The 55,931-nt window shown below is 64.7% G+C and carries 51 protein-coding genes (2 of these 51 only partly in view); 26 read left to right on the top strand and 25 right to left on the bottom strand.

Annotated features, from left to right (window positions below; translation table 11 throughout):
* Positions 1–418, top strand: the end of a protein-coding gene (locus CCOS865_RS19305; protein ID WP_119143765.1) for a GNAT family N-acetyltransferase. 710 nt of this gene lie to the left of the window's left edge; the window shows 418 of its 1,128 coding nt (coding positions 711–1,128); its start codon lies off the left edge, out of view; the stop codon is at positions 416–418.
* Between the two features lie 83 nt (positions 419–501).
* On the opposite strand, the gene CCOS865_RS19300 is transcribed toward CCOS865_RS19305, so the two are convergent.
* The 4 genes from CCOS865_RS19300 to CCOS865_RS19285 all read right to left on the bottom strand — a co-directional run bounded on the left by CCOS865_RS19300 (position 502) and on the right by CCOS865_RS19285 (position 4,700).
* Entirely contained in the window at positions 502–2,334 is a 1,833-nt protein-coding gene (locus CCOS865_RS19300) for an ABC transporter ATP-binding protein (RefSeq protein ID WP_119143763.1), read from the bottom strand.
* Between the two features lie 65 nt (positions 2,335–2,399).
* Entirely contained in the window at positions 2,400–2,957 is a 558-nt protein-coding gene (locus tag CCOS865_RS19295) for a peptidylprolyl isomerase (RefSeq protein ID WP_119143761.1), read from the bottom strand.
* Positions 2,951–3,763 carry an alpha/beta fold hydrolase gene (locus CCOS865_RS19290; RefSeq protein WP_119143759.1) on the bottom strand — a complete coding sequence of 271 codons (813 nt, stop codon included), beginning with the start codon at positions 3,761–3,763 and terminating at the stop codon, positions 2,951–2,953. Before CCOS865_RS19290 ends, CCOS865_RS19295 begins: the two co-directional genes overlap by 7 nt.
* A gap of 13 nt (positions 3,764–3,776) precedes the next feature.
* On the bottom strand, positions 3,777–4,700 hold the full coding sequence (locus CCOS865_RS19285; protein WP_119143757.1) for a LysR family transcriptional regulator: 924 nt from the start codon (positions 4,698–4,700) through the stop codon (positions 3,777–3,779).
* A gap of 48 nt (positions 4,701–4,748) precedes the next feature.
* Between CCOS865_RS19285 and CCOS865_RS19280 the strand changes: the two genes are divergently transcribed.
* From CCOS865_RS19280 to CCOS865_RS19265, 4 genes are all read left to right on the top strand, one after another.
* Positions 4,749–5,063, top strand: a complete 315-nt coding sequence (locus CCOS865_RS19280) for a 3-phosphoglycerate kinase (RefSeq protein ID WP_119143755.1) — start codon at positions 4,749–4,751, stop codon at positions 5,061–5,063.
* Between the two features lie 109 nt (positions 5,064–5,172).
* Positions 5,173–5,772 carry an FMN-dependent NADH-azoreductase gene (locus tag CCOS865_RS19275; protein WP_119143753.1) on the top strand — a complete coding sequence of 200 codons (600 nt, stop codon included), beginning with the start codon at positions 5,173–5,175 and terminating at the stop codon, positions 5,770–5,772.
* A 162-nt stretch (positions 5,773–5,934) separates the two neighbouring features.
* Complete coding sequence (locus CCOS865_RS19270; RefSeq protein ID WP_119143751.1) at positions 5,935–6,810, top strand: carboxylate/amino acid/amine transporter; 876 nt, start codon at positions 5,935–5,937, stop codon at positions 6,808–6,810.
* Between the two features lies 1 nt (position 6,811).
* Positions 6,812–7,747 (top strand): AEC family transporter, encoded by a 936-nt coding sequence (locus tag CCOS865_RS19265; RefSeq protein WP_119143749.1) that lies wholly within the window; start codon positions 6,812–6,814, stop codon positions 7,745–7,747.
* Between the two features lie 81 nt (positions 7,748–7,828).
* On the opposite strand, the gene CCOS865_RS19260 is transcribed toward CCOS865_RS19265, so the two are convergent.
* Positions 7,829–9,130, bottom strand: coding sequence for a mechanosensitive ion channel family protein (locus tag CCOS865_RS19260; RefSeq protein ID WP_119143747.1), 1,302 nt, complete (start codon positions 9,128–9,130; stop codon positions 7,829–7,831).
* A gap of 104 nt (positions 9,131–9,234) precedes the next feature.
* Here CCOS865_RS19260 and CCOS865_RS19255 point away from each other — a divergent pair, with 104 nt between their 5' ends.
* The 4 genes from CCOS865_RS19255 to CCOS865_RS19240 all read left to right on the top strand — a co-directional run bounded on the left by CCOS865_RS19255 (position 9,235) and on the right by CCOS865_RS19240 (position 13,781).
* A complete protein-coding gene (locus CCOS865_RS19255; protein ID WP_119143745.1) occupies positions 9,235–10,596 on the top strand; it encodes a DEAD/DEAH box helicase in 1,362 nt (453 codons plus the stop codon).
* Between the two features lie 196 nt (positions 10,597–10,792).
* Positions 10,793–11,557, top strand: coding sequence for an SDR family NAD(P)-dependent oxidoreductase (locus tag CCOS865_RS19250; protein WP_119143743.1), 765 nt, complete (start codon positions 10,793–10,795; stop codon positions 11,555–11,557).
* A gap of 103 nt (positions 11,558–11,660) precedes the next feature.
* A complete protein-coding gene (gene eutH / locus CCOS865_RS19245; protein WP_119143741.1) occupies positions 11,661–12,893 on the top strand; it encodes an ethanolamine utilization protein EutH in 1,233 nt (410 codons plus the stop codon).
* 84 nt (positions 12,894–12,977) lie between these two features.
* Entirely contained in the window at positions 12,978–13,781 is an 804-nt protein-coding gene (locus CCOS865_RS19240; protein WP_119143739.1) for a helix-turn-helix transcriptional regulator, read from the top strand.
* Between the two features lie 3 nt (positions 13,782–13,784).
* Here the strand turns inward: CCOS865_RS19240 and CCOS865_RS19235 are convergent, their stop codons facing one another.
* Positions 13,785–14,057, bottom strand: a complete 273-nt coding sequence (locus CCOS865_RS19235) for a hypothetical protein (RefSeq protein ID WP_119143737.1) — start codon at positions 14,055–14,057, stop codon at positions 13,785–13,787.
* Positions 14,058–14,342: 285 nt separating this feature from the next.
* Between CCOS865_RS19235 and CCOS865_RS19230 the strand changes: the two genes are divergently transcribed.
* From CCOS865_RS19230 to CCOS865_RS19215, 4 genes are all read left to right on the top strand, one after another.
* Positions 14,343–14,621: a BrnT family toxin gene (locus tag CCOS865_RS19230; RefSeq protein ID WP_119143735.1), complete on the top strand. Its 279-nt coding sequence runs from the start codon at positions 14,343–14,345 to the stop codon at positions 14,619–14,621.
* Positions 14,599–14,853: a BrnA antitoxin family protein gene (locus CCOS865_RS19225; RefSeq protein WP_119143733.1), complete on the top strand. Its 255-nt coding sequence runs from the start codon at positions 14,599–14,601 to the stop codon at positions 14,851–14,853. The genes CCOS865_RS19230 and CCOS865_RS19225 overlap by 23 nt, the downstream gene beginning before the upstream one ends.
* A 76-nt stretch (positions 14,854–14,929) precedes the next feature.
* A complete protein-coding gene (locus tag CCOS865_RS19220) occupies positions 14,930–15,334 on the top strand; it encodes a transcriptional regulator (protein WP_119143731.1) in 405 nt (134 codons plus the stop codon).
* Positions 15,335–15,431: 97 nt separating this feature from the next.
* Positions 15,432–16,358 carry a DMT family transporter gene (locus CCOS865_RS19215; protein WP_119143729.1) on the top strand — a complete coding sequence of 309 codons (927 nt, stop codon included), beginning with the start codon at positions 15,432–15,434 and terminating at the stop codon, positions 16,356–16,358.
* Here CCOS865_RS19215 and CCOS865_RS19210 read toward each other — a convergent pair whose 3' ends face one another.
* A complete protein-coding gene (locus CCOS865_RS19210; RefSeq protein WP_119143727.1) occupies positions 16,359–17,522 on the bottom strand; it encodes a YbfB/YjiJ family MFS transporter in 1,164 nt (387 codons plus the stop codon).
* A gap of 106 nt (positions 17,523–17,628) precedes the next feature.
* Between CCOS865_RS19210 and ptrR the strand changes: the two genes are divergently transcribed.
* Entirely contained in the window at positions 17,629–18,522 is an 894-nt protein-coding gene (gene ptrR, locus CCOS865_RS19205; protein WP_119143725.1) for a putrescine utilization regulator PtrR, read from the top strand.
* Positions 18,523–18,646: 124 nt separating this feature from the next.
* Positions 18,647–18,775: a PA1414 family protein gene (locus CCOS865_RS28580; RefSeq protein ID WP_256585700.1), complete on the top strand. Its 129-nt coding sequence runs from the start codon at positions 18,647–18,649 to the stop codon at positions 18,773–18,775.
* 94 nt (positions 18,776–18,869) lie between these two features.
* On the opposite strand, the gene CCOS865_RS19200 is transcribed toward CCOS865_RS28580, so the two are convergent.
* Positions 18,870–20,249, bottom strand: coding sequence for a sodium:solute symporter family protein (locus CCOS865_RS19200; protein ID WP_119143723.1), 1,380 nt, complete (start codon positions 20,247–20,249; stop codon positions 18,870–18,872).
* 184 nt (positions 20,250–20,433) lie between these two features.
* Complete coding sequence (gene speB / locus CCOS865_RS19195; protein ID WP_119143721.1) at positions 20,434–21,384, bottom strand: agmatinase; 951 nt, start codon at positions 21,382–21,384, stop codon at positions 20,434–20,436.
* Positions 21,385–21,607: 223 nt separating this feature from the next.
* Between speB and CCOS865_RS19190 the strand changes: the two genes are divergently transcribed.
* The 3 genes from CCOS865_RS19190 to CCOS865_RS19180 all read left to right on the top strand — a co-directional run bounded on the left by CCOS865_RS19190 (position 21,608) and on the right by CCOS865_RS19180 (position 24,881).
* A complete protein-coding gene (locus tag CCOS865_RS19190) occupies positions 21,608–22,501 on the top strand; it encodes a LysR family transcriptional regulator (protein WP_119143720.1) in 894 nt (297 codons plus the stop codon).
* A gap of 135 nt (positions 22,502–22,636) precedes the next feature.
* Positions 22,637–24,202: a methyl-accepting chemotaxis protein gene (locus CCOS865_RS19185; protein WP_119143718.1), complete on the top strand. Its 1,566-nt coding sequence runs from the start codon at positions 22,637–22,639 to the stop codon at positions 24,200–24,202.
* 79 nt (positions 24,203–24,281) lie between these two features.
* Positions 24,282–24,881 carry a tRNA-uridine aminocarboxypropyltransferase gene (locus CCOS865_RS19180; RefSeq protein ID WP_119143716.1) on the top strand — a complete coding sequence of 200 codons (600 nt, stop codon included), beginning with the start codon at positions 24,282–24,284 and terminating at the stop codon, positions 24,879–24,881.
* Between the two features lie 161 nt (positions 24,882–25,042).
* Here the strand turns inward: CCOS865_RS19180 and CCOS865_RS19175 are convergent, their stop codons facing one another.
* The 3 genes from CCOS865_RS19175 to CCOS865_RS19165 all read right to left on the bottom strand — a co-directional run bounded on the left by CCOS865_RS19175 (position 25,043) and on the right by CCOS865_RS19165 (position 29,993).
* Positions 25,043–26,389, bottom strand: a complete 1,347-nt coding sequence (locus CCOS865_RS19175) for an HlyD family type I secretion periplasmic adaptor subunit (RefSeq protein WP_119143714.1) — start codon at positions 26,387–26,389, stop codon at positions 25,043–25,045.
* A gap of 22 nt (positions 26,390–26,411) precedes the next feature.
* Positions 26,412–28,547 (bottom strand): type I secretion system permease/ATPase, encoded by a 2,136-nt coding sequence (locus CCOS865_RS19170; RefSeq protein WP_119143712.1) that lies wholly within the window; start codon positions 28,545–28,547, stop codon positions 26,412–26,414.
* A 72-nt stretch (positions 28,548–28,619) separates the two neighbouring features.
* Positions 28,620–29,993, bottom strand: a complete 1,374-nt coding sequence (locus CCOS865_RS19165) for a TolC family outer membrane protein (protein WP_119143710.1) — start codon at positions 29,991–29,993, stop codon at positions 28,620–28,622.
* 471 nt (positions 29,994–30,464) lie between these two features.
* Here CCOS865_RS19165 and CCOS865_RS19160 point away from each other — a divergent pair, with 471 nt between their 5' ends.
* A complete protein-coding gene (locus CCOS865_RS19160) occupies positions 30,465–37,592 on the top strand; it encodes a retention module-containing protein (RefSeq protein WP_119143708.1) in 7,128 nt (2,375 codons plus the stop codon).
* Positions 37,593–37,712: 120 nt separating this feature from the next.
* Here CCOS865_RS19160 and CCOS865_RS19155 read toward each other — a convergent pair whose 3' ends face one another.
* Entirely contained in the window at positions 37,713–38,087 is a 375-nt protein-coding gene (locus CCOS865_RS19155; protein WP_415842573.1) for a YbaN family protein, read from the bottom strand.
* Positions 38,084–38,671 (bottom strand): UPF0149 family protein, encoded by a 588-nt coding sequence (locus CCOS865_RS19150; protein ID WP_119143704.1) that lies wholly within the window; start codon positions 38,669–38,671, stop codon positions 38,084–38,086. The genes CCOS865_RS19155 and CCOS865_RS19150 overlap by 4 nt, the downstream gene beginning before the upstream one ends.
* A 247-nt stretch (positions 38,672–38,918) precedes the next feature.
* Here CCOS865_RS19150 and recQ point away from each other — a divergent pair, with 247 nt between their 5' ends.
* Complete coding sequence (gene recQ / locus CCOS865_RS19145) at positions 38,919–41,063, top strand: DNA helicase RecQ (RefSeq protein WP_119143702.1); 2,145 nt, start codon at positions 38,919–38,921, stop codon at positions 41,061–41,063.
* 126 nt (positions 41,064–41,189) lie between these two features.
* Complete coding sequence (locus tag CCOS865_RS19140) at positions 41,190–41,627, top strand: MarR family transcriptional regulator (RefSeq protein WP_119143700.1); 438 nt, start codon at positions 41,190–41,192, stop codon at positions 41,625–41,627.
* Positions 41,628–42,624: 997 nt separating this feature from the next.
* On the opposite strand, the gene CCOS865_RS19135 is transcribed toward CCOS865_RS19140, so the two are convergent.
* Positions 42,625–44,811, bottom strand: coding sequence for a patatin-like phospholipase family protein (locus CCOS865_RS19135; protein WP_119143698.1), 2,187 nt, complete (start codon positions 44,809–44,811; stop codon positions 42,625–42,627).
* A gap of 67 nt (positions 44,812–44,878) precedes the next feature.
* Here CCOS865_RS19135 and CCOS865_RS19130 point away from each other — a divergent pair, with 67 nt between their 5' ends.
* Entirely contained in the window at positions 44,879–45,160 is a 282-nt protein-coding gene (locus tag CCOS865_RS19130) for an Rdx family protein (protein ID WP_119143696.1), read from the top strand.
* Here CCOS865_RS19130 and CCOS865_RS19125 read toward each other — a convergent pair whose 3' ends face one another.
* Together CCOS865_RS19125 and CCOS865_RS19120 are read right to left on the bottom strand one after the other, a co-directional pair.
* Positions 45,161–46,051 carry a DMT family transporter gene (locus CCOS865_RS19125; protein ID WP_119143695.1) on the bottom strand — a complete coding sequence of 297 codons (891 nt, stop codon included), beginning with the start codon at positions 46,049–46,051 and terminating at the stop codon, positions 45,161–45,163.
* A gap of 214 nt (positions 46,052–46,265) precedes the next feature.
* The gene (locus CCOS865_RS19120) at positions 46,266–47,030 is read right to left on the bottom strand and encodes a helix-turn-helix transcriptional regulator (RefSeq protein ID WP_119143693.1); all 765 of its coding nucleotides are present in this window, start codon (positions 47,028–47,030) and stop codon (positions 46,266–46,268) included.
* Positions 47,031–47,137: 107 nt separating this feature from the next.
* Between CCOS865_RS19120 and CCOS865_RS19115 the strand changes: the two genes are divergently transcribed.
* The gene (locus tag CCOS865_RS19115) at positions 47,138–47,950 is read left to right on the top strand and encodes a UDP-2,3-diacylglucosamine diphosphatase (protein WP_119143691.1); all 813 of its coding nucleotides are present in this window, start codon (positions 47,138–47,140) and stop codon (positions 47,948–47,950) included.
* Between the two features lie 4 nt (positions 47,951–47,954).
* Here CCOS865_RS19115 and CCOS865_RS19110 read toward each other — a convergent pair whose 3' ends face one another.
* On the bottom strand, positions 47,955–48,266 hold the full coding sequence (locus CCOS865_RS19110) for an Mpo1-like protein (RefSeq protein WP_119143689.1): 312 nt from the start codon (positions 48,264–48,266) through the stop codon (positions 47,955–47,957).
* Between the two features lie 154 nt (positions 48,267–48,420).
* On the opposite strand from CCOS865_RS19110, the gene CCOS865_RS19105 reads away from it, so the two are divergent.
* Positions 48,421–49,476, top strand: a complete 1,056-nt coding sequence (locus CCOS865_RS19105) for an AraC family transcriptional regulator (RefSeq protein ID WP_119143687.1) — start codon at positions 48,421–48,423, stop codon at positions 49,474–49,476.
* On the opposite strand, the gene CCOS865_RS19100 is transcribed toward CCOS865_RS19105, so the two are convergent.
* A complete protein-coding gene (locus CCOS865_RS19100; protein ID WP_119143686.1) occupies positions 49,433–50,887 on the bottom strand; it encodes a TrkH family potassium uptake protein in 1,455 nt (484 codons plus the stop codon). The two genes, CCOS865_RS19105 and CCOS865_RS19100, sit on opposite strands and share 44 nt — an antisense overlap.
* Positions 50,888–51,034: 147 nt before the next feature.
* Here CCOS865_RS19100 and CCOS865_RS19095 point away from each other — a divergent pair, with 147 nt between their 5' ends.
* Positions 51,035–51,589: a nitroreductase family protein gene (locus CCOS865_RS19095; RefSeq protein ID WP_119143685.1), complete on the top strand. Its 555-nt coding sequence runs from the start codon at positions 51,035–51,037 to the stop codon at positions 51,587–51,589.
* A gap of 148 nt (positions 51,590–51,737) precedes the next feature.
* Here the strand turns inward: CCOS865_RS19095 and CCOS865_RS19090 are convergent, their stop codons facing one another.
* The 6 genes from CCOS865_RS19090 to CCOS865_RS19065 form a co-directional block, all read right to left on the bottom strand.
* Positions 51,738–53,129: a sensor histidine kinase gene (locus CCOS865_RS19090; RefSeq protein WP_119143684.1), complete on the bottom strand. Its 1,392-nt coding sequence runs from the start codon at positions 53,127–53,129 to the stop codon at positions 51,738–51,740.
* 12 nt (positions 53,130–53,141) lie between these two features.
* Positions 53,142–53,558, bottom strand: a complete 417-nt coding sequence (locus CCOS865_RS19085; RefSeq protein WP_119143683.1) for a Spy/CpxP family protein refolding chaperone — start codon at positions 53,556–53,558, stop codon at positions 53,142–53,144.
* 196 nt (positions 53,559–53,754) lie between these two features.
* Positions 53,755–54,432 (bottom strand): response regulator transcription factor, encoded by a 678-nt coding sequence (locus CCOS865_RS19080; RefSeq protein ID WP_119143682.1) that lies wholly within the window; start codon positions 54,430–54,432, stop codon positions 53,755–53,757.
* Positions 54,433–54,439: 7 nt separating this feature from the next.
* Positions 54,440–54,826 carry an SH3 domain-containing protein gene (locus CCOS865_RS19075; RefSeq protein ID WP_119143680.1) on the bottom strand — a complete coding sequence of 129 codons (387 nt, stop codon included), beginning with the start codon at positions 54,824–54,826 and terminating at the stop codon, positions 54,440–54,442.
* Positions 54,827–54,908: 82 nt separating this feature from the next.
* Positions 54,909–55,208, bottom strand: coding sequence for a YciI family protein (locus CCOS865_RS19070; protein ID WP_119143678.1), 300 nt, complete (start codon positions 55,206–55,208; stop codon positions 54,909–54,911).
* 1 nt (position 55,209) lies between these two features.
* Positions 55,210–55,806 (bottom strand): septation protein A, encoded by a 597-nt coding sequence (locus tag CCOS865_RS19065; protein ID WP_119143676.1) that lies wholly within the window; start codon positions 55,804–55,806, stop codon positions 55,210–55,212.
* Positions 55,807–55,873: 67 nt separating this feature from the next.
* Between CCOS865_RS19065 and CCOS865_RS19060 the strand changes: the two genes are divergently transcribed.
* Positions 55,874–55,931 carry the beginning of a PHP domain-containing protein gene (locus CCOS865_RS19060; protein WP_119143674.1) on the top strand. 803 nt of this gene lie beyond the right edge of the window, so only the first 58 of its 861 coding nucleotides appear in the window; the start codon lies at positions 55,874–55,876; its stop codon lies off the right edge, out of view.

The raw sequence follows: 55,931 nt of genomic DNA, 5'->3' as shown, positions 1-55,931 counted from the left end.
GTACCTGACGCGCGAGTTCTTCAGCCTGCTGGCCGAGCGCATGCCCGAGGCGATTCGCGTGGTGGTGGCGCGCCAGTCAGGCCGGGACGTGGCGATGGCCTTGAGCCTGATCGGTGGCGACAGCCTGTTCGGCCGTTATTGGGGGTGCCTGGATGAGTTCGACCGGCTGCACTTCGAGACCTGCTTCTACCAGGGCATGGACTTTGCCATCGCCGAGGGCTTGCAGCGTTTTGATGCGGGCGCGCAGGGCGAGCACAAGCTGATTCGGGGGTTTGAGCCGGTGATCACCCGGTCGTGGCACTACCTGCTGCATCCGGGGTTGCGGCGGGCGGTGGAGGAGTTTCTGGGCCAGGAGCGCGAGGGGATTCTTGCGTATGCCGAAGAGGCGCGGGGGATGTTGCCCTATCGGCGTGACTGATGGGTGAATGGGCGGGCCTCATCGCGGGCAAGCCCGCTCCTACAGGAGCGGGCTTGCCCGCGATGAGGCCTGAATGGCCGGTATCAATCGACGCCGACGAAGCCGCCAGTCTGGTGATGCCACAGCCTTGCATACAGCCCCTGCTGCGCCAGCAACTCGGCATGCGTCCCGCTCTCGACGATATGCCCCTTGTCCAGCACCACCAGGCGGTCCATGCGCGCGATAGTCGACAGCCGGTGGGCAATGGCGATCACCGTCTTGCCCTGCATCAGCGTCTCCAGGCTCTCCTGAATCGCCGCTTCAACCTCCGAATCCAGCGCTGAAGTCGCTTCGTCCATGATCAGGATCGGCGCATTCTTCAACAGCACCCGGGCAATCGCGATGCGCTGACGCTGACCGCCAGACAACTTGACCCCCCGCTCACCGACATGTGCATCGAAGCCGGTACGGCCCTGCGAGTCGGACAACTGGGCAATGAAGTCGTCCGCCCTGGCCCCGCGCACTGCCTCCCACACCGCGTCCTCACTGGCATCGGGCCGGCCGTACAGCAGGTTGTCGCGGATCGAGCGGTGCAGCAGCGAGGTGTCCTGGGTGATCATGCCGATCTGCGCACGCAGGCTGGCCTGGTTGACGTCGGCGATGTTCTGCCCGTCGATCAGGATGCGCCCGCTCTCCACGTCATACAGGCGCAGCAGCAGGTTGACCAGGGTCGACTTGCCCGCCCCGGAAGGGCCGATCAGGCCGATCTTCTCGCCCGGACGGATGTCCAGGTTGAGCCCGTCGATGACCTTGCCACCCTTGCCATAGTTGAAGCCGACATTGTCGAAGCGCACCGCGCCGCGGCTGACCTTGAGCGCTGGCGCCTGCGGCTTGTCGGTGACCGAGACCGGCTGGGCGATGGTCTGCAAGCCATCCTGGACCATACCGATGTTCTCGAAGATGCCGTTGACCACCCACATGATCCAGCCCGACATGTTGACGATGCGGATCACCAGGCCGGTGGCCAGGGCGATGGCGCCAACGGTGATCAGCGAATGGCTCCACAGCCACAGCGCCAGGCCCGTGGTGGTCACTACCAGCAGGCCGTTGAGGGTGGTGATGACCACGTCCATGCTGGTGATCACGCGCGCCGCCAGCTGGGTCTTCTCGGTCTGCTCGCTGATCGCTTCACGGGCGTATTGCTGCTCGTAGTCGGTGTGGGCGAACAGCTTGAGGGTGGCGATGTTGGTGTAGCCGTCGACGATCCGCCCCATCAGCTTGGAACGCGCGTCGGAAGAGATCACCGAGCGCGCCTTCACGCGCGGTACGAAGTAATAGAGCGCGGCGATGTAGCAGCCGATCCACACCAGCAGCGGCAGCATCAGGCGCCAGTCGGCCTCGGCAAACAGCACCAGCGAGCTGATCGCGTAGATCAGCACGTGCCACAGCGCGTCCACCGCCTGCACCGCCGAGTCGCGCAGCGAGTTGCCGGTCTGCATGATGCGTTGGGCGATGCGCCCGGCAAAGTCGCTCTGGAAGAAGTTGAGGCTCTGCTTGAGCACATAACTGTGGTTTTGCCAGCGGATCATGCTGGTCATGCCCGGGCTGATGGTCTGGTGCACCAGCAGGTCGTGCAGGCCGAAGAACAGCGGCCGCAGCAGCAGGACCACCACCAGCATCCAGATCAGCTCAGCCTGGTGGTCGCTGAAGAAGTTGGCGTTGGGCATGCCCTGGGCGAGGTCGATGATCCGGCTCAGGTAGCCGAACATCGCCACTTCGATCAGTGCCGCGAACAGGCCGACGAACAGCAGGGCGAGAAAGCTCGGCCAGACCTGGCGCAAGTAGTAGAGATAGAAGGGCCACACCGTACTCGGCGGCGCCTCGCTCGGCGCCTCGCGGAAGATGTCGATCAGTTTCTCGAAACGGCGGTACAGCATGGGCGATACAACTCCTGTTCTACCCGACCCTCAGGCGGTTTCACGTCCGTGTGAACACCTGCGAGTCAGTCGATGCGTTTGGCCGACTTGATGTACACCGGGTCGGCCGGGACATCACGCATGCCTTTTTTGATGGTGGTCGGCGAATTGACGATCTGGTCGACCACGTCCATGCCTTTGGTGACCTTGCCGAATACCGCATAACCGGCATCGCGACCGGGGTCGAGGAAGGCGTTGTCGGCAACGTTGATAAAGAACTGGCTGGTGGCCGAGTTCGGATTCGAAGTGCGGGCCATGGACAGGGTGCCGCGGGTGTTGCGCAAGCCGTTGCTGGCCTCGTTACGGATCGGGTCCTTGGTGTTTTTCTGCACCATCTGCTCGGTGAAACCACCGCCCTGGACCATGAAGCCCGGGATCACCCGGTGGAAGATCGTGTTGTTGTAGAAACCGCTGTCCACGTAGTCGAGGAAGTTCTTCGTGCTGACCGGCGCCTTATCAGCGTTCAGCTCGATTTGGACCTCGCCGAAGCTGGTGTCGATCAGCACGTGAGGGGTCTTGTCCGAGGCCATGACGCTGGTGGCGAAGGCGACCGAGCAGGCGGCGAGCAGGAGTTTTTTCAGCATGGGCTCAAAGATCCTTGAGAGGTGGATGCGGCTGCGAGGAACTGCAGCAGGGTCTGGTTGAAGACCTCGGGTTGATCAAGCGGTGTAGCGTGCCGGGAATCTTCGATGACCGCCAGTCTAGCCGCAGGTATCTGGGCGACGTAGCGCTCTTTCAGTTGTATCGGGGTGTAATCGTGGTCGGCGGCGATCACCAGCGTGGGACAGCGGATCTGGCCGATGCGTTCCGCCACGCCCCAGTCGACGATGGCGTCGAAACTCTTCAGGTAGGCGCGTTTGTCGTTGCGCGCCCAGCGCTCGGCCATCTTCTGCCGCAGGTCGGCCTGCCCGGGCTTGGGGAACAGCCGCTCGGCCAGGCCCTTGCCGACCGTTTCGACACTCAGCAGGCGCGCCAGGCCCCAGCGCTTGGCCCACCAGATCCAGTCGTTGCGGGTGCGCCGCTTGACCTCCGGCGCACTGTTGACGATGCACAGGCTGCGCAGCCACTGCGGGTGGTCGACGGCGAACTGGAAGCCGACCATGCCGCCCATCGACAGGCCGACCAGGTGCACCGGGCCGGTCTGCAGATGTTCGAGCAGGGCCAGCAGGTCTTCACTGAACGTGGCGATCTGATACCCGTCGCGCGGCTTGTCGGAGCGGCCGTGGCCACGGATGTCCATCAGGATCACCCGGTACTGGCGGCTCAGCACAGGCACCTGCAGCTCCCAGTCCTGGCTGCTCGAGCCCAGGCCATGCAGCAGCACCAGGGGTTCGCCCTGGCCGTATTCCTGATAATGCAGCGTGCATCCTTCGTGTTCGAAATAGGCCATGGGCGCCGTCCTCTCAGGCTTGTGGGGGGGCTGCGAAGGGCACGTCGAGGGGCGCGGTGTCGAAATTGCGCAGCAGGTCGATGAGAATCTGCGTCGCCGGGCCCAGGCTCTTCTCCTTGCTCGAATAAAGGTAGAACAGTGGGTGGCGACTGCCACCCTGATCGAGCGGCAGGGGCTTGAGCACGCCTTCGCGCAGCTCGCGCTCGATCATGTGCCGTGGCAGCCAGGCAAAGCCCAGGCCGCTGCTGACGAAGGTCGCCGCGGTGCCCAGGCTGCCGACCGTCCAGCGTTGTTCGGCGCCGAGCCAGCCGACGTCCTTGGGCTGGGCGCGGCCGGAGTCGCGGATCACCACCTGCAACTGGCTTTCCAGGTCCTGGAAGGTGATCTCGCGGCCCAGGCGGTGCAGGCTGTGTTCGGGGTGGGCAACGGCGACGAACTCCACCGAGCTGAGTTCGGTGCCCAGGTAGCCGCCGATGCTGAAGCTGCTGATGGCCAGGTCGGCGATGCCTTCGTGGAGCACTTCCTCGACCCCCGACAACACCTCTTCGCGCAGGCGCACGCGGCAGCCGCGGCTCTGCGGCATGAACGCGCTGAGGGCGCGCACCAGGCGGGCGCTGGGGTAGGCGGCATCGACCACCAGGCGCACTTCGGCCTCCCAGCCCTGTTCCATGTGGTGGGCGAGGTCTTCGAGCTGGCTGGCCTGCTTGACCAGGTGGCGCGAGCGGCGCAGCAGCACGTTGCCGGCCTCGGTGAGCACCGCCTTGCGCCCGTCGATGCGCAGCAGCGGCACGCCGAGTTGCTCCTGCATGCGCGCCACGGTGTAGCTGACCGAGGACTGCGAGCGGTGCAAGGCATCGGCCGCCTGGGCAAACCCGCCGTGGTCGACCACGGCCTGCAGGGTCCGCCACTGATCCAGGGTGACGCGGGGCGCTTTCATCTTCGGCTCCTGTTGTCCTAAGCTGCGCTCACTCAAGGAGAGCGCCCTATGAAGAAATGTTGTCTGGCCTTACTGCTGTGCCTGCCCCTCGGAGCCCAGGCATACCCGATCGACGTCGACAAGGAGCTGACCGGGGTCAAGCTCGACTACACCACCTACGACACGGCTTACGACATCGGCAACATCACCCTGAACAACTACGGCCAGGTAGCCGCAGCGTGCAAGGTGACGTTCCGCAATGGCCCGGAGGCTCCGCGGGTAAGGCGGGTCATCGTGCCGGCCAAGCAGAGTGTCGACGTCACGGCGAAATTCAATCGGCAGATCATCAAACTGCGCATCGCACTGAGCTGCAAAGCGCAATAAAACGGATTAGTCGATAGATTGAACCCACTTTTTACGCTTTTTTATCGATAGGTCAACCTTTAATCTCACCTCCATCGAATCGCAACCCTTTCTGCCGATGGAGGCACCCATGTCCCGCGTATTGATCATCGAAAGCAGCGCCCGCCAGCAGGATTCCGTGTCCCGTCAGCTGACCCGTGACTTCATCCAGCAGTGGCAAGCGGCGCACCCGGCCGACGTGATCGATGTGCGTGACCTGGCCGTGTCGCCGGTGCCGCACCTGGACGCCAACCTGCTCGGTGGCTGGATGAAGCCTGAAGAGCAGCGCTCCGAGGTCGAGCGCGAGGCGCTGGCCCGTTCCAACCAGTTGACCGACGAGCTGCTGGCCGCCGACGTGCTGGTGATGGCCGCGCCGATGTACAACTTTGCCATCCCGAGCACGCTCAAGGCCTGGCTGGACCACGTGCTGCGTGCCGGCATCACCTTCAAGTACACCCCGACCGGCCCCCAGGGCCTGCTGACCGGCAAGCGTGCGATCGTGCTGACGGCCCGTGGCGGCATTCATGCTGGCGCCACCAGCGACCATCAGGAACCGTACCTGCGCCAGGTCATGGCCTTCATCGGTATTCATGAGGTGACCTTCATTCATGCCGAAGGCCTGAACATGAGCGGCGACTTCCACGAGAAGGGCCTGAACCAGGCCAAGGCACTGCTGGCCTCGGTGGCCTGAAACGCAACGAATTCCCAACCCTGACACCTTTGCTCCTTGGGTGTACCTGCCCGGCCTCATGATGGTCGGGCTTTTTTATGCCTGTAATCTTGTCCTGCCCCTGCGGTTGCCCCGCTGTCGCCAACCGGCTAAGGTCGCCGCCTTGATTCACGAGAGAGCACCATGGGCTACCTGATAATCGTCGCGCTGATCCAGGCGTTTTCCTTCAACCTGATCGGTGAATACCTGGCCGGCCAGGTCGACAGCTATTTCGCCGTACTCGCGCGAGTGGTGCTGGCCGCCCTGGTGTTCCTGCCGCTGACCCGCTGGCGCCAGGTCGAGCCGGGGTTCATGCGCTCGATGCTGCTGATCGGCGCCCTGCAGTACGGCATCACCTACGTCTGCCTGTACCTGAGCTTCCGCGTGCTGACCGTGCCGGAGGTGCTGCTGTTCACCATCCTCACGCCGCTGCACGTGACCCTGATCGAAGATGCCCTCAACCGGCGTTTCAACCCGTGGGCGCTGCTGGCCGCGCTGGTGGCCGTGGCCGGCGCCGCGGTGATCCGCATGGACACCATCAGCGGTGAGTTCTTCATCGGCTTCCTGCTGCTGCAACTGGCCAACTTCACCTATGCGGCCGGGCAGGTGCTGTACCGCCACCTGGTGGCCCGTCACCCCAGCGACCTGCCGCACTACAAGCGTTTTGGCTATTTCTACCTGGGCGCGCTGATCGTCGTGCTGCCGGCGTTTCTGCTGTTCGGCAATGCCCAGCACCTGCCGAGCACCGACGTGCAATGGCTGGTGCTGTTGTTCCTCGGGCTGGTGCCGACGGCGCTGGGCTTGTACTGGTGGAACAAGGGCGCTTGCCTTGTCTCGGGCGGCACGCTGGCGGTGATGAACAACCTGCATGTGCCGGTGGGGCTGTTGCTCAACCTGCTCATCTGGAACCAGGACGAGCCGTTGGGGCGGCTGTTTATCGGCGGCACGGTGATCCTGGCGTCGGTGTGGATGAGCCGACTGGGGAGCCGCTCGCAAGCACCGCTGACCGGCAAGGCGTGATATGCACACCATCTTGGTCATCGTTGCGCCCATCTTCGCCCTGATCCTGGTCGGCTTCCTGTGCCGCCGCACCAACAAGCTCGGTGACAAGGCCGCTGCCGAGATCAACAAGATGGTGGTCTGGCTGTGCCTGCCGGCGTTGCTGTTCAAGGTCACGGCCACCGCTACCTGGAGCGAGATCTGGCACCCGGGCTTTATCGTGGCGTTTGGCGCGGGGGCGTTGGCGATGTTCGTGGTCACGCTGGGCTGGCGACTGTGCAGCGGCCATGGCCTGGTCGCGGCAAGCATCGATGGGCTCAGCGCCGGTTATGCCAACACCGGCTATATCGGCATCCCGCTGTGCCTGCTGTTGTTCGGCCAGCCAGGGTTGCAGCCGGCGCTGATCTCGTCGTTGATCGTGGTCTGCCTGGTGTTCGCGATTTCGCTGACGCTGATCGAGATCGGCCTGCAGGAGGAGCGGCAGATCGGCCGTGCCATCCTGTTGGTCAGCAAGGCGCTGGCGAAGAACCCGTTGGTGATTTCGCCGCTGGCGGGGGCGGGGTGGGCCATGAGTGGCTTGGGGCTGGCCGAGCCGGTGATGCATTTTCTCGACATGCTGGCGCTGGCCACCACGCCTTGCGCGTTGATCTCGCTGGGGGCGTTCCTGGCCGAGAAGCGCACCGGTTCGCAAGCCAGCCCGTGGCCGCTGGTGGGCCTGAAGCTGATTGGCCAGCCAGCCCTGACCTGGGTGCTGGCGTTCAAGGTGTTCAGCCTGCCGAGCATGTGGGCGGCCTCGGCAGTATTGCTGGCGGCGCTGCCGACCGGCACCGGGCCGTTCATGCTGGCGGAGTACTACAACCGCGAGGCGGGGCTGATTTCGCGGACGATCCTGATGTCGACCGTGGCGTCCCTGGTGACCTTGACCGGGTTGTTGTACCTGTTGGGCTATGCCGGCTGATCTGGGGCTCCTACAGGCGCGCGCGATCCTTGTAGGAGCGGCCTTGTGTCGCGAAAGGGCTGCAAAGCAGCCCCGGCAATCTCAAGCCTCGCTCATCTCTTCCAGCCGCCGCGAAACCGGCAGTTCCACCGGCCTGCCCGTCAACCCCACGCGCATATCATTGCCACTCGGCTGCTGATACAGGCTCAAGCCAAACTCCGGCAGCACCGCCAGCAGGTAATCGAAGATATCTCCCTGAATCCGCTCGTACTCGGCCCACACGGTGGTCGTGGTAAAGCAATAGATCTCCAGCGGGATGCCCTCGGCAGTGGGCTGCATCTGCCGCACCATGCAGGTCATGCCCTGGTGCACCTCGGCATGGTTACGCAGGTAGGCCAGGGCGTAGGCGCGGAAGGTGCCGATATTGGTCAGTTGGCGACGGTTGGCCGACAGTTCGGCGACCGGGCCCAGCGCTTCGTTCCAGCTGTGCAGCTCCTGGCGCTTGCCCGCCAGGTAGTCACCGAGCAAGCGTACTTGGCTCAGTCGCTGGTCTTCCTCACGGGTGAGGAAGCGCACCCCGGCGGCATCGATGAACAGGCTGCGCTTGATGCGCCGGCCGCCCGATTGCTGCATGCCGCGGTAATTGCGGAACGACTCGCTCATCAGGCGCCAGGTCGGGATCGAGACGATGGTCTTGTCGAAGTTCTGCACCTTCACCGTGTGCAAGGTGATATCCACCACGTCGCCGTCGGCGCCGACCTGGGGCATCTCGATCCAGTCACCGACATGCAGCATGTCGTTGCTGGTCAGCTGTACGCTGGCGACGAACGACAGCAGGGTGTCCTTGTACACCAACAGCAGCACCGCCGACATCGCACCCAGACCCGACAGCAGCAACAGCGGCGAGCGGTCGATCAGGGTGGCGATGATGACGATGACGCTCAGTACCCACAGCACCATCTTGGCCAACTGCACGTAGCCCTTGATCGAGCGGGTGCGGGCGTGTTCGGTGCGCGCGTAGATGTCCAGCAGCGCATCGAGCAGGCACGACAGCGCCATGGTCATGAACAGCAGGGTAAAGGCCAGCGCGACGTTGCCCAGGAAGTGCTGGGCGGTGGCGCCCAGCTCCGGCACCAGTTTCAGGCCGAACTGGATGATCAGTGAGGGGGTGGTCTGCGCCAGGCGATGAAAGACCTTGTTGTGGCGCAGGTCGTCGAGCCATTTGAGTGCCGGTTGTCGGGCCAGCAGGCGGCTGGCGTGCAGCACCAGGAAGCGCGCCAGGCGCCCCATCACCAGCGAGATCAGCAGCAGCACGGCCAGGCCGAGGGCGGCGTGCAGGGTCGGGTGTTGGTCCAGGGTGCCCCAGAGGTCAAGGGTGTCGAGCCAGAGTCGTTGGATGTCCATGGGCGTTGCAGCGGTCTGTATTGCGGAACGAGGGGCAATTAGAGCGCGGATCGAGGCAAAGTTGCCAAAAGAAATTCGGTTCTGGCGGCGGAAAACGTTACCCTATGCAACTTGAATTTACGCACTTGCCCGAGGTTACCCCCGTGTTTTCCCAATTCGCCCTGCATGAACGCCTCCTAAAAGCCGTGGCCGAGCTGAAATTCGTCGAGCCGACTCCGGTACAGGCGGCGGCCATTCCCCTGGCGTTGCAGGGGCGAGACCTGCGGGTAACCGCGCAGACCGGCAGCGGCAAGACCGCGGCCTTCGTGCTGCCGATGCTCAACCGCCTGACCGACCTCGGCGGCCCGCGCGTGGAGATCCGTGCGCTGATCCTGCTGCCGACCCGTGAACTGGCCCAGCAGACCCTCAAGCAGGTCGAGCTGTTCTCGCAGTTCACCTACATCAAGTCGGGCCTGGTCACCGGCGGTGAAGACTTCAAAGAGCAGGCGGCCATGCTGCGCAAGGTACCGGACGTGCTGATCGGCACCCCGGGGCGCCTGCTCGAGCAGCTCAATGCCGGCAACCTGGACCTGTCCCACGTGCAGGTACTGGTGCTCGACGAAGCCGACCGCATGCTCGACATGGGCTTCGCCGAAGACATGGAGCGCCTGTGCAAGGAGTGCGAGAACCGCGAGCAGACCCTGCTGTTCTCCGCCACCACCGGCGGTGCGGCCCTGCGCGACATCATCGGCAAGGTGCTGAAAGACCCTGAGCACCTGATGCTCAACAGCGTTTCGCAGCTGGCCGAAGGCACCCGCCAGCAGATCATCATGGCCGACCACGACCAGCACAAAGAGAAGATCGTCCACTGGCTGCTGGACAACGAGACCTTCCAGAAGGCGATCATCTTCACCAACACCCGTGCGCTGGCCGACCGCGTCTACGGTCACCTGGTGGCCAAGGACGTCAAAGCGTTCGTCCTGCACGGCGAGAAGGACCAGAAAGACCGCAAGCTGGCCATCGAGCGCTTCAAGCAGGGCGGCTCCAAGGTGCTGGTCGCCACCGACGTCGCGGCCCGTGGCCTGGACATCGACGGCCTGGACCTGGTGATCAACTTCGACATGCCGCGCAGCGGCGACGAGTACGTGCACCGCATCGGCCGTACCGGCCGTGCCGGCGGTGAAGGCCTGGCCATCTCGTTGATCACCCACAACGACTGGAACCTGATGTCGAGCATCGAACGCTACCTCAAGCAGCAGTTCGAGCGCCGCGTGATCAAGGAAGTCAAAGGCACCTACAACGGTCCGAAGAAGGTCAAGGCTTCGGGCAAGGCAGTGGGCGTCAAGAAGAAGAAGGTCGACAAGAAGACCGGCGAGAAGAAGGCCGGCGCCAAGCGCAAGCCGACCGCCAAGCCGCGTCCAAACGCGCCGCTGACCAGCTCGGACGGCCTGGCGCCGCCGAAGAAGCGCGCACCCAAGGCTGAGTAAGCCTTGCTGTTAAGCTGCTGAAGACACCGGCCTCTGAATGAGGCCGGTGTTGTTTCTGCTGCCTGGAAATTTAAACATTTCCAATAAAATCAATTGCTTGTCTATCCGTATACCCTGGGATATATGGACGCCCCGCAGCCCTCGCCCTAGTTTCAGCAAAAAACGTAACAGCTGATTACCGCGAGGAGTGACAAACATGGGTCGATTGACAGGCAAGGTTGCACTGATCACCGGTGGCGCCGGGGGTTGCGGGTTGGCAGCCTCTGAGCTGTTCGCCGCCGAGGGTGCCAAGGTGGCGATCCTCGACCTGCCGAGCAGCCAGGGTGAAGCGGTTGCTGCGCAGATCAACGCGGCGGGCGGGGAGGCGGTGTTCCTGCCGTGTGATGTGTCGTCGGCCGAGCAGGTGCACGCTGCGGTCAGCCAGGCCCAGGCGCGCCTGGGCGCCATCACGGTACTGATGAACCACGCCGGGATCATCGCCGCCGGGCCATTCCTGGAGACCGCCGAGGCCGACTGGGACCGGCTGATGTCGGTCAACGTCAAGAGCATGTTCCTGGTCACCAAGGCGGTACTGCCCGGGATGCTCGCGGCCGGTGGCGGCAGCGTGATCTGCACTTCGTCGATCTCCGCCGTGGTCGGCACCCCGATGGAAGTCCTCTACTGCACCACCAAGGGTGCCTGCCACATGTTCGCCCGCGCGCTGGCCGTGGAGTTCCGTGACCAGAACATCCGCAGCAATGCGATTTGCCCTGGTTTCATCGGTACCGCCCACGGTCGGCGCGAGCTCGACCTGCTGCGCGGCTACGGCGTGGATGCCTCCGACGAAGCGATCAAGACGATGCAGGGCCGGCTCTGCGAACCCTCCGAAGTGGCCTCGGCTGCGTTGTTCCTGGCCAGCGACGACGCGAGCTTCGTCAACGGCTCGCACCTGTTCGTGGACAACGCCTACACCGCCATGTAAGCCGCACCCGGCACGCCTGTGCCGGCGCTGAACAACAATAAAAGCAGCACGCTTTTGAATAATTCTGCCCAGAAGACAAACTCCAACAAGATAGAGGCAGCGGATGGAAAACATAGGCACGTACGTCATCTACATCATCATGGCCTGCGCCGTCGTTGGCGCGCTGGCGTCGATCATCGACGCTGAATCGGAGCTGGCCAAGGAATTCACCGCAGGCCTGCACAGCATCGGGCCGATCTTCATTCCCGTGGCCGGTATCATGGCTGCGATCCCCTTCATCTCCAGCTTCATCAGCCAGTGGATCGGGCCGCTGTTCCTGGCGATGGGCGCCGACGCCGGGATCGCCGGGCCGATCTTCATCGCCTCGGACCTGGGCGGCTACCAGCTGGCCCAGGCGCTGTCGTCCAGCCCCGAGGGCTGGATTCTCGGTCTTATTACCGGCTTTCAGTGCGGTTCGACCGTCATCTTCGTCATCCCCGTTGGCCTGGCCATGCTCAACAAGGCCGATCACAAGTACATGGCGCTGGGCATCATGGCCGGCCTGCTGAGTATCCCGGTGAGCATCGTGGTGATCGCCATGGGCATGCAACTGATGGGCCTTGGCGTGCGGCCGGACATCGCCACGGCCGGCGCGGCGACCCAGGCGCTGCACTTCACCCTGCCGACGCTGCTGCGCAACCTGTCGCCGCTGATCCTGTTCTGCATCGCCCTGGCCGCGGCGTTGCGCTACTTCCCCAACCTGATGGTCAAGCTGTTCCTCAAACTGGGGCAACTGATGTACATGGCGGTGACCCTGGTGCTGGTGGCCTCGATCGTCGAGTACTTCACCGGCGTGTTCACCTCGGTGTTCGGCACCTGGGGCTTCGCGCCGATCATCGCCGACAAGGAAGACCAGTTCCGCGCCCTGGAGATCGCTGGCTACGTGGGCATCATGCTGTGTGGTGCGTTCCCGATGGTCTGGCTGATCAAGCGCTTCCTGTCCAAGCCGATCGAGAAGGTGGCCTCGGGCCTTGGCCTGTCGCCGGTCGGCGCCGCCGGGATCCTCGCGGCGTCGGCGAACATCCTGGCGATGTTCCGCCTGGTGGCTGATATGCCGCCCAAGGACAAGGTGCTGGTGATTGCCTTTGCGGTCTGCGCGGCGTTCACCTTTGGTGATCACCTGGCGTACTCGGCGAACTTTCAGCCGACCCTGATCCTGCCGTTGATTATCGGCAAGTTGTCGGGCGGCCTGCTTGGCATGCTTCTGGCTTACTGGCTGGCGGTACCCAAGGCGCAGGAATTGGGGCGCCAGGACCTCGACGCCGAACTGCTGCAGGTCAGCGCCCCGTTGCGCTGAGGGATGTGACAGCGTTGAATGCCGCTTGCGGGCGGCATTCACTCAGGTCGCTTCATCTCACTGCGCAAAGGCACGCCTTCAGACATGAACAGCGAAGACGCCGGCCGTCTGGCCACGGTCATCAACGCCATCGGCACCGACGGGATCGGCGCGGCCATCGATGCCGCGCTGGCTTCGGTGGTCGACTTCGACATGAGTTGCACCTACCTGTTTCGCTTCAACCAGCCGGCGCTGCTGCTCCATGACGGCTACCGCCAACGGGTGACCGAGCGCACGCTCAAGGCGTACCTGCGCGGCGGTTACCTGCTCGATCCGTTCTATGTGGCGTGCACCAACAACCACCCGGCGGGGCTGTGGCGCATGAGCGAACTGGCGCCGGACAGTTTCTTCGCGTCGGGCTTTTCCATTTCGCGGGATATTCATCCGTGTGTGTCGTCGCACCATGGCAGCCTGATCGAGGAAGTCGGCTTCATCGTACCGACGGGCTCGAGGAGTGCGCTGGTGCACTCGGTGATGCGCGGCCTGGACCATGGCGCGTTTCAGCCCGCCGAGCTTGAGCGGCTCGCGGCTCTCGCGCCGATCATCGAGTCGGTGTTCGGCCAGCACCTGCGCTTGCGCCACGCCGATGCGCTGCTCGAACAGCAGTCAGTGGAAGGCGAGCTGGAGGATGCCTTCGTCGAGATCCTTCAGGGCCAGTTGACCGAGACCCAGCGCCATGTCGCCAAGCTGATCCTGCAGGGTCACAGCAGCCAGTCGATCGCCAGCACGCTGGGTATTTCCGAAGGCACCGTGAAGGTGCACCGGCACAACATCTGCCAACGCCTGGGCATCGCCAGTAACGCCGAGCTGTTGCGACTGTTCATCAACTACCTGGTCAAGCAGGGCTGAGGTTCACTCGGTTTTCTTTTCCGCGGTCTTGAGCTCTTGCAGCCGGCGGTCGATCAACTGGCATTTGTCCGGGAGGTCCTTGCTCTCGGTGGCCAGGTCCATGCCTTGCAGTTCGTCATTGATCTCCTTGGCCTTCTGCGGGTTCTGCTCGGTCAGCTGGGTGACCAGCTTGGCCAGGTCCTCGCGTTTTTGCGTGGCCTCCTCCAGCGTGCAGGCCCAGGTGGGCAGGGCGCAGAACAGGGCGGTTGCACAGGTGATGCGCAGAAGCAGTTTCATCCGTTTCACCTCCGGGTGGTTGTATTGGGTTGAGGCGCTCCGGGGGTGGAAGTTCAACGTGCTTGATCACCTGGCCAAGGTTCTCAGGGACTGCGTTGGCCACGGTTTGCTGTGCCTTGGCGATGTAAGTGGCATCGGCCGCAGGCCTGTTCCTATGTGCTTGTAGCCTGTTTCCGAAGAGCGCCTGCGTGCCCTTTGAGACCCTGTTGGCCTGCTAAAACCTCCCTAGTCTTATTCGCTAATAGGGAGTACCGTGTATGTACAGAAGTAAATACAGGATGTCCCATGCGTTTTGAGTGGGACGAACGAAAAAATCAGATCAACATCCGTAAGCACGGTATCGACTTCAGTGATGTGCCGGATATGTTCCAGTACCCCATGCTGATCTTGCGTGATGACCGCCAGCACTACGACGAAGAGCGCTGGATCGCCTTGGGTTGGCTGCACGCACTGGTTGGCGTCGTTGTCTACACGGAACGACGGGGGGATGTGATCCGCATCATTTCTGTGCGAAAAGCGACCAGACAAGAGGCAAAGCGTTATGACCAAACCCTCCAAAACTGACTGGAGCCACCTGGCTCAGCAGGATGACCCTGAGATCGATACCTCGGACATCCCCGAGCTCGGCGAAGCATTCTTCCGCCAGGCCGAGCTGCGCGTGCCTGCCAAACAAACCGTGACCATTCGCCTGGATGCCGACGTGCTGGCATGGTTCAAGGATCAGGGTGCGGGGTATCAGACCCGTATCAACCAGCTGTTGCGCCAGTACATGCAGGCACAACAGAACCGTCGTTGATTATCCATCGGAACGCTTTCAATCCCGCTCCGGTCCCAACCTGTGTACCCCCCGTTCACAGCAGGAGCCTACCGCGATGAGCAGCTACGACTGGGACCTGATCCAACGCCTGCTGCAGGAAGTGCAGAATGGCGCTGGTCACAGCTTCACCCCGCGCCCTTACGCCGAACAGCACGCCGCCGCGCAGGCCGCCGCTGGCCAGCCGATCGGTGATCTCGATCATTTGAAGACCCGCGCGTGCGAGTACGAGAAGGTCCTCTTCGAACGCGGCTTTATCGAGAGCCGGCCGGCCGAGGATGGCGGCAATGGCGAGAACTTCGTGTTGACCGCGCGTGGCTCGCGGCTGCTCAGCCTGATCGACAGCAGCATCCCGGGCTTCGAGCACCCGCGCCAGGTGCTGGACGAGCAGGCCGATCCGCTCGATGAGGCCACCTTCGACCACGTCTCGGCCAAGGCGCAGATTGCCGGCGGTGCAATTTAGGCTGGCAACGCGGCCTACGGCGCACCGATAATCGGCACTGGATCCCATTTCACTGCCGAGCCCTGCCAATGCCATCGACCCTGCAAGGGGCGCGCCCATGAGCGCGGTCCGCAAGAACCCCGACGCCTTCGCCCTGCAAGTCATGCTCGGGCTGTGCCTGGTGTGGGGGTGCCAGCAGGTGTTGATCAAATCTGCAGCCGTCGACATCGCGCCGGTCATGCAGGCGGCCTTGCGCTCGGGTATCGCCGCGGTATTGGTCGGCTTGATTATCTGCTGGCGCGGCGGCTGGGCGCAGGTGGGCACTACCTGGCGAGGCGGGTTGCTGGCGGGGTCCTTGTTTGGTCTGGAGTTCCTGTTCATCGCTGAGGGGCTGAAGCTGACATCGGCGGCGCACATGTCGGTGTTTCTCTACACGGCGCCGGTGTTTACCGCGTTGGGCCTGCATTTCATGCTGCCGACCGAGCGCCTGCGCTGGTTGCAATGGATGGGCATCCTGCTGGCCTTTGCCGGGATTGCCACGGCGTTCGCCGGTGGCCTCCAGCTCGATCAGATCGATGGCCGAACCCTGCTGGGCGACGCGTTCGGGGTGCTGGCCGGCTTGGCCTGGGGCGCCACGACGGTGGTGGTCAGGGGCTCGCGGCTTTCGGAAGCACCGGCGACGCTGACCTTGTTCTACCAGCTGATGGTGGGGTTTGTCGGGTTGCTGGCCATTGCGTTGTTGACTGGGCACATCGGTATGGTGAGGGTGACGCCCTTGGCCATTGGCAGCGTGCTGTTCCAAGGCATCGTGGTCTCGTTCGTCAGCTACCTGACGTGGTTCTGGCTGTTGCGCAAATACCTGGCCTCGAACCTGGCGGTGTTTTCGTTCATCACCCCGCTGTTCGGAGTGACCTTTGGCGTGCTGCTGCTGGATGAACCGCTGAGCGTGAACTTTGTGCTGGGGGCGGTGATGGTGCTGTTCGGGGTGATCCTGGTCAGTGCCGAGCCTTGGGTGCGCAAGCAACTGCGCAAGGTCGTTGGCTGATCAGGCAGTCCGCGTGCCGACCCGGCAACCCAGTCGCCCCGAACTCCCCGTCACCACCAGCACGCCGGCCAGCCCCAGTCCGCCCGCAGCCAGCAGCAAGGCTGGCTGCAGACTGCCACTGTAGTGGTTGCTCAAGGTCGCCAGCAGTGGCCCACTCAGCTGGCCGAGGGCGAAACAGGCCGTCAGCAGCCCGGCATTGCGCTGCGTAGCCTGTGGCGCCAGCTCCCGCGAGCGCTGCATCACCAACTGCATGCAGGCCAGAAACGGCGCGCCGCACAGCAGCACCCCCAACCCCAGGCCGAGGCCGTCGCCCATCAGGCACGCCAGCACCCCCAGCCCTTGCAGCCACAGCGTCGCGGTCAGCCAGCCGCGGGTCCGGCCCGGGCGGCGCAGGCTTACCAGCCCCACGCCCAGCGCCGCGGCCAGACCGAACGCTGGCCAGAACAGGTCAGCCAGCCAATGGCCGTGGAAGCGCTGGTTGGCCATCTGCGACAGGAAGGTCGCCGGCAATATATAGCCGACCCCATACAGGGCATACACCAGCCCCAGCCGAGCGATACCCGGGCTGCGCGCGCTACTGACCTGCACGGCACTCGCTGCAGGCGCCACCGCCTGCGGCAACCCACGGCGCACGGCGAGCAACAGGATCAGCGCCGCCAGCGCATAGACCAGCCACAGGCCTGCCGAACCCAGCCCCAGCACGTGCGCCGCCAAGGCCAGCAGGCCGGTCAGGGCAATGCCCAGGCCGGGGCCGGCGAACACCAGGGCACCGAGCCGTTGCAGGCCATGGGCAGCGGCCAGTTGCTGGGTCAGGCTGGTGATCATCACCAGCACCCAGGCGCTGGCCACGCCGGTACCAAAGCGCAGCAGGAGATGGCTCCAGAAACCCTCTGCCGCCGTTGAGGCCAGCGTCAGCACCACGCACAGCCACAGCCCGGCGTGCAGGCGCAGGCGCACCTGGGCGGGCTGGCGGGCAAACATGGCGTCCACCGCGCCGAGAAAGTAACCGAGGTAATTGGCCGCGGCCACCAAGCCGGCGGCGGTCAGGTCGAACTGCCCCTCGGCAATCAGGGTGGGCAGTTGCGGGGTCAGGGCAAAGCGGCCGATGCCCATGGCCATCATCAGGGCCACGGCACTGGCCAGCAGTTGTACGAATGGCGACATGGCGACGCTCCTGCTCGGGGGTTGAACGATGGGGGCAGGTTAGGCTGGAATGGTCTTCAATAAAATTGAATAATGCTGATCAAGTTGTTCTGTTTTGGAGAATGGTATGGAGTTCAGTCAGCTGCGGATCTTCCAGGCGGTGGCCGAGGAGGGCTCGTTGACCCGCGCCGCCGAACGCTTGCACCGGGTACCTTCGAACCTGTCGACGCGCTTGCGTCAGCTGGAAGAGCAATTGGGCGTCGAGCTGTTTCTGCGTGAGCGCCAGCGCCTGCAGTTGTCACCCGCCGGCAAGGTCTTGCTGGACTACGCCAACCGCCTGTCGGCGCTCCACGATCAGGCGATCCAGGCGGTGCAGGGCGGCGAGCCGGCCGGTGACTTCGTCCTCGGGACCATGTACAGCACTGCGGCGACTCACCTGCCGCCACTGCTCGCCCGTTATCACCAGCGCTACCCGGCGGTGAACCTGCAGGTGCAGGCGGCGCCGAGCGGCGACTTGCTCGAGGGCCTGATGAGCCATCGGCTGGATGCCGCACTGGTCGACGGCCCGCCGAGCCTGGCCGGGCTCGACGGCGTGCCGCTGTGCGAAGAAGTGCTGGTGCTGATCACCAGCCGCGAGCACGCGCCGGTGCACAGCGCCCGGGACGTGGCGGGCAGGGCGGTGTTCACCTTTCGCCAGGGCTGCTCGTACCGCATGCGCCTGGAAGCCTGGTACGCCCATGCCCACACGCCGATGGGCCGGGTGATGGAGATCGAGTCGTACCAGAGCATGCTGGCCTGTGTGATTGCCGGCGCGGGCGTGGCGTTGATGGCGCAATCGATGCTCGACAGCCTGCCAGGGCGCGACCAGGTGCGGGTGCACCGGTTGCAGGCACCGTTCGATCACGCCGTCACGTGGCTGATGTGGCGGCAGGGGATGTGCGGGGCAAATCTGCAGGCTTGGGTCGACCTGCAACAGGGTGAAACAGTTGACCGGCGGTCGGAACACCCCGCTACCGCTTGATCCGGGTCAAAATCGACCCTATCTATAGGATCAGGCGTATGCGTAACGCAGGACATCGGACTATGATCTGTATGAAGCATCGCAAGATTGATTCGCCGTGAGGCTGACCCGTGAAGGGGGCACTATGAAAACACCACTGTTCAACTGGCTCCACGACCTGGCTGTCGCCTTGGGCCTTATCCCACCACCGCTGCAGCCGGTGCCGATACCGACCGACGAAGAGCAGCGCAAGCGCCAACCTCGTCGCCGTTGAGGTGAACTGAAAAGGCCGCCGCATCCCCAGATGCCGCGGCCTTTTCAATTGCAGTACCGGCCGTTTCCCGGTCGGTACTGTTACGTGCCTGCAATCACGCCAGGTTCGCTGCTGGCAGTGGACGCCGCGACATCAGGCTCACCACCACAAAGCTCACAAGCCCAACCGCCAGGCTGTAGTAGATCGGCGTGTTGGCATCCAGGCCATCCTTGACCATGAACAGCAGCGCGGTCGCAAAGCCCAGCGACATGCTGGCGATAGCGCCTGCGGTGGTGGCGCGCTTCCAGAAGATCGCCCCCATCAGCGGGATCAGCATGCCGCCGACCAGCAGGTTGTACGCCAGGGTCAGTGCACTGATCACGTCATTCACCGCCAGGGCGATACCCAGTACCACCAGGCCGGTGAGCAGGGTGAACAGGCGGCTCGTGGCCAGTCCCGACTGCTTGCCGCCACGCAGCTTGGGCAGCAGGTCTTCGGTGATGGTGGTCGACGCCGCCAGCAAGCCAGCACTGGCCGTCGACATCATCGCCGCCAGGGCAGCCGCCATCAGCAGGCCACGGATGCCATCGGGCAGGGTGGTCTTGATCATCGCCGCAAAGGCATTGTTCGGGTTGGCCAGGTCAGGCAGCAGCACATGCGCGGCCATGCCGATCAGGGCGCAGGCCAGGCCGTAGAACACGCAATAGACGCCGGCAGTGGTACCCGCACGCTGGCAGACCTTGGCGTCACGGGCGGTGAACACCCGCTGCCAGATGTCCTGGCCGATCAGGATGCCGAAGAAGTAGATCAGGAAGTAGGTGATGATGGTGTCCCAGCCGATGGTGGTCCAGCTGAAGCTGGACGCCGGCAGCTGTGCCACCAGTTGGTCCCAGCCACCGACCTTGTACAGGCACACCGGCAACAGGATGAACATCAGGCCAACGGTCTTGATCACGAACTGGACGATGTCGGTCAGGGTCAGCGACCACATGCCGCCAATCGTCGAGTACACCACCACCACGCCACCGCCGAGCAACAGCGACATCCAGAACGGCAGGTCGAGCAGCACTTGCAGCACGGTGCCCATGGCCAGGGTCGAGGTCACGCCGATCATCAGCGCATACGCCAGCATGATCACCGCGCTGGCCTGACGCGCCATCGGGTTGTAGCGCCGCTCCAGGACCTGGGTCACGGTGAAGATGCGCAGGCGCAGCAGCGGTTTGGCGAGGAACAGGTTCAGGGCGATGATGCCCAGGCCCAGCGCGGCGCACAGCCAGAAGCCAGAGATACCGTGGACATAGCCCAGGCGCACGGTGCCGACGGTGGATGCGCCACCGAGCACGGTGGTGGCCATGGTGCCCATGTACAGGGTCGGGCCGAGGTTGCGCCCGGCCACCAGGTAGTCTTCGTGGGTCTTCGCGCGGCGCATGCCATACCAGCCAAGCGCGAGCATGCCGGCGGTATAGATCAGTACAACGATGATGTCCAAGGCCATTGGGGGTCTCCCGATTATCTTTATTATGGCGAGATCGACCGTCCGGGCGGGTGCACGGGGCCCGGCGGTCTTTTCTTGTGTGTTGGCGGGCCTCTGTGGCCCTCCCTAATGGCTCCTGCCAGGGTGTATCTGTACAACCGCGCGGATGACCGTGGCTGAGCGGGCGGGCCCGCTCGCGCCAGGGTCAGCGGTGCGCAACGCCCGGCAGTACGCAGAGCATCTCGAACAACAGGTTGGCCCCCAGCAACGAGGTGTTGCCGGTGGTGTCGTACGGCGGCGACACCTCGACCAGGTCGCAGCCGATCAGGTCAAGGCCTTGGCAGCCGCGGATGATCTCGATCGCCTGGATGGTGGTCAAGCCGCCGATTTCCGGGGTGCCGGTGCCCGGCGCCCAGGCCGGGTCGATGCCGTCGATGTCGAACGACAGGTACACCGGGCCACCGCCGACCTTCTCGCGCACTTCGGCCATCAGCGGCGCCAGCGACTTGTGCCAGCACTCTTCGGCCTGCACCACACGGAAGCCCTGGTTACGGCTCCAGTTGAAGTCTTCGGCGGTGTAGCCTTGTGCCCGCAGGCCGATCTGCACCACGCGATCACAGTCCAGCAGGCCTTCTTCGACGGCGCGGCGGAAGGTGGTGCCATGGGCGATCTTCTCGCCGAACATGTGGTCGTTGACGTCGGCGTGGGCATCGATATGCACCAGGCCGATCTTGCCGTGCTTCTTGTGCAGGGCCCGCAGAATCGGCAGGGTGATGGTGTGGTCACCGCCCAGCGTCAGCGGCACGACATTATGCTCGACAATGGTGTCGTAGGCTTCTTCGATGATGCGCACGGCATCGAGCAGGTTGAAGGTGTTGATCGCCACGTCGCCGATGTCGGCGATCGACAGCGAGTCGAACGGTGCGGCGCCGGTGGCCATGTTGTAGGGGCGGATCATGACCGATTCAGCGCGGATCTGCCGCGGGCCGAAGCGCGTCCCTGAGCGCAGCGAGGTGCCGATGTCCAGTGGCACGCCGACGAACGCGGCGTCCAGGCCCTCAGGCGATTGCAGGTGGGGCAGGCGAAGCATGGTGGCGATGCCGCCGAAACGCGGCATTTCGTTGCCGCCCAGTGGTTGGTGGAGAATCTTGTCCACGGTGGGCCTCATCAGTCGGTCGATTGTTTTGTTTGTTCGAACCTGTGCCACGCACGCCTTGCAGGACTGGAGTGCCGGCGGGCAGGGACATTTCGGCCAGTCTGCGCAAGGTAGTGCCTGGAAAGAATCGCTACCGGCAAATACTTACTTCAGGATTTTCTGAACTAATTGCCTCGCTCGGGTTAGACTTTGCCCATTGCCCACCTAGCGGACCCGTTGTGCCATGGCCTCTTCACTGCCCGACCTGAAACTGCTGCGCATCTTTGTCAGCGTGGCGCGCCATCAGGGCTTCGCCAACGCCCAGCGCGATCTGAACCTGTCGACGTCGGCCATCAGCACTTACATGAGCCAGCTGGAAAGCGCGCTGGGCATCGTCCTCTGCCACCGCGGGCGCGGCGGCTTCAGCCTGACCAGCAAGGGCGAGCTGTTCCACCAGGAGACCTTGCGCCTGCTGGCGGAAATGGACGGCTTCGAGCAGTACGCCGCCGCGCTCAAGGGCGAACTGCGCGGCACCCTCAACCTGGGCGTGATCGACTCCACGGTCGGTGATCGGGCGCTGCCGCTGGCCGAGGCGATCGGTGCCTACAGCCAGGAGCATCCGGCGGTGCACCTGCACCTGTCGGTGTCCAGCCCCTACGAGCTGCAGCTGGGGGTGCAGGACAATCGCCTGGACCTGGCCATCGGCGCGTTCTCGTCGCGCATGAGCGGCCTGGTCTACCAGCCGCTGTACCGCGAACAGCACTGGCTGTACTGCAGCAGCCGGCATCCGTTGTTCAGCGAGCGACGCATCCCTGAGCCGGTGGTCACCCAGCAGCGCATGGTCGGGCGCGGTTACTGGAGCCAGGCCGAGCTGGCTCGGCACGGCTTCAAGCACAGCGCGGCGACGGTCGAAAGCATGGAGGCGCAGTTGATCCTGATTCTCTCCGGCGCCTACATCGGTTACTTGCCCGAGCACTACGCCAAGGCCTGGGTCGACAAAGGCGACCTGCGGGTGCTTTCACCGGCCACGTTCGGCTATCAGGCGCCATTCTCATTGATCATCCGCCGGGGTCGCAGCCGCGAACCGTTGATCCAGACCTTCCGTGACCTGCTTAAAAGCCAGCTCAACGTCGGCTGACACACATGCCGTTGAGCGCATTCTGTCAGGACGGGTAAATTTCCTACAAAACTTGACCGCTGATCGGCGGGCACTCTGCTAAACATCTACTTGCTGTGATGGAATTTCCCGTCAATCCAAGCAGGGACTGCCCCGATGCGCATGAATTTGCCCGTCACCGAGCACGAAAGAACGTTCTCCAGCGATCAGCGGCTGATCTCCACCACCGACCTCAACAGCCGCATCACCTATTGCAATGATGCGTTCGTGGCGATCAGCGGCTTTACCTACGACGAACTGGTCGGGCAGACGCACAACCTGGTGCGCCACCCCGACATGCCGCCGTCGGTATTCGGGCACATGTGGGACACCATCAAGCAGGGCAAGCCGTGGATGGGGGTGGTCAAGAATCGCTCCAAGAACGGTGACTACTATTGGGTCAGCGCCTATGTCACGGCGGTGTATGAAAACGGCCGGATCAGCGGCTACGAGTCGGTGCGCTCGGTGCCCAGCCGCGAGCAGATCCGCCGCGCCGAGGCGCTGTATGCGCGCCTGCGCGGTGGGCGCTCGGCGGTGTCCTGGGCGGCGCGCGCCACCCATGTGCTTGGCCACGGCTGGCCGCTGATCGGCGCGGGCCTGGTGTCGGCTGCCGGCTACCTGTGGCTGCCGCCGTATGCCGCGCTGGGGGTGCTGATGGCCAGCTTGCTGGGCGCCTGGTACTTGGTCGAAAATCGGCACAGCCGGGCGATCCAGCGCACCCTCGACGAACACCCCAAGGCCTTCACCAGCCCGCTGGTGGCGCTGACCTACAGCGACAACCCTGGCCTGCGCGGGCAGCTCGACCTGGCCATCATCAGTGAGGAGGCGCGCTTGCAGACCGCGCTGACACGGCTGGTGGACGCCGGAGTCGGGGTCAAGTCGCGGGCGGCGCAGTCGGCGGAACTGTCCGACGCCCAGGCACTGATGCTCGACCGCCAGCGCAGCGAGACCGATCAGTCGGCCACGGCCATTGCGCAGATGGCGGCGACCATCCAGCAAGTCACCCACAACGTGCAGAGCACCGCGCATGCCGCCAGCGACGCCGACCAGCTCGCCCAGCAGGGCACCTCGCTGGCCCAGCAAAGCCTGCAGGCCATGGGCAGCATGAGTGAAGCGGTCAATGACATCGGCCAGGCGGTGCATGCCCTGGCCGAGCAGACCCAGTCGATCGGCAGCGTGGTCGATGTGATCACCTCGATCGCCGAGCAGACCAACCTGCTCGCGCTCAACGCCGCGATCGAGGCGGCGCGCGCTGGCGAGCAGGGCCGTGGGTTTGCCGTTGTGGCCGATGAAGTGCGTTCACTGGCGCAGCGCACACGGGCCTCCACCGACGAGATCCACCACATCATCGCCACCCTGCGCGCCGGCGCCGAGCGCGCGGTGTCCACCGCCAACCGCGGCGAGCAGATCTCGCGTGACAGCGTGCACAGTGTCGAGGCGGTGCGCGAAGCGCTGTCGGGGATTGCCCAGGCGGTCAGCCGGATCACCGGCATGAGCCAGCAGATGGCGACCGCCTCTGAACAGCAGAGCCATGTCGCCGAAGACATCAACCAGCAGATCACCCGTATTGCCCACCTCTGCGACCAGAGCGCGGGGCAGGCCAAGCAGGGCGCCGAGATCAGCCAGGACCTCGAGCGCATGGCCGAGTACCTGCACAGCCTTGCCGAGCGTTTCAACCGTTAGCGCGTAATCGTCTCTCCCACAGGGAAGTGGGCTTTTTCTCGGGTGGCTATGGCACACTTGCCGCAGCCAGGAGAACCCGATGTCCAGACCCCGCTGCGAACGCTGCACGCGTGCGCAAGAGCATTGCCTTTGCCCGCTGATCCCCCGCCTAGAAAGCCGTACCCGTGTGCTGTTGCTGCAGCACCCGAGTGAGACTGCGCATGCCTTGAACACCGCCCGCTTGGCCGCACTCGGCCTGGTCAACGGTGAGTTGCGTGTGGGCGAGGTGTTTGCCGACCTCGAGCAATGGCTGGCGACCCCGGGCTATCGGCCGGTGCTGCTGTTTCCCGGCGATGAGGCGCAGGCGCTGACGGCCTATGGCGAAACCGACGCGCGACCGCTGTTGCTGGTGGTACCCGATGGGACCTGGCGCAAGGCGCGCAAGCTGCTGTACCTGAACCCTCTGCTGGCAGCCTTGCCGCGGGTCACGCTGGGGCAGGTGACCGCCTCACGTTACCGGCTGCGCAAGGCGCCCGAGCCGGGTGCGCTGTCGACCATAGAGGCGGTGGTGCAGAGCTTGAATGCGCTGGAGGCACCGGTGTGCTTCGATGCCTTGTTGCGACCGTTCGAGGCGCTGATCGAAGGGCAGATCAAGGCCATGGGGCGCGAGACCTTCGAACGTAATCATGGCGGACATTGAGGTTTGCTGTGCCGGCCCTTTCGCGGGGCAAGCCCGCTCCCACAGGTTCTCTGCAATGCCCGAATTCTGTGTCCAGCACAAATCCTGTGGGAGCGGCGGTGCGCCGATGCGACTTGCCCCGCGAAAGGGCCGGCACAGACAGCACAAGAGCGTGAGTCTGCTCAGCGCTCGCGCAGGGCCTCGGTGCGTGCCTTGAGCACCGGTTTGAGCAGGTAATCGAGCACGCTCTTCTGCCCGGTAATGATGTCCACCGTCGCCACCATCCCCGGAATGATCAACAACGGCTTGTTGTCCCCACCCAGGTGATTCCTGTCGGTGCGCACCTGGATCAGGTAGAACGCATTGCCCTTGTCATCCGTCACCGTGTCCGCGCCAATCAGCTCCAGCTTGGCCTTGAGCCCGCCATAAATGGTGTAGTCGTAGGCGCTGAACTTGACCATGGCGGTCTGCCCCGGGTGCAGAAATGCCACATCCTGCGGGCGCACCTTGGCCTCGATCAGCAGGTTGTCCTCGATCGGCACGATCTCCACCAGGTCACTGCCCGGCTGCACCACGCCGCCAATGGTGTTGACCTTGAGCAGCTTGACGATGCCGCGCACCGGCGACACCACCGTGGTGCGGTTGACCCGGTCGTCGATGGCGATGCTGGTCGCGGCGATCTTCGACAGCTCGGTGCGCTTGTCGTTGAGCTCCTTGGCCGCCTCGGAACGAAACGCCGCATCCGACTCCTGGATCTTGCTCTTGATTTCCGCCACGGCCGCATCGGCCCGGGGGATCGCCAGGCTGGTGGCGTTGAGTTGGCCGCGCGCTTCGACCGTGCGCTGCTTCAGGCGCAGGATCTCCACCGGCGAGATCGCCCCGGTGCCGACCAGCGGCGTGGACATGTTCAGCTCCTGCTGCAACAAGCCCAGGGCAGAGCGGTACTGCTCGACCTTGGAGCGAAACTCGGCGAGCTCCTGGGTCTTCTGCCGCAGCTGCTCGTTGAGCGTCTGTTTCTCGCTGGCCAGGCGCCGCTGACGGGATTGGTAGAGCGCGGTCTCATCCTCGGCCACTTGCGGCGACTTGGCGCGAATCTCGTCGGACAGCTGGAACGGCCGGCCCTCGGCTTCCGCCGCCAGGCGCTCGACCTGAGCGGTCAAAGCATAGCGATCAGCCTCGCTTTCGCCCTTGTTGGACAAGAACCGCGTGTCGTCCAGGCGTAGCAGGGTCGCGCCCTTGTCGACCATCTGGCCCTCGCGGACGAAAATTTCGGTGACGATGCCGCCCTCGAGGTTCTGCACCACCTGGATCTTGCTCGACGGGATGGCCTTGCCTTCGCCGACGGTGACCTCGTCGAGCACCGCCAGGCTGGCCCAGGCCAGTGCCGCCAGCAGCAGCGCAGCGGCCAGCCACACCGTCAGGCGCGACAGGCGCGGCGACTCCTGCAGCGTGGCGCCGGCCAGCTCGGGCATGTAATCGCGCTCGGCGGTCTTGCCGGCACCCTGGAAATAACTGCGCATGAAAGGCATGGGCCTACTCCTCGAAGGACGTCTACAGGGCCGCGCCGATGCGGCCCTTGCGCAGGGCGTCGATGACCGCATCCTTCGGCCCGTCGGCGACGATCTTGCCGTTGTCCAGCACCAGCAGCCGGTCCACCAGGCTGAGCATCGCGGTGCGGTGGGTGACCAGCAGCACGGTCTTGCCCGGCACCCACTCGAGCAGGCGCTGGCGCAGCTGCTCCTCGCTGCTGTTGTCCATGTGGCTGGTGGGCTCGTCGAGGATCAGGATCGCCGGCTCCAGTAACAGCGCCCGCGCCAGCAGCACCGCCTGGCGCTGGCCGCCGGACAGCAGTTGGCCGCGTTCACCGACCGGCCGGTCGAAGCCTTGCGGGTGTTGCCGGGCCAGTTCGGTGACGCCGGTCAGCTCGGCGACTTCGAGCATGCGCGCATCACTGACATGGCGAGCGCCCAGGGTCAGGTTGTCGCGCAGGCTGCCGGCCAGCAGCGGCAGGTCGTGAGCGACGTAGCCGATCTGGCTGCGCAGGTCGGCGATGTCCAGCTGGCGAAGGTCGAGGTTGTCCAGCAGCACCTGGCCTTCGTCCGGGTTATAGAAGCCCATCAGCAGCCGGCCGAGGGTGCTTTTGCCCGAGCCGCTGCGGCCGACGATACCAATGCGCTCGCCGGGCTGCAGGCTCAGGTTGACGTCGTTGAGGGCGGCGGCGTTCTGCCCGGGGTAGCGGAAGGTCACGTGGCTGACCGCCAGGCCGCCCTTGAGCGTGGTGTGCTCGAGGGCTTGCTGGTCGGGCTGGCGCTCCTGAGGCAGGGCCATCAGCGCGTCGGTGCTGCGCATGGTCAGCTGGGCTTGCTGGTAGCGGGTGATCAGCCCGGCGATCTGCCCCAGAGGCGCCAGCACGCGGCTGCCGAGCATGTAGGTAGCGACCAGGGCGCCGACGCTGAGGTTGCCGGCAATGATGCTGTAGACCCCGGCGACGATGGTTGCCATGCCGCAGAACTGCTGGATGAACAAGGTACCGTTGGTCGCCAGCGAGGACAGGTTGCGCGCGTGCGCATCGAGCCGGGCGATGGCGCCGTTGGTGTGCTCCCAGTGGTATTGGCGTTCGCTTTCGGCGCCGCAGGCCTTGAGCGTTTCCAGCCCGCCGAGGGTCTCGATCAGCAGCGCCTGGCGCACCGCGCCGAGGCTCAGGCTTTTTTCCACGGTGTCGCGCAGGCGGATCTGGATCAGCAGGGCAAAGCCCACCGCGACCGGGAAGGCCACCAGCGGGATCACCACCAGCCAGCCGCCGAGCAGGCCGATCACCACCAGCATCAGCGCCACGAACGGCAGGTCGATGATGCTGGTCAGGGTCACCGCAGTGAGGAATTCGCGCAGCCCCTGGAAGTCATGGATGCTCTGCGCAAAGCCGCCGATGGTGGCCGGACGGGCCTTCATCGACATGCCGGTGATGCGCTCGAACAGGGTCGCGGAAAGAATCAGGTCGGTCTTCTTCCCGGCCTGGTCCAGCAGGTGCGCGCGGACCATGCGCAGCACCAGCTCGAAGGCGGTGCCGATGAACAGCCCGGCGACCAGCACCCAGAGGGTCGACAATGCCTGGTTGGGCACCACTCGGTCGTAGGTCTGCATGACGAACAGCGGCACCATCAAGCCGAGCAGGTTGATCAGCAGGCTGGCCAGCAGGGCATCGCTGTACAGCCAGCGAGAATGGCGCAAGGTGTCGCGGAACCAGGCATCGACCCGAGGCATCAACGGCGTGCGCAGGTTCTCCAGGGTATGCCGCGGGCGGGCAAACAGGGCCTGGCCGGAGTACGCCTGCTCCAGCGCTTCACGCTCGACCCATTGCTCGCCGCCTTCGGCTTCGCACGGCAGGATCAATGCCCGGCCGTCTTCGCCCCAGCGTTGCAGCACGGCGCTGCGGCCGTCGCCGAGCAGCAGCAGGACCGGCAGGTTGAGCGCCGAGATCGCCGCCAGCTCGCGCTTCAGCACCCGCGCCTGCAGGCCGGCACGGGCCGCCGCGCGGGGCAGCAGTTCCGGGCCAAGCCGCTGGGTCGCCAGGGGCAACCCGCTGCACAGGCTGGCGCGGCTGGCAGGGCAGCCATGCAGCTTGCACAGGATCAACAGGCCATCGAGCAACGGATCGTCAACGTCCAGCCGCGGCTGGGCACTTTGCATACTGGTCACGATGGCCTGCTCCTACCGCGGTGGAGAAATCCCGGCTGGGGCCGAACGGCGCTGCGTTCAGCCTCAGCGCATTTCGGGCAACCTGGCTTCGCTGCGTACTTCACTCTTGGCGATGGCTTCTGGCGGCAACGAAATCCGCTGCTTGGCCAACAGCTCGCCCATGGTCGCCAGCACGCGGTACATCGAGTACTCCTCGGTGTAGCGCACTTCGGTGTAGCGACGGTTGGCGTTGTACAGCTCGTTCTCACTGTCGAGCACGTCGAGCAGGGTGCGCTGGCCGAGGCCGAACTGGTCCTGGTAGGCGGCGCGCACGCGCTGGGTGGTTTCGGCGTACTCACGGGCGGTTGGCGTCTGCTTGCGCGCGTTGGTCATGGCGTTCCACGACAGGCTGAGGTTTTCGTTCAGCTCGCGCAGGGCGTTGTTGCGGATGTCCAGCGCCTGGTTGATCTTGTGCGCGTCGGACTGCAGGCGGGCCTTGTCGCTGCCGCCACGGAACAGGTTGTAGTTGAGCTCAACGCCGGCCTGCCAGTCGTTGTTGCTGTGCCCGCGTTCACCGCCCAGGTTGTTGTTGGCGCCGGTGGCCAACACGGCGTCCAGGCGTGGGTAGAACGGCGACTTGGCCACCTCGTACTGCTGCTCGGCGGCATTCACGTCGGCCTGGGCAGAGCGCAGGTAGGGGTTGTTTTCCTGCATGCCGCGGCGGGCATCGTCAATCGTGCCGGGCATTTCTACCTTGATCGTCGAGGGCGTCTCCAGCTCGTCCGGCAGGCGCCCGACCACGCTGTAGAAGTTGGCCTCGGCATCGGCCAGGTCGACTTCGGCGGTGTCCATGTTGTTTTCCGCCAGGGCCCGGCGTGCGCGCGACTGATCGAGGTCGGCGGTGCTGCCGACGCCACGCTCGGTGCGCAGGCCGATCTGGTCGTTGACGCGCAGGTGGGCCTGCAGGTTGTTCTTGGCCAGGGTGACCAGCTCGCGGCGCTTGAGCACTTCGAGGTAGACCTCGATGGTGCGTAGGGCGACGTCCTGGGCGACCGCCTGGGCGTAGTAGGCGCGGGAGTTGGCCACGGCCTCGGTACGGCCGACCTCGTTGGCGGTGTTGAAGCCGTCGAAGATCATCTGCCGCAGGCGCAGCTCCGACTGTGTGTAGTTCATCGTCTCTTTGTTGTGATTGCGCGTGCCGTCGGCATTCAGGCCGCGGGTATTGAGGTTGTCGGAGCGTTGCCGACCATAGCCGGCCACCAGGTCGACAGACGGGTAGTAGCCGCCGCGCGCGAACTTCACGTCTTCATCGGCAGACAACCGACTGTTGCGGTAGGAGCTGATTTCCGGGTGATGGTCCACGGCGTTCTGGACCGCTTCGGTGATCGACATCGCCTGAACGTTGGCGCACGCCATGGCCAACAGGATTGCACTGGTGATGGGGGTAAGAACGCGCATTGGGGTACATCTCCCTGGTCTCAAAATGGGTGCTGCGATCGCCAAAAAAATGACGAAAAATTAGAGTCAAACCGTTTCATGTTTGTAACAACAGAGCTAAGAACATTTAACGCGCGAGCTTAGAAGTTTTTTTCATAACACCTATGCGAAAAAAAACTTATGAGGTCTAAGGAATCCGCGACATTGTTCTACTCACGGGGCCCGCAAACCGAGCTGCAGTCAGCAGATTTGGGCCATCGGCAAAGGTTCCAGAATTTTTGCAGCTAAAGGGGCTGGAAAGGGAGACCAAGGCGGAATTTGGCGACAGAAAATTGTCGCTTAGCAGTGGCCACGTTCCATCATGGCTATCACCTTGGTATCACGCCGGAGCGCTTTTACTCAGGGTCAGCACAGCACGATCCTGCCTCCCGCGTCGCAGTAGACCCCGGCATTTCAGCTGCGAAGTCCGATCGGCATGGGAGGCTTACGCGCATGGCTAAATTTATCGGGGTGGTCAGCAAGGTTGTCGGTCAGGTGTTTGCGGTGGACAACGACGGCAGCCGTCGCCTGCTGGTCGAAGGTGACCGGCTGTTTGCCGGCGAACAGCTGGAGACCGGCAGTGCCGGTGCCGTCGCGGTGCGCTTGAACAATGGCGCCGAGCTGACCCTGGGCCGCGACAGCAGCCTGGAGATGACCTCGGAGCTGTTGGCCAACCGCGCCCCCGCTGTGCACAGCCACGATGCACCGCCAAGCGATGCGCAACTGGCGGATGTCGAGCGCCTGCAGCAGGCCATCGCCGCCGGTGCCGACCCCAGCGAGGAGGGCGAGGCGACGGCGGCCGGGCCGAACGCGGCAGGGTCGCCCGGCGCGTTGGGCGGCGGCCACAGTTTCGTCATGCTCGATGAGGTGGCCGCGCGGGTCGACCCGCAGATCGGCTTCCCGACGGCCGGCTTCAATGGCATCCCGGAGCTGGCCAACCTTTATGTGGGCGACCTGGATATCGATAACAGCAACGACCTGCTGCTACCGCCAGCGCCAACGCCACCAGCCGGCCAGCCGGACAATCCCGTCAGCCTGCGAGGGCTCGATCTCAGCCCTGGCGAGTTGTCGATGGACGAGGCCAACCTGGCCCAGGGATCGAACAGCAATCCGGCGGCCCTCACCCAGCAAGGGTCGTTCACCGTGGTCGCGCCGGATGGCGTGTTCAATCTCAGCGTGGGCGGCATCAACGTGGTCACCGCTGGCGTGGTCACCGGCGTCGGGCAGTCGGTTGTCACGCCACTGGGCAATACCCTGACCATCACCGGCTACAACCCCGCTACCGGCGTAGTGAGTTACAGCTACACCCTCACCGGTGCCGAGCAGCATGCCGCGGGCGAGGGCGCCAATACCCTCGGCGAGCATTTGCCCGTACTGGTCAGCGATGCCGACGGTGACGTGGCCAGCGGCAGCCTGGATGTGATCATCCGCGATGACGTACCCAAGGCGGTGGATGACAGCAACCCGGTCACGGCGACCGAACAGCATGTCGAACTGACCGGCAACGTCCTCAGCAACGACCAGCAGGGCGCTGACCGCGTGACCGGCGGGCCGGTGATCGCCGGTACCTTTGTCGGCACCTACGGCACCCTGGTGCTGGCGGCCAATGGCACTTACACCTACACCCTCAACCCTGCTGACCCGGACTTCACTGGGCTGAAAGGGGGCGGCAATGGCGTCGAAAACTTCACCTACACGATCAGGGACGCCGACGGCGACACCAGCAGCGCGACCCTGACCCTGAACATCAGCAACCTCAACGACCCGGTGACCCTGGGCGGGCTCGAGACCAATGGCGGCGAGCTGACCGTCTACGAAAAAAACCTGAACGATGGCAGCGCACCGAACGCAGGTGCCCTGACCCAGGGCGGCACGTTCAGCGTATCTGCGCCTGATGGCCTGCAAAGCCTGAGTGTCGGCGGGATCAACGTCATCACTGGCGGTGTGGTGACCGGGGTCGGCCAGTCGGTCACCACGCCACTGGGCAATACCCTGACCATCACCGGCTACAACCCCGCCACCGGGGTGGTGAGCTACAGCTACACCTTGGTCGACAATGAAACCCACACCAACGCAGACGGCACCAACAGCCTGCACGAGAGCTTCACGGTCACCGCCCAGGACAGCGACGGCAGCAGCACCTCGGGCAGCCTCGATGTGAACATCGTCGATGATGTGCCCAAGGCCGAGCACGACAGCAACCCGGTCACGGCGACCGAGCAGCATGTCGAACTCACCGGCAACGTCCTCACCAACGACCAGCAGGGCGCCGACCGCGTGACCGGCGGGCCGGTGATCGCCGGCACGTTCGTCGGCACCTACGGCACCTTGGTGCTGGCGGCCAATGGCACTTACACCTACACCCTCAACCCTGCCGACCCGGACTTCACCGGGTTGAAAGGCGGCGGCAACGGTGTTGAACACTTCACCTACACGATCAAGGACGCCGACGGCGACACCAGCAGCGCGACCCTGACCTTGAATATCAGCAACCTCAACGACCCGGTGACCCTGGGCGGGTTGGAGACCAGTGGCGGCGAGCTGACCGTCTACGAGAAAAACCTGATCGATGGCAGCGCGCCCAATGACAACGCCCTGAGCCCAAGCGGTACCTTCACCGTGACCGCCCCGGATGGCCTGCAGACCCTGACCATCGCTGGCATCACCGTGGTCAGTGGCGGCACGCCGCTCGGCTTTCCGCAGTCGGTGACCACGCCGCTGGGCAACACCCTGACCATCACCGGCTACAACCCGAGCACCGGCGTGGTGAGCTACAGCTACACCCTGCTCGACAATGAAACCCACGCCAACGCCGACGGCACCAACACGCTGCAGGAAAGCTTTACCGTCACCGCCCAGGACAGCGATGGCAGCACCGCCACCGGCAGCCTCGACGTGAATATCGTCGACGACATCCCCAAGGCCCATTGCGACTTTGCCAACGTGACCGAGGGTGGCCAGGTCAGCGGCAACCTGCTGGGCAATGACGTGATCGGTGCCGACACCTTGAGCGATGGCAAGTATGTGGTAGGCGTGCGTGCTGGCGACAATACCTCGGCCCCCGCGCTCGGCCAGCTCGGGGTGAAGGTGCAGGGTGCGTACGGTTACATCGTCCTCGACGCCGAGGGCAACGGCGTCTACCACGCCAATGCCAACAGCGTCGCCCCGGCCGGCGCGACCGACACCTTTGTCTACACCATCCGCGATGCGGACGGCGACCAGAGCACCACCACCGTCACCATCCGCGTCAATGACAGCGGGTTGCTGGCCAGTGAAGACCGCGACATCAAGGTCTTTGAAAAGGCCCTGGACCTCAACCAGGATGGCAATGACCTGGCGCCGGGCAGCGTGGTCGGCAGCCAGCCAGGATCGACCGGCGAAACCGCCAGCGGCACGCTGGTCGGCGCGGTGACGGGCGGGGTAGGTGCCTTGACCTACAGCCTGGTGGGCAATGCCGTCGGCCAGTATGGCCAGATCCAGGTGAACGCCGATGGCTCCTACACCTACACCCTGACCTCCGCGCCGAATTCACCGGTGCAGCAGAACGACGGGCCCAACATCACCAGTGAAACCTTTACCTACCTGGCGACCGACTCGCTCGGCAACAGCACCACCAGCACCATCGTCATCAGCATTGTCGACGACGTGCCCAAGGCCCACTGCGATTCCGCGACGGTGCTCGAAGGCTGCCAGGTGATCGGCAACCTGCTGTGGAATGACGTGGTCGGCGCCGATGTCATCAGCGATGGCAAGTACGTGGTCGGCGTGCGTGCCGGCGACGATACCTCGAGCCCCGCGCTGGGCCAGGTGGGCATGGTCGTCGAGGGCAAGTACGGTTACGTGATCCTCGACGCCGAGGGCAACGGCACCTACCAGTCCTACCCCAACAGCGTGACTCCCGCCGGCGCGACCGACATCTTCGTCTACACCATCCGTGATGCGGACGGCGATGAAAGCACCACGACGGTCACCATCCATGTCCAGGACAGCCAGTTGGTAGCGGTCGAGGACCGCGACGTCGAGGTCCATGAAAAGGCCTTGGACCTGACCCAGGACATCAACGACCTGGCGCCCGGAACCGTGGTCGGCAGCCAACCGGGGTCTACCGCTGAAACCGCCTCGGGCACCCTGGTCGGCTCGGTCACGGGTGGCTACGGCGCGCTGACCTACAGCCTGGTGAGCGACCCCGTCGGCCAGTACGGCCAGATCCATGTCAACAGCGATGGCACCTACACCTACACCCTCACCGCTGCGCCCAATTCACCGGCTCACCAGAACGACGGGCCCAACGTCACCAACGAGAGCTTTACCTACCAGGCGACCGACTCGCTCGGCAATACCACCACCAGCACCATCGTCATCAGCATCGTCGATGACGTGCCCAAGGCCCATTGCGATTCAGCGACGGTGCTCGAAGGCTGCCAGGTGATCGGCAACCTGCTGTGGAATGACGTGGTCGGCGCCGATGTCATCAGCGATGGCAAGTACGTGGTTGGCGTGCGCGCCGGCAACGACACCTCGACCCCTGCGCTGGGCCACCTGGGGGTGGTCGTGGAGGGCCAGTTCGGCTACATCACCCTTGATGCCGAGGGCAACGGTGTCTATCAGTCCTACCCCGACAGCGTCACGCCGGCCGGGGCCACCGACACCTTCGTTTACACCATCCGCGATGCGGACGGCGATGAAAGCACCACGACCGTCACCATCCACATCCAGGACAGCCAGATGATCGCGGGCCAGGACCGCGACGTCACCGTCCATGAAAATGCGCTGGACCTGATCAAGGACGGCAACGACCTGGCCCCTGCCACGGTCACCGGTAGCCAGCCGAGCGCGACCGGCGAAACCGCCTCGGGCTCGCTGGTGGGTGCGGCCAGTGGTGGTTATGGCGCACTGTCCTACAGCCTGGTGAGCGATCACGTCGGCCAGTACGGGCAAATCCAGCTCAACAGCGACGGGTCCTACACCTATACCCTCACCTCGGCGCCGAAAACCCCAGGCGGTGCCGACGACGGGGCCAACCAGGTCACCGAGTACTTCACCTACAAGGCCACCGACTCGCTCGGCAACACCGCCACCAGCACCATCGCCATCAACATCGTCGACGATGTGCCGCAGGTGGTCAGCGCCCAGCGTTCGGTCACGCCCGGCCAGGTCGACTCGAACCTCCTGCTGGTCATCGACGTGTCCAGCAGCATGGCCCAGCAGTCGGGCGTGGATGGCCTGAGCCGGTTGGGCTTGGCCAAGGAGGCGATCAGCGCCTTGCTCGACAAGTACGATGACATGGGCGACATCAAGGTGCAGATCGTCACCTTTGGTACAGGCGCCTCGATCCAGTCGGACGTGTGGGTCTCGATCGAGCAGGCCAAGGCGATCGTCGCTGGCCTCACGGTCGGCGGTACCACCCACTACGATGCGGCCGCCGCCAGTGCCGAGAGCGCCTTCCTCAAGGACGGCAAGCTCGCCGGTGCGCAGAACGTCAGCTACTTCTTCTCCGACGGGGCACCCACCAACGGCCATGCGCTGACCCCGGCGCTGGAGACGCAGTGGATAAAATTCCTCACCGACAATGACGTCAAGTCCTACGCGATCGGCATGGGCTCGGGGGTCAACGAAGGCAACCTCAATCCGCTGGCCTACGACGGCGTCAGCGAAACCAACACCCCTTCGGTGGTGGTCACCGACCTCAACCAGCTCGGTGCGGTGCTCAGCGGTACCGTGCAGGGGGCGCCGATCAGCGGCAGCCTGATGGCCGGCGGCGACTTCGGTGCCGATGGCGGCTTCATCAAGGCGCTGGTGGTGGATGGCGTGACCTACACCTTCGACCCCAAAGCGGCGGGCGGGCAGGGCGGCTACAGCGTGGCCGGTGGTGTCGACAACGGCGCCTTCGACACCGCGACTCATACCCTCGGCATCAAGACCAGCCTGGGCGGGCTCTTGCTGGTGGACATGGACAGCGGCGAGTTCACCTACCAGCCGCCTAAAGCCAGCAGCGCTAACGCACTGGAGAACATCGGCTTCACCGTCAGCGACAACGACGGCGATACCCGCAGTGCCAGCCTGTCGATCACACTGCTGGGCAACACCGCGCCGGTCGCGGGGGCCGATCACATCATCACCAACATCACCGGCGCCAGCCTCACTGTGCCGAGCGAGGCCTTGCTGGCCAACGACAGCGATGCCGACCACGACCCGCTCAGCGCCACGCCCACCAGCTTCAATACCCACTTTGCCGACAAGGGCGCGGGCTTCAGTGCCGGCAGTGGCGTGCCGCTGATCACCTTCAACAGCGCGGTCAGCAATACGGCCAACCAGTTCAAGGAGCTCGCCCGCAGCGCCTTTGTCGCCAACACCAGCACCCTGAGCGCGGCCCTCTTGGTCGCGGGTTATCTGGGGCAGATCAGCTCCACCAACGCCAATGACCAGGACGTGATCACCGTCAGCCTGCGCAAGGGCGAAACGCTTACCCTCAATCATGATCGGGCCGAAGGCAACCTGATGATGGAGTGGAAGGATGCCAGCGGCAGCTACCAGGGCATTGCCGACGGCGGCAGCTTCATGGCCAGCCATGACGGCGTGTACAGCATTCACCTGGTCAACACGCCGAATGACGCGGGCAGTGCCAGGGCCGCGGAAAACTACAAGCTGAGCATGGTGATCAACTACGCCAATGCCGAAAACGAGGTCCATCACAGCAGCTACACGCTCAGTGACAGCCATGGCGGCAGCGCCACCGGTGCGGTGGATATCACCTACCACGCAGGCAGCACGCTGGACGGCACGTCTGCCGATGATGTGCTGCTGGCGGGCGCTGGCCACGACACGCTGAATGGCGCCGGCGGCCACGATGTGCTGGTGGGCGGGGCGGGCAACGACAACCTGTATGGCGACGAGGGCGACGACCTGCTGATCGGTGGGCTGGGCACTGACCTGCTCGACGGTGGCAGCGGTATCGACACGGCCAGCTATGCCTCGGCGACGGCTGCGGTAACGGTCGACCTGGGCCAGGCGGGGTGGCAGAACACCGGCGGCGCAGGCCTCGACAAGCTGCTCAGCATCGACAACCTGATCGGTTCGGACTTCAATGACACGCTGACCGGCGATCACGCGGACAACCTGCTCGCCGGTGGGCGTGGCAACGATGTGCTCAACGGCGCTGGCGGCAACGACACCCTGATCGGCGGGTTAGGTGACGATACGCTCACCGGTGGCAGTGGCAACGACGCGTTTGTCTGGCAGAAGGGCGACAGTGGCCATGACACGGTCACCGACTTTACCCCGGGCAGTGATCGCCTCGACCTGTCGCAGTTGCTGCAGGGCGAGAACGCCACGGCGGCGTCGCTGGATGACTACCTGCACTTCAAGGTCACGGCGTCTGGCGGCAATGTAGTGTCGACCATCGAGGTCAGCAGCGTGGCGGGGGCGACGCCGACCCAGACCATCGACCTGGCCGGGGTGGACCTGGCCCAGCATTACGGGGTGACGGCGGGAGCGGGCGGGTTGATTGCCTCGGGGCATGATACGGCGACCATCATCAACGGCATGCTCAATGATCAATCGTTGAAGGTGGATACAGTGTAGGTCGTGCTGGCCCCTTCGCGGGGCAAGCCCGCTCCCACAGGATATCCGCCGACCCAAAGAGCGACGCTATCCTGTGGGAGCGTGCTTGCCCCGCGAAGGGGGCGCCGCCGAGGCCCTGGCTTAACGCCGCTGCAAGGTCTTCTGCTTGAGGATGTACAGGCTCACCAGCACCGCACTGGTGAGCATGAACGCGCGAGCCCAGAACAGCGGCACCAGGTAGCACGACAGGGCTATGCTCGCCCACATCAAACCGATGGCGTAGACCTTGCCCTTGAGCGGTATGCCCTCGCCGCTGAGGTAGTCACGGATCCACGGCCCGAGCCTGGGGTGGTTGACCAGCCAGGCATGAAAGCGTGGCGAGCTGCGGGCGAAGCAGGCCGCCGCCAGCAGCAGGAACGGGGTGGTGGGCAACACCGGCAGGAAGATCCCCAACACCCCGAGCGCGACGCTGAGCCAGCCGACGGCCAGCAGCAGGTAGCGCACGACCGCTGTCAGTGGTGACGCGGTTTGAGCAGGGCCGGCTTCTCGTCGGGTGCGTGCAGCAGCAGGTAGAGGGCGGTCAGCGCTTCAGGAATCTGCACGATCATGTCGTCCTGCAGGTTGGCATCCTTGGCGATGTCCTCGAACTCGGGCTGCTCGTCGAACAGGCCCGAACCGACCATGATCGGCAGGAGCATCTCGCTGACTTCTTCCTCGGCGTTCTCGAACCACGCCTCTTCACGCAGGAACACACCTTCCATGAAGCCGATGCACCAGCCGCGCAGCTCGGAATCGTCCGGCTCTTCGGTCAGGTCCAGCTCGCACGGCAGCTCGAATTCCTCGTCGCTGGCCAGCTGGCGGCTGATGTGCGCCTTGAGGGCGATCAGCGTGGCTTCGATCTCGGTGCGCTGGGCATCGCTGGTGTATTGCGGTTCCTCGGCGAACAGTGCATCGATCCATTCACGGTCAGGGACGACTTCGGAGGTGATCGACAGCGCGGTCAGGTAGCCATGGGCGGCGACGTAATCCAGCGCTTCTTCATGCAGCTCGTCGGCATCGAGGAAGACTTGCAGGCGGGTCAGTTGCTCGGCGAAGGACATTACGGGGCTACCTTGGGGAATAAACGATAGTGAATTCTAGCACCTTGCTACAGAGTAGGGGCAAAGGGAACGTCTGTCACCGAGGCGTCCTTTAGCAGCGGACAGTGGGGTATAATCCGCGATTTTTCAGCCAGGGGAACCCGTTCCGGGGCCTCTGGCAAAAGCTGCTTACGCATTCGTACGTGTGCAGGACGGGTTTATCGTCCAGCCTGTGTCCGGGAATGGTACGGCGATTTCGGAGTTTGCAATGCTCGAACAGGCTCAGCGCGTCCTCAAGGACATCTTCGGCTACGACAGCTTTCGTGGGCGCCAGGCGGCGATCATCGAGTGCGTGGCCAACGGTGGTGACGCACTGGTATTGATGCCCACCGGCGGCGGCAAATCGCTGTGCTTCCAGGTTCCGGGGCTGTTGCGCCCGGGCCTGACGGTGGTGGTCTCGCCGCTGATCGCGTTGATGGACGACCAGGTCGCCACCCTCGACGAGCTGGGCGTGGCCGCCGCGGCGCTGAACTCGACCCTGAGCGCCGAGCAGCAGCGCGAGCTGGCCGGGCGCCTGCGCCGCGGCGAGGTGAAGATGCTCTACCTCGCCCCCGAGCGCCTGGTGCAGCCGCGCATGCTGGAGTTCCTGCAGGGCCTGGATGTGTCGCTGTTCGCCATCGACGAGGCCCACTGCGTGTCGCAATGGGGCCACGACTTCCGTCCGGAATACCTGCAGCTGGGCCAGTTGGCCGAGCTGTTCCCGCATGTGCCGCGCATCGCCCTGACCGCCACCGCCGACATGCGCACCCGCGAAGAGATCGTCCAGCGCCTGCACCTGCAGGGCGCCGAGCGCTTCCTGTCGAGCTTCGACCGGCCGAATATCTTCTACCGCATCGTGCCCAAGGAATCTCCGCGCAAGCAGCTGATGGCGTTTCTCGGCGAGCGCCGTGGCAACGCCGGGATCGTCTACTGCCTGTCGCGCAAGAAAGTCGACGAGACCGCCGCGTTCCTCTGCGAGCAAGGTTTCCCGGCCTTGTCCTACCATGCGGGCCTGCCGGCCGAGACGCGCGCCAGCAACCAGCGCCGCTTCCTCAACGAGGAAGGGCTGATCATGGTCGCCACCATCGCCTTCGGCATGGGCATCGACAAGCCCAACGTGCGCTTCGTCGCCCACCTCGACCTGCCCAAGTCGCTCGAGGCCTACTACCAGGAGACCGGCCGTGCCGGCCGTGACGGCCTGCCCGCCGACGCCTGGATGGCCTACGGCCTGCAGGACATGGTGATGCTCAAGCAGATGCTGCAGAACTCCGAAGGCGACGAGCGCCACAAGCGCGTCGAACAGCACAAGCTCGACGCCATGCTGGCGCTGTGTGAAGAGACCCGTTGCCGCCGCCAGTCGCTGCTGGCCTATTTCGACGAAGTGCTCGAGCAGCCGTGCGGGCACTGCGACAACTGCGTCGACCAGGTACAGACCTGGGATGCCACCGAGCCGGCGCGCCAGGCCCTGTCGGCGGTGTTCCGCACGGGCCAGCGCTACGGCGTCGGCCACCTGGTCGACGTGCTGGTGGGCAAGGACACCGAGAAGGTGCGCAATTTCGGCCACGAGAAGCTGTCGGTGTTCGGCGTCGGCAAGCCGCTCGGCGATAACGAGTGGCGCTCGCTGTTCCGCCAGTTGGTCGCCCGCGGGCTGGTCGATATCGACCTCGAAGGCTACGGCGGCCTGCGCCTGTCCGACAGCTGCCGGCCGCTGCTGCGCGGCGAGGTCAACCTGCAACTGCGCCGCGACCTCAAGCCACAGACCTCGTCGAAGAGCGCTGGCGGCGGCAGTGGCAGCCCGGCCAGCCAACTGGTGCGTGGCGAAGAGCGAGACATGTGGGAGGCCCTGCGCACCCTGCGGCGCAAGCTGGCGGAAGAGCACAGCGTGCCGCCGTACGTCATCTTCCCCGACTCGACCCTGCTCGAGATGCTGCGCAGCCAGCCGAGCAGCCTCAGCGACATGGCCCAGGTCAGCGGCGTCGGTGCGCGCAAGCTGGAGCGCTATGGCCAGGCCTTCCTCGAGGTGCTCAACGGCGGCGAGAGCGCAGAGGCGCCGAAAGTGGTGCTCGATTTGCGCCACGAACTGGTCAGCCTGGCCCGGGCAGGCATGACCCCGGCGCAGATCGCCGGCCAGCTCAATTGCAGTGAGAAAAACGTCTACACCTTGCTGGCCGAGGCCATTGGCCGGCAGGAGCTGAGCCTTGATCAGGCCCTGGACCTGCCAGAAGACCTGATGATGGAAGTGCAGGACGCCTTCCTCGACGGCGAGGGCGAATTGCCGCCGGTGTCGGCGATTGCGCCGCAGTTCGAGCAGCGGGTGCCGGAAGGGGTGCTGTATTGCATCCGTGCGGCACTGGCCGCGGAGTTCGAGCTTTGATCTGACGGGGCTGACCCTTGTCACGGTTTATGACGATTATCGGACATTTCCCTCGCGCCCAGCCTTGCCTGCAAGGCTGGAGCATGGTTAGCTGGCTAATAATTAGTTCTATCCATCGAGTTGTTTATGCCCCTGACCGACAACCAACACCGCTTCGGCATGCAGCTGGCCCAGATGTCCCGTGGCTGGCGTGCCGAGCTGGACCGCCGCCTGGCCGGGCTCAATCTGTCCCAGGCGCGCTGGCTGGTGCTGTTGCACCTGGCCCGTTTCGAGGAGGCGCCGACCCAGCGTGAGCTGGCCCAGAGCGTCGGCGTCGAAGGCCCGACCCTGGCGCGTCTGCTCGACAGCCTGGAAAACCAGGGCCTGGTGCGTCGGCAGGCGGTGATGGAAGACCGCCGCGCGAAGAAAATCCAGCTGTGCCCGCCGGCCAAGCCGCTGATCGACCAGATCGAGACCATTGCCAATCAATTGCGCATCGAGTTGTTCAGCGGGGTTGATGAAGGGGACCTGGAAATCTGCATGCGCGTGCATGCGAAGATCCTCGGTAACCTCGAGAAGTCTTGAGGGCAGCGGCAAGCTGTAAGCTGCAAGCTGCAAGCTAGAGCGGACCTGCGTCGATGACGCGGTCCGCTTTTTTTGCGTGTGTTCGGTGTAGATGCGTTGGGCGTTGGGCGTTGGGGGCTTATCCATTTGATGTGGTGACGCTTATGGCCCCTTCCGCCCTTACGGCGGGTCACTTTTTTTCTTGGAAAAAAGTAACCAAAAACCGCCGGCTCCCACATACGGCCCTCCGCTGCGCTGCGGGTTCCCTCACTCCGGCCTTGCTCCCGCGTGGACCGGGCTGTAGGGGCCTTCCTGGCCCCCAGCCCTTGCCGGCCTTCCTGGCCGTCACCCCGCTCCGCAAGACCTCCGTTCGGCCTCCTGAGGTCGCCAAGTTACGGGCGGCGCCTGGGCTGGCGTTATCTTCGACAGTGGCAATGGTGGTGGATAGCCTGGCCTCTTCGCGGGTAAACCCGCTCCCACAGGGGCCGTGGTGGCCTTACGGTCAGCGGAGATCCTGTGGGAGCGGGCTTGCCCCGCGAAGAGGCCGGGACTGCCAATGCAAATTCTGGCGCTACCGCGCTGTACCGCCCTTATAAACAAGCGAGAGCGAAGCGATTCGCCAGCCGTCGCCCTGGCCCTTGATCTGGCCTTTGATCTGGCTTGTGATCTTGATCTACTGCGACTTCAGGAGGCCGAACGGAGGTCTTGCGGAGCGGGGTGACGGCCAGGAAGGCCGGCAAGGGCTGCGGGCCAGGAAGGCCCGTACAGCCCGGTCCACGCGGGAGCAAGGCCGGAGTGAGGGAACCCGTAGCGCAGCGAAGGGCCGGATGCAGGAGCAAGCGGTTTTTGGTTACTTTTTTCCAAGAAAAAAAGTGACCCGCCGTAAGGGCGGAAGGGGCCAGTGGCCGCACCACACCCACCGGATAAGCTCACCAATCGAACCCCGGCACCCCAGGCAACTATCCCAATAATCCGTGAAGAATCTTGTTCTCGCCGCTCGAAGCTCGAAGCCTGCCGCTCAAAACGTGTGCCCAAGGTTCAGGTACACCGCCTGCTGATCCTCACTGTTGGCCCCGTAACTCAGGTTCAACGGCCCCAGCGGCGTCTCCAGGCCAAGAAACACACTCGCCGCATTGATATAGCCGCTGTCGAACGCGTTGTCGTTGTTCCACGCCCGCCCACGCTCCAGCGACCCGCCGATATACAGCGGGAAATCCAGCGGCAGGTACGCCCGCGGCGTCAGGCGCCGGTAATAGACCATCCGCATCAGGCTGACGTTCTGCCCCGACACCGAGTCCTGGCGAAAGCCCGACAATTGCCGCGCGCCGCCCAGCACGAAGCTCGACGTCACCACCTCGGTCGGGTCCAGCGTGCGCCCATAACGCCCGCCCAGCACCCAGGTGTTCGGCCCGCTGCTGAAGGCCTTGTCGACGTTGAATTCCCACTGCCGGTACTCGGTGTCCGAGTCCAGCGAAGCGTCGTACTTGCGCAAGGTCACGCCGATGTCTTCGCCACTGTGCGGGAAGTACACGTTGTCCAGGGTGTCGAAGGAGTACTTCAGCTCGTAGAACCCTTCGTTGAAACTGACGCTGGGCAGGTCCTGGTCGCCAATCCGCACCTCGGCCTCGCCCCACGCCTTGCCGACGCCCGCGCGCACCTCGCCATAGGTGCCGATCTGCCGCCCGAGGTTGAGCCCCAGGCCATAACGCTCGAGCCGGTATTCGGCGATCGGGTCGTTGTCGAGGGTGGCTTCGATGTTCTGCGAGCCGAGGTCCAGGTAGGGCGCGATGAAGTAGCGCGAGCCGACGTCGAGGGGCTGGTAGAACTCGCTGTAGAGCTCCTGCTGGTCGCCGATCTGGCCGCGTGTCAGCCATTCGGCACCGAGCCGGTTGATGCCGTTGACCCGGTAGCTGGCGCCGAGGTTGAAGGCGCTGTCACCGCGCATGTCGTCCGACAGGTTGAGCCCCAGACGCAGGTAGTCGGTGCCGCCGCTCTTGCCGCGGGCGTTGATCACCAGGGTGTTGTCGTCGCCCTTGTGCACCACGCGGTATTGCACCCCGTCGAAGTAGTCCAGGCCATACAGGGTGCCCATGTCGGTCTGCAGGCGCTCGAGCTCCAGCGGCTCGCCGATCGGTTGGCGGATGTAGTAGCGAATCACGTCATCGCTGACCTTCGAGTCGTTTTCCACCTTGATTGCCGTGATGATCGGCCGACGCTGGCGCGGCGAGCGGGCCACCGCCAGCTCGGCGTCGCCCTCGGCCTGGCGCAGTGCGGCGAGGCGCGCATCAAGGGCGCGGGTGGCGCGGTAGCCGGCTTCGATCATCTCCTCGGTGCGGCCAAAGTCGGTCACGCCAAAGGCGGCCAACGGCGGCTGGATAAGGATGTCTTGCGGGTGCAGGCTGGCCAGTTGCTCTTCGGAGTTGCGCCGGGTCATCAGGGTGATCGACTGGTTGAGCACGTCGACCACCGTCGCCAATTGCGTGCGGTCGCGCAACGGCGTGCCGATATCGACCACGATGGCCAGGTCGACGCCCATCTCGCGGGCGACGTCGAGCGGGATATTGTCGACCATGCCGCCGTCCACCAGCAGGCGCCCGTCCACCTCGACCGGGGCGAACACCGCCGGGATCGACATGCTGGCGCGGATCACCTGGGGCAGGTGGCCGCGGCGGAACACCACTTTCTCGCCACTGGCGATGTCGGTGGCGACGGCGCGGAAGGGGATCGGCAGCTTGTCGAAGTCGCGGGTGTCGGCGGTGTGCGCCAGCTTGCTTTCCAGCAGCAGGGACAGGTTCTGGCCCTGGATCACCCCCAGCGGCAGGCCGAGGCTGCCATCGTCACGAAAGCTCAGCTTCTGTTTGACCAGAAAGTCGCGGTCATCCTGCTTGCGCCGGAACGGCACGTCCTTGCGCGGGGGCGCGTCTGACAGCGCCTGCTGCCAGTCGAGCGTGGTGGCCAGCTTCTCCAGCTCTTCGACGCTGTAGCCCGAGGCATACAGCCCGCCAATCACCGCGCCCATGCTGGTGCCGGCAATCGCATCGATGCGCACGCCCTGCTGCTCCAGCGCCTTGAGCACGCCAATGTGCGCCAGGCCGCGCGCGGCGCCGCCAGACAGCACCAGGCCGACCTTGGGGCGGGCCGTTTCGGCAGCCATCGCGGTGAAGGAAGAGAGCGTCAGCAACAGGCAGAACAGCAGGCGGCGCATCGTCAGTCTCAAAACCAGGAGGAAAGGCCGCTAGTATAAGCGTCCACCCACCTGGAGATACTCGAACATGGCCGATGCCAAAGCACACATCGTCATCACCTATTGCACGCAGTGCCAGTGGCTGCTGCGGGCGGCCTGGCTGGCCCAGGAACTGCTCAGCACCTTTGCCGACGAGCTGGCCCAGGTGGCGCTGGAGCCGGGCACCGGTGGGGTGTTTCGCATCACCTGCGACGGCGTGCAGATCTGGGAGCGCAAGGCCGACGGCGGCTTCCCCGAAGCCAAGGTGCTCAAGCAGCGCGTGCGTGACCAGATCGACCCGCAGCGCGACCTGGGCCACAGCGATCGTTGATCAGGTGCCCTCGGCCAGCGGGCCTTGCTTGGCCGGTTGCTCGGCGGCGAGGCGGCTGGACAGGTCGATGGCGAAGATGATCAGCGCGCCGCCGGCGAGCATGCGCAAAGTCGGTGTTTCAGCGAACACCGCCCAGGCCACGGCGATGCCATAGACCGGCTCCATGCCGAACACCACCGCGGCGGTGCGCGCCTTGATCACCGCCAGCGCGGCGACGAACAGGCTGTGCGCGATGGCGGTGCAGAACACCCCGAGCAGGGCGATCCACAGCCAGTCCATGGCGTGCACCTGGGCCAGGCCGGGCGCGGCGAACGGCAGCAGGCACAGGGCGACCACCAGGTTTTGCCAGAGCGCCGCCTGCGCCGCCGGCAGACGCCCGGAACCCGCGCGGTTGGTCAGTGACAGCAGCGAGAACAGCAGCCCCGAGAGCAGGGCCCAGAGCAGCCCGCTGGTGGCTTCGCTGGCCAGGTCGAACGCGGGCGTGACCAGCATCAGGCCGACGCTCACCAGGATCACCAGCATGGCTTCGTTACGGCGGATGCGCTCGCGGAACAGCACACCTTCGAGGATCACGGTAAACGCCGGGAAGCTGGCGAAGCCCAAGGTGGCGATGGCTACGCCGCCGACTTTTACGGCGATGAAAAAGCTCACCCAGTGCCCGGCCAGCAGCACGCCGCCGAGCAGCAGCCGGCGCAGGTCCTGGCCGTTGAGCCGCTGCCAGGTTTGGCGTGCGAGGCTGGCGAACAGGCCGAGGGCGAGCACCGCGAACGTGGCGCGGCCAAAGACGATGATGCTCGGGCTGGCCGAGGCGGCCAGCTTGCCGAACACGCCGGTCAGGCCAAAGAACAGCGCGCCGATGTGCAGGGCGCCGAGGGCGGTGCGGTGGTTCATGTGAGTCCTTGGGCAGGGGGATTGCCGGGGGCCGCGTTGCGGCCCTTTCGCGACACAAGGCCGCTCCCACACAGCTTTGCACCGCCCTGAGGCCGGCGCGGTCCCTGTGGGAGCGGCCTTGTGTCGCGATCGAAGGCGCAGCCTTCGCCGGAGCACGATAGAGGAGCTGTCAGTTTAGAGAGCAGGTGCTGCTATGTCTGTCGCACCCCTCGCGTCAATTGTCGCCAGGCTCTCGCCGCAGCGCCATCGGTGAGCAACCAAACGCTCGCAGCACCGCCGCGCCAAACGCACTTTGCGAACTGTAGCCGACCCGTGCGCCGACCTCGCCGATCGGCAGCCGGGTGTCCCTCAGCAGTTGCCGGGCCTTGAGCAGGCGGCGCTGGCGAATGTAGTCCATGGGTGTCTGGCCGCACTCGGCAGCAAAGCGCGCATGCAGCCGTGCACTGGACAACCCGGCCAGGCGCGCCAGGTCGGCCACTTGCAGGGGGTAGGCCGCGTACTGCTCGATGTGTGCATCGAAGGCCGGGTAGGGCAGGCGCTGGGCTGCCGGGCCAGGCGCGAGCGGGGCATTGAGGCTGGCCAGCAGCAACGTCGCGCCCTGACGAGCGATCAGCGGGTCGTCCCCCGGGCTTGCCGCGAGCCAGTCGACCAACTGCTGCTGACGACTGTCCAGGCCCACCGCACCGGGGCGCTCGAGCAGGCGCCGGCTGGCGTCGGCATGCTCGCCCAGTTGCGCGTGCAGCCACTGCTCGCCCGGCACATCGAGCACCAGGCAATGGCTGCCGCCAGCACTGCCACAGGCGTGGTGGGCGCCAGCCGGGACCACCATCAAGGCCTGGCGGTCGACCTGCGCGCCGTGCCCCTGAACCTCGAAATCCAGCCGGCCGCGCAGGCCGAACACCAGCTGCGGGTGGTCATGGCTGTGGGCGATCAACTCGTCGCGGTAGTGGCGCAGGGAAAGAATCGGGCCGGCGGTCATCGGGCAGTCCTCGTGTTGCAGGTCGGCAGTGTACACCCAGACATCTGTTGTAACACGGCTGCCACCTGCGCCTGCCAGTCTCCAGCAAACAGCGCCGGAGTCGACCCATGAGCCACGCCGAACTCGCCCGCCCGTCACGCAAGCAACGCGTACGTACCCTGTGGATCTCCGACGTGCACCTGGGGACGCGGGATTGTCAGGCCGAGCATCTGTCGCAGTTTCTCAAGGGCTTTCAGGCCGACCGCATCTACCTGGTCGGCGACATCATCGACGGCTGGAAACTGCGCAGCGGCATCTACTGGCCGCAAGCGCACACCAACGTCATTCGGCGCTTGCTGACCATGAGCAAGCGCGGCACCGAGGTGATCTACGTCACCGGCAACCACGACGAGTTCCTGCGTCGCTATTCCAAGCTGATCCTGGGCAACATCAAACTGGTCGACGAGGCCGAACACCTGACCGCCGACGGCCGTCGCCTGCTGGTCATCCATGGTGACCAGTTCGACGTGATCACCCGCTATCACCGCTGGCTGGCGTTTCTTGGCGATCGCGCGTACGAGTTCACCCTGGTCCTCAACCGCTGGCTCAACCACTGGCGGGCCCGTTACGGCTATGGCTACTGGTCGCTGTCGGCCTACCTCAAGCACAAGGTCAAGGGGGCGGTGAGCTTCATCAGTGATTTCGAGGATGCAATTGCCCACGAGTGCACCCGGCGGGGCTTCCAGGGCGTCGTCTGCGGGCATATTCACCACGCCGAAATCCGCCAGGTGGGCGAGGTGGAGTACCTCAATTGTGGCGATTGGGTCGAGTCCTGTACCGCGTTGATCGAGCACTGGGACGGCAGCATCGAGCTGTACCGCCTGGCCGACGCCCAGGCACGCGAGAGACAGCGACTGGCAGCTTTGCGCGAGCCCGCCTAGAACGTTACAGGTTGACCTTGCCCAGCAGGATATCCCTGAACATCGCAAAATCACCGACCAGGCTGTACCAGGGGTGCTTGAACGTGGCCGGTCGGTTCTTCTCGAAGAAAAAATGCCCGACCCAGGCAAAGCCATAGCCGAACACCGGCACCGCCAACAGCAGCAACCACTTGCCACTGGCGATGGTGTAGGCCAGCAAGGCGATCACCAGGCTGGTGCCGACGAAGTGCAAACGCCGGCAGGTGGGGTTGCTGTGCTCGCCCAGGTAATAGGGATAGAACTCGGCAAAACTGCGAAACTGCGCTGTGCGGTTCATGGCTGTGCTCCCGGCATACTTGTCATTGGGGCGGATACACGGCGTGGAGCCTGATTCGAGTCTAGAGTGATTAGCAGCGCCGGCCAGTGACAATAAGCGCCATTTGAGTATCCTTGGCATTCACCGCAGGAGCGGTCAGCACAAGAAGCCAGTCATGAGCGAAAGAACCACATCAGCCAGCTGGGCATCAGGGATCGTCAAGGCGCTTGAGCTGGAAGGGCTCGATTGCCGTGTCATGTTCAAGCAACTGGGGCTGGACTTCACTGCCCTCGACGACCCCGATGCACGCTTTCCGCAGGACTCGATGACCCGGCTCTGGCAGCTGGCGGTCGAGCTGTCGGGCAACGAAGCGATTGGCCTGAACATGGCCCGGGTGGTGCGCCCGGCATCGTTTCATGTGGTCGGCTACGCCTTGATGTCCAGCCGCACCCTGGCCGAAGGCTTCGAACGCCTGGTGCGCTACCAGCGGATCATTGCCGAGAGTTCCGACCTGAGCTTTCGGCTCGGGCCTGAAGGCTACTCGCTGGGCCTCACCGTGCACGGTGATCACCTGCCCCCCACCCGTCATAGCGCCGAGGCCTCGCTGGCCTGCGCGCTGTCGCTGTGCACCTGGCTCAGCGGCCGCCCGATCCAGCCACGGCGGGTGCTGATCCAGGGCCCGCAGCCGAAGAATATCGAGCCCTACAAGGTCGCCTTCCATTCACCGTTGGTGTTCGACGCGCCGCATGATGCACTGGTGTTCGAGCGGGCCGACATGGAAGCGCCGCTGCCCACCGCCAACGAGGCGATGGCGATCCTTCACGACCGTTTTGCCGGTGAATACCTGGCGCGCTTCTCGGAAAGCCGGGTAACCCATCGGGTGCGTCAGGTGCTGTGCCGCATCCTGCCGCAGGGCGAGCCCAAGCGCGAGACCGTCGCCCAGGCCCTGCACCTGTCCCAGCGCACCTTGCAGCGGCGCTTGCAGGAGGAGGGCACGAGCTTTCAGAGCCTGCTCGACGACACCCGTCGCGAGCTGGCCGAGCAGTACCTCGCGCAGCCCGGCATGACCCTGCTGGAAACCGCCTACCTGCTGGGCTTCGCCGACCCGAGCAACTTCTACCGGGCGTTCCGCCGCTGGTTCGACGCTACCCCCAGCGAGTACCGCTCGCGGCTGGGCGGTGAGCCACTCAGTGACGCCAGAACGCCGGCATGCACAACACCAGTACCGTGATGATCTCCAGCCGGCCGAGCAGCATGCCGCCGGCCAGGATCCACTTGGCGGCGTCCGGCAGGGTCGCGTAGTTGCCGGCCGGGCCGATCACCTCGCCCAGGCCCGGGCCAACGCCCGATACGGTGCCGGCGGCGCCGGTCAGGGCAGTCATCCAGTCGACCCCGAGCAGCGACAGCAGCAGGGCGATCACGCAGATGGTGATGGCGAAGAAGAACGAGAAGGTCAGGATCGAGCGCACGATCTCTTCATCGAGGCGGTGGCCGTTGTACTTCTGCTTGATCACCGCGCGTGGGTGGATCAGCTGGTTGAGGCTGGCCTTGAGGAGGATATAGGCCACCTGGAAGCGGAAGATCTTGATCCCGCCCGCGGTCGAGCCCGAGCAGCCGCCGACAAAGCCCAGGTAGAAGAACAGCATCAACGAGAAGTTGCCCCACAGGCTGTAGTCGCCCAGGGCGAAGCCGGTGGTGGTGACCACCGACGTGACGTTCAGCGCGACGTGGCGCAGGGCGTCCAGCCAGTGCAGCTCGGTGGTCGCCCAGTACCAGGTGCCGAGCACCAGCCAGGTCGTCACCAGCATGCCGAGCAAACCCTGCACCTGCTGGTCCCTGAGCAGCGCCCGGCGGTTGCCGCGCAAGGTCGCGACGTACAGGGTGAAGGGCATGCTGCCGAAGATCATCACCACCACCGCGACCCAGTGCACCGCCGGGATGTCCCACTTGGCCAGGGACTGGTCGGAGGTCGAGAAGCCGCCGGTGGAGATCGCCGACATGGCGTGGTTGATCGCATCGAACGGGCTCATGCCGGCCCACCAGAACGCCAGGCTGCCGATAAAGGTGATGCCGACGTACACCAGCACGATCGACTTGGCGACCATGTGCGAGCGCGGCATGACTTTTTCGGAGCGGTCCGACGACTCGGTCTGGAACAGCCGCATGCCGCCGATGCGCAACAGTGGCAGGATCGCCACCGCCATGGCGATAAAGCCGATGCCGCCGAGCCAGTGCAGCATCGAGCGCCACATGAGGATCCCCGGCGACATGCTGTCCAGGCCGCTGAGCACCGTGGCGCCGGTGGCGGTGATGCCCGACATGCTTTCGAAGAAGGCGTTGGTGTAGCTGATGTGCTGGGTCAGCAGGAACGGCAGGGCGGCGAACACGCACACCACCAGCCAGCTGCTGACGGTCAGCAGGTACATGTCACGCGGGCGCAGGTGGACGTGTTCGGGGCGCCCGGGGATGACCAGTGCCAAGCCGGCAATAAAGGTGATCAGGCTCGACCAGAGAAACGACGGCATGTCGCCGGTGCGTTCGAAGATCACCAGGGTGGCCATGGGCACGACCATGCTGACCGCCAGGGTGATCAGGAAGATGCCGATGATGAAACCAATGATCCTTAAGGTCGGCAACGCCATGTGATCTGCTCTGACTCGAAAACGGAAGGGGCGCCATTCTACCTGTGCGTCGGGTGAAGTAAACGCATTGGATCGAGCCTGGGGTGTGTCGCGGCGGCGTCAATAGTGCAGAATGACGGCACTTTTGATCTGCCAGGAGGGTAGCCGATGGAGGCTCTCGACGCATTGCTCAACCGTGTATCCGTACCACGCCTGACCGACCCGGCGCCCAATGCCGCCCAGCGCGAGGCACTGTTCCAGGCCGCGTTGCGCGCACCGGACCATGGTCAGCTGCGCCCTTGGCGCTTCCTCACCGTCGAGGGCGCGGCCCGGGACAAACTCGGTGAGCTGTTTGCCGCAGCAGTCGCCAACAAGGGCGATGCCAGCCAGGCGGCCCTGGACAAGGCCCGCGCCATGCCCCTGCGGGCACCCTTGCTGATCGTGGTGATCGCGCGCTTGCAGGACCACTTCAAGGTGCCCAAGTCCGAACAACTGCTGGCGGCCGGCTGCGCGGCGCATGGCATCCTGATCGCCGCGCATGCGCAAGGGATCGGCGCGGTGTGGCGTACCGGTGATCTGGCGTTTGATGCGCATGTGCATCAGGGGCTGGGGCTTGAGGCCAACGAAGAGTTGATTGGGTACCTGTATGTCGGTACGCCGGTGAACGAGCCGCGCACTGCACCCATCCTGGAAACCGCCGACTTCGTTCGCGTCTGGGAATAAGTGTTCGGGGGCCGCTGTGCGGCCCTTCGCGGGTAAACCCGCTCCCACAGGGACCGCGCCGTGCCCGAGGTCAGCGCTATCCCTGTGGGAGCGGCGGTGCGCCGATGCGACTTGCCCCGCGAAGAGGCCCTTTGGCCCACAGCAGTTGTCAGCTGCCCACCACCGCTGTCACTGGAAACTCCAGCCGCGCAACGAACCCACCCTGCGGATGATTGGCCAGCGTCAGGCTGCCGCCATGGCGCTCGGCCGCCCGGCGAGCAATCGCCAGGCCCAGCCCATGCCCTGCCGCGTCCTGACCCGGCGCACGGAAGAACGGCTCGCCCAGCTGTGTCAGGTACTCCGCCGCCACGCCCTTGCCGTGGTCACGCACCGTCACCACCACGCGCTCGTGCTCCAGCCCCGCACTGATCTCGATCGGCTGCCCCGGCGGGCTGAAGCGCAGGGCATTGCGCACCAGGTTATCCACGGCCCGCTCGACCAGCGTCGGCCAGCCCTGCAGGGTCAGACCCGGCGCGGCCTCCAGGCGGATCTCCTGGTCGGGTGCGCTGAGCAGGGCATCCTTGCGCACGCTGCCGAGCAGAGCATTGACGTCGACCGGCTCGGCCAGCGCCTGTTCCGCGTCGACCCGCGCCAGGGCGAGGATTTCGCTGATCAGGTCTTCCAACCGGTCGCACTCACGGGTCAGCCGTGGCCACAGGGCCTGGCGTTGCTCAGGCTCGGCGCGCTCGGCCAGCGCCAGGGCGATGCGCAGCCGGGCCAGCGGTGAGCGCAGTTCGTGCGACACATCGCGCAGCAACTGGCGCTGGCTGCCGATCAGGCTCTGCAGGCGCGCGCCCATCTTGTTGAAGTCGTTGGCCAGCACGCCAAATTCATCCCGCCGGCCAGCCAGCTGGGCCAGGCTGTTCTGCTGGTAGCTGGTCTGGCCGAGGTCGTGCACCGCACCGCGCAGGCGGCTCAGCGGGCGGGTGATCGACAGCGTCACCAGCAGGCTGAACAAGGTCAGCACCACCAGCGCGATGCCCAGCGCACTCAACGGCCAGAGCAGGCTCTCGCGGTGCCAGGAGTCGAGTTCCGGGTGGGGGATGCGGTAGATCAGCAGGTAGGTCTCGCCCGTGGTCGGGCTGGTGTATTCGGTGGTCAGCCGGCGCCACGGCAGGCGGCGCTGGTCGTTGTGCTGGCGGGCCTCGAAATCGGCGGCTCGCCGCGGGAAGGTGCCCGGCACCACGGCATCGCCGGCATCGTTGAGCACCTGCACATCGACCTTGAAGCGCTGCTTGCGGCGCTCCAGGAAACGTTGCGAAGCCTCCAGCCCCTCCTGTTCGTAATGCTCGGCCCAGCGGCTGGCCAGGGTGTTCAGGCCCGGGTGGCGGCTGAGGATCCAGTTGTCCTGGTTGAGCATATGGCCAAGCAGGATCGACAGGCCGGCGACCAGGGTGATGGCAAGCCAGAAACTGGCCAGGATGCGCCAGAACAATGAACGCAAGACGAGCACCTCCAACAAACGGGAAAAACCCGGCCCGCTGGAGGGCGGGCCGGGCATCGGGGTGACAGCTTACTGGGCCTTGCCGGCTTTGGCAGCCTTCCAGGCCTGGAACTCGTTCCATTCGGCCTGGCGCTCGGCGCGTTTCTTCAGATGCTCGTCGAATTGCTTCTGCTGTTCAGGCTTGAGCAGTGCGCGGATTTCGCCGTCGGTCTTGTCGTGGCGAGCCTTGAGCTCGTCCTTCATGGCTTTTTGCTCGGCCGCAGGCAGTTTGTCCAGGTAGCGCTTGGTGATGTCGCGGTCGGCCTTCATGTCTGCGCCCTTGAGCTTGCCGATCTGCTGGCGTTGCTCGTGGGTCAGGTCCAGCTGGGCGAAAGGCGCGTCGCCGCGGTGACGAGGGCCGTCGTGACGTGGGCCGCCATCAGGCATGGCCATGGCAACGGTTGGCAGGGCAGCGGCGAACATCAGGGCGATCAGGGTCTTGCGCATGTTGTCTCTCCTCTCATGGGCCGGTGTTTACCGGATGTGCCCAGTTTAGGGAGATCAAGGTCAAGCGCAGTCAGGTGTGCGTAAAGGCTGGGTAAAGACAAAGGAGCAGCTGCAAGTTTTGAGTTTCAAGCTGCAAGAAACCAAGTCAGCACGCGGGCTGCCTTAATCTTGCAGCTTGAAGCTCGAAGCTTGCCGCTCAAAGGCTGTAGTAGTAACCGCGGCTGCGCAGGGCAACGATCCGCGGCCTGCCGTCGGGGTGCGGGCCGACCTTCTTGCGCAGGTTGCTGACATGCATGTCCAGGCTGCGGTCGTACAGGGTCAGCTTGCGGCCAAGGGCGATCTGCGCCAGCTCCTGTTTGTCCAGCGGGTCGCCGGGCTGGCGCAGCAGGGCCTCGAGAATACGGCTCTCGGACAGGGTCAGGGTCATTTCGCGACCCTCGACATTGACCACCCCACGCGCGGGGCTGAACGCCAGGTCGCCGATCTCGACCTGGCTGCTGATGGCCGCCGGGTGGCTTCGGCGCAGGACCGCGCGCAGGCGGGCGGTCAGCTCGCGCGGGTCGCATGGCTTGGCCAGGTAATCGTCGGCACCCAGCTCGAGGCCGAGAATGCGGTCCAGCGGCTCGCCGCGGGCCGAAAGCATCAGCACGGGCAGTTCGGTGTGTTCGGTGCGCAGCTGCTTGAGCAGCTCCAGGCCGCTGCCATCGGGCAGCATCACGTCCAGCACCACGGCCGCCGGGGCACTCTGGGCCAAGGCCAGGCGTGCGCTCTGGCCGTCGTGGCAGGCACGTACCACGAACCCTTCCTGGGTCAGCCAGCTGCCGAGCAGCTCGCAGAGTTCCTGGTCATCATCAATCAGTAACAGCTCGCTCATGACTCACTCAATTCAACCATTGACGGCGTCTTCTGTGTCCGCCACTGGCAAAGATACCGCAGAGTACCGAGAACAGTGCAACGGCTGAACCAATCAGAAACCATAATTGTTGGTCGGTGATCGGCGATTGGGGGGTATTGGCCTGCAATTGGCTGATCGCCAGCTTCAGGCGCTGGTTGTCCTGGCGCAGGCGTTCGAGCTGCGCACCGTCCTGCTCGCGGCTGGCTGTTTGCAATTGCTCGGCCAGCGCGGCACGCTGCTTTTCACTCGCCTCGAGGCGTTGTTGCAGCTCGGTGATCTGGGCGCCGGCGGCCAGCGACAAGGTCTGTTCGGCATGGCTCAACGGGCTCAGCAACAGCAGACAAAGCAGCAGGGACATCGGACCTTGGCGCATTGGAACTCCTGATAGTTAACGATTCAGGAGGTTGTCGGCCGCTCGTCGGATTAGATGAGCGGCCGGCACTGGCGCCCGTCGGTTATGGCAGGACTTGCTTGAACGGCTTGACCACGACCTGCTCGTACACGCCTGCGGCAATGTACGGATCGGCATCGGCCCACGCCTGTGCGGCGGCCAGGGAGTCGAACTCGGCGACGATCAGGCTGCCGCTGAAGCCAGCCTCGCCCGGGTCATTGCTGTCGACGGCCGGGTGCGGGCCGGCCAGGACAACGCGGCCCTCGGCCTTGAGCTGCTGCAGGCGTTCGATGTGCGCGGGGCGTGCGGCCAGGCGTTTTTCCAGGGAGTTGGCGACGTCGCTGGCGATAATGGCGTAAAGCATGTCAATCCTCGGTCTTGGGGGTAGTGGGATCGCTGTCGTGCAGGTGGCGCGACAGGTAGACGCCCTGGGCGACCAGGAAGATCACGGTCATGCCCAGGCTGCCGAACACCTTGAAGTCGACCCAGAAGCTCTGGAAGGTGAAGGCGACGAACAGGTTGGCCGCACCGCAGATCAGGAAGAAGCAGATCCAGGCCAGGTTGAGCCGCGCCCAGATGGCATCCGGCAGGGTCAGTGCGTGGCCCATGATGCGCTTGATCAGCACCCGGTCGCCGATGAAGTGGCTGCCGGCAAAGGCGATGGCGAACAGCCAGTTGACCACCGGCGCCTTCCATTTGAGAAAGGTCTCACTGTGGAACGCCAAGGTCAGGCCGCCGAACAGCAGGCACGCCACGAGGGTCAGCCACTGGCCTTTCTCGAGCTTGCGCTGGCGGATGAACAGGGCGCCATAGACTGCCAGCGAGCTTGCAATCAACACCGCGGTGGCGCTGTAGATACCGCCCAGTTCGAAGCTCTGGCCGGCGAATTCCAGCGGGCGCGGGTCGAGCTTGTAGACGATGAAAAACAGCAGCAGCGGGATGAAATCGATGAATTGTTTCACAGTGGCAGCCAGAAGCGGGATGTGACGGCATAATATCAAACATCGATTCCAGCGGTAGCGCTCCTCCATGAATGTTGATCTGCACTGTCACAGCACGGCCTCCGACGGCGCCCTGGCGCCTTCGA

Source organism: Pseudomonas reidholzensis (assembly GCF_900536025.1).
Classification (GTDB): domain Bacteria; phylum Pseudomonadota; class Gammaproteobacteria; order Pseudomonadales; family Pseudomonadaceae; genus Aquipseudomonas; species Aquipseudomonas reidholzensis.
This window is presented reverse-complemented; position numbering and strand designations above follow the sequence as displayed.

Bases quoted from the DNA above. Each gene is read 5' to 3' on its own strand.
- CCOS865_RS19300 (WP_119143763.1), bottom strand. From the start codon at position 2,334: ATGCTGTACCGCCGTTTCGAGAAACTGATCGACATCTTCCGCGAGGCG.
- CCOS865_RS19295 (WP_119143761.1), bottom strand. From the start codon at position 2,957: ATGCTGAAAAAACTCCTGCTCGCCGCCTGCTCGGTCGCCTTCGCCACC.
- CCOS865_RS19290 (WP_119143759.1), bottom strand. From the start codon at position 3,763: ATGGCCTATTTCGAACACGAAGGATGCACGCTGCATTATCAGGAATAC.
- CCOS865_RS19285 (WP_119143757.1), bottom strand. From the start codon at position 4,700: ATGAAAGCGCCCCGCGTCACCCTGGATCAGTGGCGGACCCTGCAGGCC.
- CCOS865_RS19280 (WP_119143755.1), top strand. From the start codon at position 4,749: ATGAAGAAATGTTGTCTGGCCTTACTGCTGTGCCTGCCCCTCGGAGCC.
- CCOS865_RS19275 (WP_119143753.1), top strand. From the start codon at position 5,173: ATGTCCCGCGTATTGATCATCGAAAGCAGCGCCCGCCAGCAGGATTCC.
- CCOS865_RS19270 (WP_119143751.1), top strand. From the start codon at position 5,935: ATGGGCTACCTGATAATCGTCGCGCTGATCCAGGCGTTTTCCTTCAAC.
- CCOS865_RS19265 (WP_119143749.1), top strand. From the start codon at position 6,812: ATGCACACCATCTTGGTCATCGTTGCGCCCATCTTCGCCCTGATCCTG.
- CCOS865_RS19260 (WP_119143747.1), bottom strand. From the start codon at position 9,130: ATGGACATCCAACGACTCTGGCTCGACACCCTTGACCTCTGGGGCACC.
- CCOS865_RS19255 (WP_119143745.1), top strand. From the start codon at position 9,235: ATGCAACTTGAATTTACGCACTTGCCCGAGGTTACCCCCGTGTTTTCC.
- CCOS865_RS19250 (WP_119143743.1), top strand. From the start codon at position 10,793: ATGGGTCGATTGACAGGCAAGGTTGCACTGATCACCGGTGGCGCCGGG.
- eutH (WP_119143741.1), top strand. From the start codon at position 11,661: ATGGAAAACATAGGCACGTACGTCATCTACATCATCATGGCCTGCGCC.
- CCOS865_RS19240 (WP_119143739.1), top strand. From the start codon at position 12,978: ATGAACAGCGAAGACGCCGGCCGTCTGGCCACGGTCATCAACGCCATC.
- CCOS865_RS19235 (WP_119143737.1), bottom strand. From the start codon at position 14,057: ATGAAACTGCTTCTGCGCATCACCTGTGCAACCGCCCTGTTCTGCGCC.
- CCOS865_RS19230 (WP_119143735.1), top strand. From the start codon at position 14,343: ATGCGTTTTGAGTGGGACGAACGAAAAAATCAGATCAACATCCGTAAG.
- CCOS865_RS19225 (WP_119143733.1), top strand. From the start codon at position 14,599: ATGACCAAACCCTCCAAAACTGACTGGAGCCACCTGGCTCAGCAGGAT.
- CCOS865_RS19220 (WP_119143731.1), top strand. From the start codon at position 14,930: ATGAGCAGCTACGACTGGGACCTGATCCAACGCCTGCTGCAGGAAGTG.
- CCOS865_RS19215 (WP_119143729.1), top strand. From the start codon at position 15,432: ATGAGCGCGGTCCGCAAGAACCCCGACGCCTTCGCCCTGCAAGTCATG.
- CCOS865_RS19210 (WP_119143727.1), bottom strand. From the start codon at position 17,522: ATGTCGCCATTCGTACAACTGCTGGCCAGTGCCGTGGCCCTGATGATG.
- ptrR (WP_119143725.1), top strand. From the start codon at position 17,629: ATGGAGTTCAGTCAGCTGCGGATCTTCCAGGCGGTGGCCGAGGAGGGC.
- CCOS865_RS28580 (WP_256585700.1), top strand. From the start codon at position 18,647: ATGAAAACACCACTGTTCAACTGGCTCCACGACCTGGCTGTCGCCTTG.
- CCOS865_RS19200 (WP_119143723.1), bottom strand. From the start codon at position 20,249: ATGGCCTTGGACATCATCGTTGTACTGATCTATACCGCCGGCATGCTC.
- CCOS865_RS19190 (WP_119143720.1), top strand. From the start codon at position 21,608: ATGGCCTCTTCACTGCCCGACCTGAAACTGCTGCGCATCTTTGTCAGC.
- CCOS865_RS19185 (WP_119143718.1), top strand. From the start codon at position 22,637: ATGCGCATGAATTTGCCCGTCACCGAGCACGAAAGAACGTTCTCCAGC.
- CCOS865_RS19180 (WP_119143716.1), top strand. From the start codon at position 24,282: ATGTCCAGACCCCGCTGCGAACGCTGCACGCGTGCGCAAGAGCATTGC.
- CCOS865_RS19175 (WP_119143714.1), bottom strand. From the start codon at position 26,389: ATGCCTTTCATGCGCAGTTATTTCCAGGGTGCCGGCAAGACCGCCGAG.
- CCOS865_RS19170 (WP_119143712.1), bottom strand. From the start codon at position 28,547: ATGCAAAGTGCCCAGCCGCGGCTGGACGTTGACGATCCGTTGCTCGAT.
- CCOS865_RS19165 (WP_119143710.1), bottom strand. From the start codon at position 29,993: ATGCGCGTTCTTACCCCCATCACCAGTGCAATCCTGTTGGCCATGGCG.
- CCOS865_RS19160 (WP_119143708.1), top strand. From the start codon at position 30,465: ATGGCTAAATTTATCGGGGTGGTCAGCAAGGTTGTCGGTCAGGTGTTT.
- CCOS865_RS19150 (WP_119143704.1), bottom strand. From the start codon at position 38,671: ATGTCCTTCGCCGAGCAACTGACCCGCCTGCAAGTCTTCCTCGATGCC.
- recQ (WP_119143702.1), top strand. From the start codon at position 38,919: ATGCTCGAACAGGCTCAGCGCGTCCTCAAGGACATCTTCGGCTACGAC.
- CCOS865_RS19140 (WP_119143700.1), top strand. From the start codon at position 41,190: ATGCCCCTGACCGACAACCAACACCGCTTCGGCATGCAGCTGGCCCAG.
- CCOS865_RS19135 (WP_119143698.1), bottom strand. From the start codon at position 44,811: ATGCGCCGCCTGCTGTTCTGCCTGTTGCTGACGCTCTCTTCCTTCACC.
- CCOS865_RS19130 (WP_119143696.1), top strand. From the start codon at position 44,879: ATGGCCGATGCCAAAGCACACATCGTCATCACCTATTGCACGCAGTGC.
- CCOS865_RS19125 (WP_119143695.1), bottom strand. From the start codon at position 46,051: ATGAACCACCGCACCGCCCTCGGCGCCCTGCACATCGGCGCGCTGTTC.
- CCOS865_RS19120 (WP_119143693.1), bottom strand. From the start codon at position 47,030: ATGACCGCCGGCCCGATTCTTTCCCTGCGCCACTACCGCGACGAGTTG.
- CCOS865_RS19115 (WP_119143691.1), top strand. From the start codon at position 47,138: ATGAGCCACGCCGAACTCGCCCGCCCGTCACGCAAGCAACGCGTACGT.
- CCOS865_RS19110 (WP_119143689.1), bottom strand. From the start codon at position 48,266: ATGAACCGCACAGCGCAGTTTCGCAGTTTTGCCGAGTTCTATCCCTAT.
- CCOS865_RS19105 (WP_119143687.1), top strand. From the start codon at position 48,421: ATGAGCGAAAGAACCACATCAGCCAGCTGGGCATCAGGGATCGTCAAG.
- CCOS865_RS19100 (WP_119143686.1), bottom strand. From the start codon at position 50,887: ATGGCGTTGCCGACCTTAAGGATCATTGGTTTCATCATCGGCATCTTC.
- CCOS865_RS19095 (WP_119143685.1), top strand. From the start codon at position 51,035: ATGGAGGCTCTCGACGCATTGCTCAACCGTGTATCCGTACCACGCCTG.
- CCOS865_RS19090 (WP_119143684.1), bottom strand. From the start codon at position 53,129: ATGCCCGGCCCGCCCTCCAGCGGGCCGGGTTTTTCCCGTTTGTTGGAG.
- CCOS865_RS19085 (WP_119143683.1), bottom strand. From the start codon at position 53,558: ATGCGCAAGACCCTGATCGCCCTGATGTTCGCCGCTGCCCTGCCAACC.
- CCOS865_RS19080 (WP_119143682.1), bottom strand. From the start codon at position 54,432: ATGAGCGAGCTGTTACTGATTGATGATGACCAGGAACTCTGCGAGCTG.
- CCOS865_RS19075 (WP_119143680.1), bottom strand. From the start codon at position 54,826: ATGCGCCAAGGTCCGATGTCCCTGCTGCTTTGTCTGCTGTTGCTGAGC.
- CCOS865_RS19070 (WP_119143678.1), bottom strand. From the start codon at position 55,208: ATGCTTTACGCCATTATCGCCAGCGACGTCGCCAACTCCCTGGAAAAA.